At 70.7% G+C, this 56,714-nt stretch carries 50 protein-coding genes (1 of these 50 cut by a window edge); 25 read left to right on the top strand and 25 right to left on the bottom strand.

Going from position 1 to position 56,714, the window contains the following annotated elements; translation table 11 throughout:
* Positions 1-2,259 carry the 3' portion of a PQQ-binding-like beta-propeller repeat protein gene (locus ACGF2Y_RS12285; protein ID WP_392945601.1) on the top strand. The gene continues 855 nt to the left of window position 1, outside the view, so only the last 2,259 of its 3,114 coding nucleotides appear in the window; its start codon lies beyond the left edge, outside the window; the stop codon is at positions 2,257-2,259.
* A gap of 170 nt (positions 2,260-2,429) precedes the next feature.
* Positions 2,430-3,689 (top strand): NlpC/P60 family protein, encoded by a 1,260-nt coding sequence (locus tag ACGF2Y_RS12290; protein WP_392945603.1) that lies wholly within the window; start codon positions 2,430-2,432, stop codon positions 3,687-3,689.
* Positions 3,690-3,842: 153 nt separating this feature from the next.
* On the opposite strand, the gene ACGF2Y_RS12295 is transcribed toward ACGF2Y_RS12290, so the two are convergent.
* From ACGF2Y_RS12295 to ACGF2Y_RS12315, 5 genes are read right to left on the bottom strand one after another with little or no spacing between them, the layout of a single operon-like run.
* Positions 3,843-5,078 (bottom strand): styrene monooxygenase/indole monooxygenase family protein, encoded by a 1,236-nt coding sequence (locus ACGF2Y_RS12295; protein ID WP_392945605.1) that lies wholly within the window; start codon positions 5,076-5,078, stop codon positions 3,843-3,845.
* A gap of 51 nt (positions 5,079-5,129) precedes the next feature.
* Positions 5,130-5,780: an ATP/GTP-binding protein gene (locus tag ACGF2Y_RS12300; RefSeq protein WP_392945607.1), complete on the bottom strand. Its 651-nt coding sequence runs from the start codon at positions 5,778-5,780 to the stop codon at positions 5,130-5,132.
* Positions 5,761-6,177, bottom strand: coding sequence for a DUF742 domain-containing protein (locus tag ACGF2Y_RS12305; protein ID WP_392945609.1), 417 nt, complete (start codon positions 6,175-6,177; stop codon positions 5,761-5,763). The genes ACGF2Y_RS12300 and ACGF2Y_RS12305 overlap by 20 nt, the downstream gene beginning before the upstream one ends.
* Positions 6,174-6,665 (bottom strand): roadblock/LC7 domain-containing protein, encoded by a 492-nt coding sequence (locus tag ACGF2Y_RS12310; protein ID WP_392945611.1) that lies wholly within the window; start codon positions 6,663-6,665, stop codon positions 6,174-6,176. Before ACGF2Y_RS12310 ends, ACGF2Y_RS12305 begins: the two co-directional genes overlap by 4 nt.
* Entirely contained in the window at positions 6,662-9,868 is a 3,207-nt protein-coding gene (locus ACGF2Y_RS12315; RefSeq protein WP_392945613.1) for a nitrate- and nitrite sensing domain-containing protein, read from the bottom strand. The genes ACGF2Y_RS12310 and ACGF2Y_RS12315 overlap by 4 nt, the downstream gene beginning before the upstream one ends.
* Positions 9,869-10,232: 364 nt before the next feature.
* Between ACGF2Y_RS12315 and ACGF2Y_RS12320 the strand changes: the two genes are divergently transcribed.
* Positions 10,233-11,027 (top strand): hypothetical protein, encoded by a 795-nt coding sequence (locus ACGF2Y_RS12320; protein ID WP_392945615.1) that lies wholly within the window; start codon positions 10,233-10,235, stop codon positions 11,025-11,027.
* A 196-nt stretch (positions 11,028-11,223) separates the two neighbouring features.
* Here ACGF2Y_RS12320 and ACGF2Y_RS12325 read toward each other — a convergent pair whose 3' ends face one another.
* The gene (locus ACGF2Y_RS12325) at positions 11,224-11,706 is read right to left on the bottom strand and encodes a MarR family winged helix-turn-helix transcriptional regulator (protein ID WP_392945617.1); all 483 of its coding nucleotides are present in this window, start codon (positions 11,704-11,706) and stop codon (positions 11,224-11,226) included.
* A gap of 378 nt (positions 11,707-12,084) precedes the next feature.
* Here ACGF2Y_RS12325 and ACGF2Y_RS12330 point away from each other — a divergent pair, with 378 nt between their 5' ends.
* Positions 12,085-12,837, top strand: a complete 753-nt coding sequence (locus tag ACGF2Y_RS12330) for a polysaccharide deacetylase family protein (RefSeq protein ID WP_392945765.1) — start codon at positions 12,085-12,087, stop codon at positions 12,835-12,837.
* Between the two features lie 243 nt (positions 12,838-13,080).
* Here the strand turns inward: ACGF2Y_RS12330 and lon are convergent, their stop codons facing one another.
* Positions 13,081-15,501 carry an endopeptidase La gene (gene lon, locus ACGF2Y_RS12335; protein WP_392945619.1) on the bottom strand — a complete coding sequence of 807 codons (2,421 nt, stop codon included), beginning with the start codon at positions 15,499-15,501 and terminating at the stop codon, positions 13,081-13,083.
* Positions 15,502-15,779: 278 nt separating this feature from the next.
* On the opposite strand from lon, the gene ACGF2Y_RS12340 reads away from it, so the two are divergent.
* From ACGF2Y_RS12340 to ACGF2Y_RS12360, 5 genes are all read left to right on the top strand, one after another.
* Positions 15,780-16,490 carry a spermidine synthase gene (locus tag ACGF2Y_RS12340; protein WP_392945621.1) on the top strand — a complete coding sequence of 237 codons (711 nt, stop codon included), beginning with the start codon at positions 15,780-15,782 and terminating at the stop codon, positions 16,488-16,490.
* A gap of 242 nt (positions 16,491-16,732) precedes the next feature.
* A complete protein-coding gene (locus tag ACGF2Y_RS12345) occupies positions 16,733-17,470 on the top strand; it encodes a response regulator transcription factor (RefSeq protein ID WP_392945623.1) in 738 nt (245 codons plus the stop codon).
* Positions 17,467-18,543, top strand: coding sequence for an ATP-binding protein (locus ACGF2Y_RS12350; protein ID WP_392945625.1), 1,077 nt, complete (start codon positions 17,467-17,469; stop codon positions 18,541-18,543). Before ACGF2Y_RS12345 ends, ACGF2Y_RS12350 begins: the two co-directional genes overlap by 4 nt.
* Before the next feature lie 282 nt (positions 18,544-18,825).
* A complete protein-coding gene (locus tag ACGF2Y_RS12355) occupies positions 18,826-22,623 on the top strand; it encodes a multifunctional oxoglutarate decarboxylase/oxoglutarate dehydrogenase thiamine pyrophosphate-binding subunit/dihydrolipoyllysine-residue succinyltransferase subunit (protein WP_392945627.1) in 3,798 nt (1,265 codons plus the stop codon).
* Positions 22,624-22,771: 148 nt separating this feature from the next.
* Positions 22,772-22,957: a DUF6104 family protein gene (locus ACGF2Y_RS12360; RefSeq protein WP_003966321.1), complete on the top strand. Its 186-nt coding sequence runs from the start codon at positions 22,772-22,774 to the stop codon at positions 22,955-22,957.
* A 10-nt stretch (positions 22,958-22,967) separates the two neighbouring features.
* On the opposite strand, the gene ACGF2Y_RS12365 is transcribed toward ACGF2Y_RS12360, so the two are convergent.
* Complete coding sequence (locus ACGF2Y_RS12365) at positions 22,968-23,795, bottom strand: hypothetical protein (protein WP_392945629.1); 828 nt, start codon at positions 23,793-23,795, stop codon at positions 22,968-22,970.
* Between the two features lie 204 nt (positions 23,796-23,999).
* On the opposite strand from ACGF2Y_RS12365, the gene ACGF2Y_RS12370 reads away from it, so the two are divergent.
* Both ACGF2Y_RS12370 and ACGF2Y_RS12375 read left to right on the top strand, forming a co-directional pair.
* Positions 24,000-24,857 carry a DUF4097 domain-containing protein gene (locus ACGF2Y_RS12370; protein WP_392945631.1) on the top strand — a complete coding sequence of 286 codons (858 nt, stop codon included), beginning with the start codon at positions 24,000-24,002 and terminating at the stop codon, positions 24,855-24,857.
* A 1-nt stretch (position 24,858) separates the two neighbouring features.
* Positions 24,859-25,932, top strand: a complete 1,074-nt coding sequence (locus ACGF2Y_RS12375) for a helix-turn-helix transcriptional regulator (protein WP_392945633.1) — start codon at positions 24,859-24,861, stop codon at positions 25,930-25,932.
* Positions 25,933-26,008: 76 nt separating this feature from the next.
* On the opposite strand, the gene ACGF2Y_RS12380 is transcribed toward ACGF2Y_RS12375, so the two are convergent.
* From ACGF2Y_RS12380 to ACGF2Y_RS12405, 6 genes are all read right to left on the bottom strand, one after another.
* Positions 26,009-26,596 (bottom strand): Clp protease N-terminal domain-containing protein, encoded by a 588-nt coding sequence (locus ACGF2Y_RS12380; RefSeq protein WP_392945635.1) that lies wholly within the window; start codon positions 26,594-26,596, stop codon positions 26,009-26,011.
* The gene (locus tag ACGF2Y_RS12385) at positions 26,596-26,805 is read right to left on the bottom strand and encodes a sigma factor-like helix-turn-helix DNA-binding protein (RefSeq protein ID WP_006127526.1); all 210 of its coding nucleotides are present in this window, start codon (positions 26,803-26,805) and stop codon (positions 26,596-26,598) included. Before ACGF2Y_RS12385 ends, ACGF2Y_RS12380 begins: the two co-directional genes overlap by 1 nt.
* A 31-nt stretch (positions 26,806-26,836) precedes the next feature.
* Positions 26,837-27,376 carry a GNAT family N-acetyltransferase gene (locus tag ACGF2Y_RS12390; protein WP_392945637.1) on the bottom strand — a complete coding sequence of 180 codons (540 nt, stop codon included), beginning with the start codon at positions 27,374-27,376 and terminating at the stop codon, positions 26,837-26,839.
* Positions 27,354-28,778 carry a cellulase family glycosylhydrolase gene (locus tag ACGF2Y_RS12395; RefSeq protein ID WP_392945639.1) on the bottom strand — a complete coding sequence of 475 codons (1,425 nt, stop codon included), beginning with the start codon at positions 28,776-28,778 and terminating at the stop codon, positions 27,354-27,356. The genes ACGF2Y_RS12390 and ACGF2Y_RS12395 overlap by 23 nt, the downstream gene beginning before the upstream one ends.
* Positions 28,779-28,856: 78 nt before the next feature.
* Complete coding sequence (locus ACGF2Y_RS12400; RefSeq protein WP_392945641.1) at positions 28,857-29,825, bottom strand: zinc-binding dehydrogenase; 969 nt, start codon at positions 29,823-29,825, stop codon at positions 28,857-28,859.
* 197 nt (positions 29,826-30,022) lie between these two features.
* Positions 30,023-31,276, bottom strand: coding sequence for an NADP-dependent malic enzyme (locus ACGF2Y_RS12405; RefSeq protein ID WP_392945643.1), 1,254 nt, complete (start codon positions 31,274-31,276; stop codon positions 30,023-30,025).
* A 544-nt stretch (positions 31,277-31,820) separates the two neighbouring features.
* Here ACGF2Y_RS12405 and ACGF2Y_RS12410 point away from each other — a divergent pair.
* The 3 genes from ACGF2Y_RS12410 to ACGF2Y_RS12420 are packed head-to-tail and all read left to right on the top strand — an operon-like array spanning position 31,821 to position 34,541.
* Positions 31,821-32,783 (top strand): ABC transporter substrate-binding protein, encoded by a 963-nt coding sequence (locus ACGF2Y_RS12410; protein WP_392945645.1) that lies wholly within the window; start codon positions 31,821-31,823, stop codon positions 32,781-32,783.
* Positions 32,784-32,811: 28 nt separating this feature from the next.
* A complete protein-coding gene (locus tag ACGF2Y_RS12415; protein WP_392945647.1) occupies positions 32,812-33,780 on the top strand; it encodes an amino acid ABC transporter permease in 969 nt (322 codons plus the stop codon).
* Positions 33,777-34,541 (top strand): amino acid ABC transporter ATP-binding protein, encoded by a 765-nt coding sequence (locus tag ACGF2Y_RS12420; RefSeq protein ID WP_392945649.1) that lies wholly within the window; start codon positions 33,777-33,779, stop codon positions 34,539-34,541. Before ACGF2Y_RS12415 ends, ACGF2Y_RS12420 begins: the two co-directional genes overlap by 4 nt.
* 138 nt (positions 34,542-34,679) lie before the next feature.
* Here the strand turns inward: ACGF2Y_RS12420 and ACGF2Y_RS12425 are convergent, their stop codons facing one another.
* Complete coding sequence (locus ACGF2Y_RS12425; protein ID WP_392945651.1) at positions 34,680-35,441, bottom strand: class I SAM-dependent methyltransferase; 762 nt, start codon at positions 35,439-35,441, stop codon at positions 34,680-34,682.
* An 88-nt stretch (positions 35,442-35,529) separates the two neighbouring features.
* Here ACGF2Y_RS12425 and ACGF2Y_RS12430 point away from each other — a divergent pair, with 88 nt between their 5' ends.
* Positions 35,530-36,150: a CGNR zinc finger domain-containing protein gene (locus ACGF2Y_RS12430; RefSeq protein WP_392945653.1), complete on the top strand. Its 621-nt coding sequence runs from the start codon at positions 35,530-35,532 to the stop codon at positions 36,148-36,150.
* On the opposite strand, the gene sodX is transcribed toward ACGF2Y_RS12430, so the two are convergent.
* Positions 36,063-36,491, bottom strand: a complete 429-nt coding sequence (gene sodX, locus ACGF2Y_RS12435; RefSeq protein WP_392945767.1) for a nickel-type superoxide dismutase maturation protease — start codon at positions 36,489-36,491, stop codon at positions 36,063-36,065. The two genes, ACGF2Y_RS12430 and sodX, sit on opposite strands and share 88 nt — an antisense overlap.
* 198 nt (positions 36,492-36,689) lie before the next feature.
* Here sodX and sodN point away from each other — a divergent pair, with 198 nt between their 5' ends.
* The gene (sodN, locus tag ACGF2Y_RS12440; protein WP_392945655.1) at positions 36,690-37,085 is read left to right on the top strand and encodes a superoxide dismutase, Ni; all 396 of its coding nucleotides are present in this window, start codon (positions 36,690-36,692) and stop codon (positions 37,083-37,085) included.
* Positions 37,086-37,092: 7 nt separating this feature from the next.
* Here the strand turns inward: sodN and ACGF2Y_RS12445 are convergent, their stop codons facing one another.
* Both ACGF2Y_RS12445 and ACGF2Y_RS12450 read right to left on the bottom strand, forming a co-directional pair.
* Positions 37,093-38,247, bottom strand: a complete 1,155-nt coding sequence (locus ACGF2Y_RS12445) for a tyrosine-type recombinase/integrase (protein ID WP_392945657.1) — start codon at positions 38,245-38,247, stop codon at positions 37,093-37,095.
* Positions 38,248-38,271: 24 nt separating this feature from the next.
* Entirely contained in the window at positions 38,272-38,772 is a 501-nt protein-coding gene (locus tag ACGF2Y_RS12450) for a helix-turn-helix transcriptional regulator (RefSeq protein WP_392945658.1), read from the bottom strand.
* A gap of 120 nt (positions 38,773-38,892) precedes the next feature.
* Between ACGF2Y_RS12450 and ACGF2Y_RS12455 the strand changes: the two genes are divergently transcribed.
* The 4 genes from ACGF2Y_RS12455 (at position 38,893) to ACGF2Y_RS12470 (ending at position 43,240) form a co-directional block, all read left to right on the top strand.
* A complete protein-coding gene (locus ACGF2Y_RS12455; RefSeq protein WP_030628141.1) occupies positions 38,893-39,087 on the top strand; it encodes an AlpA family transcriptional regulator in 195 nt (64 codons plus the stop codon).
* 143 nt (positions 39,088-39,230) lie between these two features.
* Positions 39,231-40,670: a DUF3631 domain-containing protein gene (locus ACGF2Y_RS12460; protein WP_392945660.1), complete on the top strand. Its 1,440-nt coding sequence runs from the start codon at positions 39,231-39,233 to the stop codon at positions 40,668-40,670.
* 313 nt (positions 40,671-40,983) lie between these two features.
* Entirely contained in the window at positions 40,984-41,553 is a 570-nt protein-coding gene (locus ACGF2Y_RS12465; protein WP_392945768.1) for a hypothetical protein, read from the top strand.
* Complete coding sequence (locus ACGF2Y_RS12470; protein WP_392945662.1) at positions 41,543-43,240, top strand: relaxase/mobilization nuclease domain-containing protein; 1,698 nt, start codon at positions 41,543-41,545, stop codon at positions 43,238-43,240. Before ACGF2Y_RS12465 ends, ACGF2Y_RS12470 begins: the two co-directional genes overlap by 11 nt.
* Positions 43,241-43,290: 50 nt before the next feature.
* Here ACGF2Y_RS12470 and ACGF2Y_RS12475 read toward each other — a convergent pair whose 3' ends face one another.
* Positions 43,291-43,824: an SMI1/KNR4 family protein gene (locus ACGF2Y_RS12475; protein WP_392945664.1), complete on the bottom strand. Its 534-nt coding sequence runs from the start codon at positions 43,822-43,824 to the stop codon at positions 43,291-43,293.
* A gap of 172 nt (positions 43,825-43,996) precedes the next feature.
* Between ACGF2Y_RS12475 and ACGF2Y_RS12480 the strand changes: the two genes are divergently transcribed.
* Positions 43,997-44,539 (top strand): hypothetical protein, encoded by a 543-nt coding sequence (locus ACGF2Y_RS12480; protein WP_392945666.1) that lies wholly within the window; start codon positions 43,997-43,999, stop codon positions 44,537-44,539.
* 84 nt (positions 44,540-44,623) lie between these two features.
* On the opposite strand, the gene ACGF2Y_RS12485 is transcribed toward ACGF2Y_RS12480, so the two are convergent.
* The 4 genes from ACGF2Y_RS12485 to ACGF2Y_RS12500 all read right to left on the bottom strand — a co-directional run bounded on the left by ACGF2Y_RS12485 (position 44,624) and on the right by ACGF2Y_RS12500 (position 47,654).
* The gene (locus tag ACGF2Y_RS12485) at positions 44,624-45,208 is read right to left on the bottom strand and encodes an HAD domain-containing protein (RefSeq protein ID WP_392945668.1); all 585 of its coding nucleotides are present in this window, start codon (positions 45,206-45,208) and stop codon (positions 44,624-44,626) included.
* 15 nt (positions 45,209-45,223) lie between these two features.
* The gene (locus ACGF2Y_RS12490; RefSeq protein WP_392945670.1) at positions 45,224-45,916 is read right to left on the bottom strand and encodes a class I SAM-dependent methyltransferase; all 693 of its coding nucleotides are present in this window, start codon (positions 45,914-45,916) and stop codon (positions 45,224-45,226) included.
* Position 45,917: 1 nt separating this feature from the next.
* Positions 45,918-46,829, bottom strand: coding sequence for a phosphotransferase family protein (locus tag ACGF2Y_RS12495; RefSeq protein WP_392945672.1), 912 nt, complete (start codon positions 46,827-46,829; stop codon positions 45,918-45,920).
* A 75-nt stretch (positions 46,830-46,904) separates the two neighbouring features.
* On the bottom strand, positions 46,905-47,654 hold the full coding sequence (locus ACGF2Y_RS12500) for a hypothetical protein (RefSeq protein ID WP_392945674.1): 750 nt from the start codon (positions 47,652-47,654) through the stop codon (positions 46,905-46,907).
* Between the two features lie 223 nt (positions 47,655-47,877).
* Between ACGF2Y_RS12500 and ACGF2Y_RS12505 the strand changes: the two genes are divergently transcribed.
* From ACGF2Y_RS12505 to ACGF2Y_RS12520, 4 genes are all read left to right on the top strand, one after another.
* Positions 47,878-49,233, top strand: a complete 1,356-nt coding sequence (locus tag ACGF2Y_RS12505) for a helix-turn-helix domain-containing protein (protein ID WP_392945676.1) — start codon at positions 47,878-47,880, stop codon at positions 49,231-49,233.
* 1 nt (position 49,234) lies between these two features.
* A complete protein-coding gene (locus ACGF2Y_RS12510; RefSeq protein ID WP_392945678.1) occupies positions 49,235-49,765 on the top strand; it encodes an NUDIX domain-containing protein in 531 nt (176 codons plus the stop codon).
* A gap of 369 nt (positions 49,766-50,134) precedes the next feature.
* The gene (locus tag ACGF2Y_RS12515; protein WP_392945680.1) at positions 50,135-50,539 is read left to right on the top strand and encodes a hypothetical protein; all 405 of its coding nucleotides are present in this window, start codon (positions 50,135-50,137) and stop codon (positions 50,537-50,539) included.
* A complete protein-coding gene (locus tag ACGF2Y_RS12520; protein ID WP_392945682.1) occupies positions 50,536-55,047 on the top strand; it encodes a hypothetical protein in 4,512 nt (1,503 codons plus the stop codon). Before ACGF2Y_RS12515 ends, ACGF2Y_RS12520 begins: the two co-directional genes overlap by 4 nt.
* A 550-nt stretch (positions 55,048-55,597) precedes the next feature.
* Here ACGF2Y_RS12520 and ACGF2Y_RS12525 read toward each other — a convergent pair.
* Both ACGF2Y_RS12525 and ACGF2Y_RS12530 read right to left on the bottom strand, forming a co-directional pair.
* Positions 55,598-55,840, bottom strand: a complete 243-nt coding sequence (locus tag ACGF2Y_RS12525; RefSeq protein ID WP_392945684.1) for a DDE-type integrase/transposase/recombinase — start codon at positions 55,838-55,840, stop codon at positions 55,598-55,600.
* Positions 55,841-56,032: 192 nt separating this feature from the next.
* Positions 56,033-56,569, bottom strand: a complete 537-nt coding sequence (locus ACGF2Y_RS12530; RefSeq protein ID WP_392945686.1) for a hypothetical protein — start codon at positions 56,567-56,569, stop codon at positions 56,033-56,035.
* Between the last annotated feature and the right edge of the window lie 145 nt (positions 56,570-56,714).

Below are 56,714 nucleotides of genomic sequence, written 5' to 3' on the forward strand. Positions count from 1 at the left end.
CCCGAACGGCTCGCGGCGGCGGTCGCGGACCAGGAGGCACGGGTCCTGGCCCTGGAGGTACCGGAGGCGAAGGCGGAGGCCGGGGCGCCCGAGGCGGAGGGGACGCCGGCGCCTGCGTCGGAGGGGACCTCTGAGCCTGAGCCGGAGCGGACCTCCGGGCCTGCGTCGAAGCGCACCTCGAAGTCCGAGCAGGAGCGGACGCCTGAGCCTACGACGGAGGGCACCCCGGAGGCCGAGCCGGAAGGGACCTCGGCACCCCAGGACGCCCGGCCGGTGGACGTGCCCGCGCCCCAGAAGCCCGTGACGGCCCCCGGGACACCGGAGGCCGAGCCGGAGGGGACGTCTGAGCCTGCGTCGGAGGGCACGTCTGAGCCCCAGGACGCCCGGCCAGAGGACTCCCGCACGAAGGACGCCCGGCCCGAGGACCCTCGCACGAACCCGGAGCCGATGGACGCCCGTACGACCCGGGAGCCCGAGGACGCCCGGCCTCTGCCCGCGTTGCCGGCAAACGCCCCCGCGCCGCCGGTAGACGCCCCCGCATCGCCGGTGGACACGCCCGCCCCGCCCGTGGACGCGCCCCAGGAGCCCGCCGCCGCTCCGGTGTCCGCAGGCGACGGGGACACCGAGGAGGACCGGGGCACCACGCGGTTCCTCAACACCGGGCCGCGACCGCCGCAGAACGACCGCCCGACGACTCAGCTCGCGCTCCCCCACGAACTCACCGCACCCCCGGGCGCCGGCCTCGCCCCGGCGGCCCGTCCGATGCCGCCCGCACCGCCCGCCGCACCCGTCACCCCGCAGCAGCCGGGCGCTACGCACGGCGGCCCCGCGCCGTACCCCGCCGCGGCGCTCCCGGCCGGGCCCGCCGGTCCGGGCGGGCCCGCCGGGGGCCCCATGGTGTCGTTGCCGCTGCCTCCCGCGCCGGCCCCGGCGCCCGGCCCCGCCGCGAGCCGCCGGACCCTGCTGACCATCGCGGCGGCGGCCGTCGGCGGGCTGGTCGTGGGCGGCGGTTCGGTCGCCGCGCTCGGGTCCGGGGACACCGCGGAGGCGACGGACGACAAGCCCGCGCCGAAGCCCCGCCGGACGCTCCCCGGGCAGGCCCCCGAGCCGCGCTGGATCTACGCGCACCCGGCCTCCGAGTCGTCCCCGCTCACCACCGCCGTATGGCAGGACAAGCTGCTCGTGGTGACCAGCGAGAGCCAGGCCAGCGCCGTGGACCTGCGCACCGGCAAGCGGCTGTGGCAGCGCGCGGACGCCGCGAAGGGGCAGGCCGCGCTGGCGGCGGGCGGCGACCTGGTCTTCGTGGCGAGCCCGACGGAGTTCCTGTGGCTGTCGCCGGAGAACGGCAAGGTCGTGCACCGCGTGCGCTACACGGACGCCTTCGCCGACCTGCCGGGCCTCACCGTCGGCCGGCTGGCCGGGAGCTCCGGGCCGGTCGTCTGGTTCACCGGATCGCACACGGTCACCGTGAAGGCCCCGAAGCCGAAGAAGGGCAAGAAGAAGGGCAAGGACAAGGAAGTCGTCCGGGCCCACTTCTTCGCGTACGACATCGTGCAGCGCAGGGAGTTGTGGCGGACTCCCGTGCCCGCGGGCCGCGCCCCCGGCACCCCCGCCTACCGTGTGGTCGCGGAGCGCTCCGCCGACGTCCTCGTACGGCAGGACGCGGTCAGCCTGACGGCGGCCGAGGTCAAGGACGCCAAGGGGAAGGGATCGGTCCGCTCGTTCGACCAGAAGACCGGCAAGCTGCTGTGGACCAAGCAGTACGGCGCGGCCTCCCCCGAAGCGGCCACCACGGGCGACGAGGACGGGACGCTGTACGCGGCGGTCGGCACGGACCTCCAGGCCTTCGAGACGGACACCGCCAAGCCGCTGTGGCGCGTCGAGGGCAGCGACGGCTCGGTGTTCGGCACCCCCCTGGTCGCCGGGCCCCTGATCCACACCACCGAACGCAGCCGGCTGGTCGGCGCGGTGGAACGGGAGAGCGGCCGGCTCGTATGGCGGCGCTCCACGGAGGTGCCGGGCATCGGGAACGCTCCGTCGCTCACGCTGAGCCGCAGCGAGAAGACCCTGATCGCCGCCGACGCCGTGCAGGTAACGGCGTTCTCGGCGGCCGACGGCGAGCGGCTGTGGAAGTTCCAGGACATCGGGTCGGCCGATCCGAAGGGCGCGACGGTGAGCGCGCCGTACCGGGCGCTCGCCATCGGGGAGACCGTCGTCGTCCAGCGGGACAGGTCCTTCTACGCCTTCCCGGTGGCCTGAGACCCGAGCCTGTTCACCGCCACCACCGCCGCCACCGCCGTCCGGGGGATCCCCGGACGGCGCGCCGCGTGGTGCTTGCGTCACCTGACATCGAGTGACCGGATGATCGGATTCGCCCATTTATGGACGAGCCCGTTGCCGGGCTACGTCTCCGTCACGGAGGTGATGTCGTGTCAGGCAGACTCCTGCGCGTGGTCTGCACGACCGCGCTGGCCGCGGCGCTCACGGTCTCCCCCACCGCCGTATCGGCCGAGCCGGGCCCCGTACCGTCCGAGGAACCTGGCCCCGTAGCGTCCGAGGAATCCGACGAGGCAGACGCCCCGGACTCACCGGACTCACCGGACTCACCGGAGAACGACGCCGGGACCGCCCTCGGTGCGCCGGAAGCGCCCAGGAGTGTCGTCGCCCTGCTGCGCGAGTTGCAGACCCGCTACCAGGCGGCGGAGGAGGCGAGCGAGACCTACAACGCCACCGCCGAGAAGCTGAAACAGCGGACCGCGCAGGTGAAGAAGGTGAACGCGGACCTGGCGAAGGCGCGGGCCGCGCTGGAGCTCAGCCGCGGGGACGCCGGGCGGCTGGCCCGCGAGCAGTACCAGGGGCGTACCGAATTCTCCGCGTACCTCCACCTGCTGCTGGCCCGCGACCCCCTGCGGGCCCTGGACCAGAGCCATGTCGTGGGGCGGCTGGCCGCGAACCGCGCGGCGACGGTGGACCGGCTGACCGATGCCGCCCGGCGGGCCGACACGCTGGCCGCCGCCTCCCGCAAGGCGCTGGACCGGCAGAAGAAGCTGGCCGACCGGCAGAAGAAGCAGCGCGACACCGTGCGGGGCAGGCTGAAGGATGTCGAGGGGCTGCTGGCCACGCTCTCCGACGAGCAGCTGGCCCAGCTCGCCGAACTCGAACAGCGGGGCGTGGAGGAGGCCCAGCGCAAGCTGGTGGCCTCCGGAGCGCTCAGCTCCACCCGGCCGCCCACCCGGCAGGGCGGTGACGCCGTCGCGTACGCGATCCGGCAGATCGGCAAGCCGTACGTGTGGGGGGCCGAGGGCCCCGGCTCCTTCGACTGCTCCGGGCTCACGTCCCGGGCCTGGTCGGCGGCGGGGCGGGCGATCCCGCGCACCTCGCAGGAACAGTGGAAGCAGCTCCCGAAGGTGCCGGTCTCCGCGCTGCGCCCCGGGGACCTGGTGATCTACTTCCCGAAGGCGACCCACGTGGCGCTGTACATCGGCAACGGTCTGGTGGTGCAGGCACCGCGCCCCGGCACCAAGGTGAAGGTCTCCCCCCTGGCGTCGAACCCGCTGCTGGGGGCCGTCCGCCCCGACCCCGGCGGCGCCCCGCTGTCCACGTACACGCTCCCGGAGCTGCCCGAGGGCGCACGCGACGGCGCGGACACCGGGTACGGCACGGACGCGGCGCCGGACGCCACCCCGTAGACCGGAACGGAGTACGGACACCCCGCACGGCCACCGCACAGCTGACCCGAACGGCTAGCCCGCACGGCTGACCCGTACGGAAAGAACCTCGGCGGCCGGGCCGGCGGTGCGGGTCCGGCCGCCGAAGCGGTGGGTGGGTCGCTCAGGCGCCTGTCAGCCGGCGGAGAGCGAGGCCAGGTACGCGTTGGTCTTCTCGGGCTCGTAGAAGAAGTTCTCGAAGTCCGCCGGGTTGTTGAACCCGTTGGCGAAGCGGTCCGCCGCGGGCCGGAGCCGGCCGGCCGCGCCGATCAGATTCAGCACGTGCTCCGGCGGGACCCCGAGCATCGCGTTGGTCCACTTCGTGACGTGCTGCGCGGTGTCCCAGTAACGGTCGAACGTGGACTGCATCCACGCCGCGTCGAACTCCTTCCCACCGTGCTCGATGATCGCGTCCAGGTACGCGTTCGCGCACTTGGAGGCCGAGTTGGAGCCCTGGCCGGTGATCGGGTCGTTGGCCACGACGACGTCCGCGACGCCGAGGACCAGGCCGCCGCCGGGCAGCCGCCCGACCGGCTTGCGGACCGTGGGGGCGTAGCGGCCGGCGAGGGTGCCGTTGGCGTCGGTCAGCTCGACCTTGGTGGCGCGGGCGTACTCCCACGGCGTGAACCGCTCCATGAGCTCCAGCGTCTTCGCGAGGTGCTCCGAGGGGTCCCTGATGCCCTGGAAGGCGTCCAGCGGTCCGCCCGGGATGCCTTCCCAGAAGAGGATGTCGGCGCGGCCGGAGGTCGTGAGCGTCGGCATCACGAACAGCTCGCCGACCCCCGGCACGAGGTTGCACCGGACCGCGTCGAACTCCGGGTGCTCGGGGCGCGGGCCCATCCCGTGGACGTAGGCGACGGCCAGCGCGCGCTGCGGGGCGTCGAACGGCGAACGGGCCGCGTCCCGGCCGAACATGGAGACCAGCTCGCCCTTGCCGGCCGAGACCATCACCAGGTCGTAGGTGCGGGAGAAGTAGTCCAGGTCGGAGACGGCCGCCCCGTGGATGACGAGCTGCCCGCCGCGCTGGGCGAAGGTCTCCATCCAGCCCGCCATCTTCACGCGCTGGTCGACGGACTGGGCGTAGCCGTCCAGCCTGCCGACCCAGTCGATGGCGCGGGAGGAGTCGGGGGCGGCGACGGAGACGCCGACGCCCTCGATCTTCGGGGCCTGGGATTCCCAGAAGTTCAGCTCGTAGTCCCGCTCGTGCTGGAGCGCGGTGTGGAACATGCACTGCGTCGACATGACCCGGCCGGTGCGGATCTCGTCGGCGGTGCGGTTGGACATCAGGGTGACTTCGTAGCCTCTGGACTGCAGCCCCAGGGCCAGCTGGAGACCGGACTGTCCGGCTCCGACTATGAGTATCTTCCGCATCGCGGCTCTCCGTTGGGTTGATCGAGGCGATCTGTGCGATCGAGGCGGGTGCTACGCGGGGGTGGCGTCGAGAGCATGGCCCACCAGGGCCAGCAGCGACTCGACCACCGTGATCCTGTTACGCGCGTCCATGATCACTATCGGCACGTGCGGGGGTATGGTCAGCGCCTCCCTGACGTCCTCCGCCTCGTAACCGGGCGTCCCCTCGAAGTGGTTGACGGCCACGATGTACGGCAGTCCGCAGCTCTCGAAGTAGTCGAGGGCGGGGAAGCAGTCGGCCAGCCGGCGGGTGTCGGCGAGGACGACCGCGCCGATCGCCCCGCGCACCAGGTCGTCCCACATGAACCAGAACCGCTGCTGGCCCGGCGTGCCGAAGACGTACAGGACGAGGTCGTCCTCCAGCGTGAGCCGGCCGAAGTCCATGGCCACCGTGGTGGTGGTCTTCTCGGGCGTCGCGGTGAGGTCGTCGGTCTCCTCGCTGGCCTGGGTCATCAGCGCTTCGGTCTGCAGCGGCGTGATCTCGGAGACCGAGCCGACGAACGTCGTCTTGCCGACGCCGAAGCCGCCCGCCACCACGATCTTGGTGGCGGTGGGTGCGCGGGTGTGGTCGAGCTGCCAGGCCTGGAGGGACTCCTCGGCCTGTTCCCGGGGCCCCGGCCGGCGCGGGGCGAAGAGCGGCGCCTCAGAGACGGCGGAGTCCATTGAGCACCCTTTCGAGCAGTGCGCGGTCGGGCTGGCCGGTGCCGTGACCGGTCCCGTACACGCGGATCTTTCCCTGGTCGGCCAAGTCGCTGAGCAGCACCCGGACGACTCCGAGCGGCATCTTCAACAGGGCCGAGATCTCCGCGACCGTACGCATCCGGCGGCAGAGTTCGACGATGGCCTGGAGCTCCGGCATGATGCGCGTCGCGAGGTTGCCTCCGGTGAGTTCGCGGCGCTCGTCGGGTGCTTCGAGGGCCGCGACGAACGTCTCGACGAGCAGGACGTGCCCGAACCGGGTGCGACCGCCGGTGAGGGAGTACGGGCGGACCCGGGCGGGGCGCTTGTCGGCCCCTCGGACGGGGAGCCGGGGGGCGGGCCCGGCGGCGGCGGTGGTCACTGGGCGCTCTCCAACGATGTGCGCAGCTCACTGCGGAGTTCGGGGGTGAGTACGTGTCCGGCCCGGCCGACGAAGAGGGCCATGTGGTACGCGACGACGCTCATGTCGCAGTCCGGGGTGGCGTGGACACCGAGGAGGGAGCCGTCGCTGATCGACATGACGAAGACGCTGCCCTCGTCCATGGCGACCATCGTCTGTTTGACGCCGCCGCCGTCCATCAGCTTCGCGGCTCCGACGGTCAGCGAGCCGATGCCGGAGACGATCGTGGCCAGGTCGGCGCTGGATCCCTTGGGCCCGTCCGGCGTCCCTGCGGCCGGTGCGGCCGCCTTCGCGGTCAGCCGACCGGGGTCGGAGGAGAGCAGCATCAGGCCGTCGGACGAGACGACGGTGACCGAGTGGACCCCTGGCACCTCCTCCACGAGATTGCTCAGCAACCAGTGAAGGTTCCGGGCTTCGGTGCTCAGCCCGAATGTGCTGGGCGCAGTCAACTGCGTGCCTCCTCGACTGTGTCCCCCGTCTCTTCGTTCCGGCCGTCCGCGCGGGCGCCGGTCTCGGCGGCCCATGCGGTCCTTGCGTTCCGTGCGTCCTGTGCGGTGTCCGTGACGTGTGTGGTGCCAGTGGTGTGTGCGGTGCCTGTGGCGTGTGCCGTGGTGCTCTGGTGCCTGGTGCGGTCGGTGGGTACGACTCCGAGGTCGGCGAAGGCGACGCCTCCGGTCTCGGCGATCTCCGCCTCGACGTCACGCCGGCCCTCCTTCGCCGCCTCGTGGAAGCTGCCGAGCCGGCGGCGCAGGGCGTCCCGGTCCACGCTGCCCGTTCGCCCGGTGACGGGGGCGGTGTCGGGCCGGACCACCTTGGGGGTGCGCTTCGGCAGCCCCTTGTCGGTGATCCGCCCGGCCTCGGGACGGCGGGGGCCCGGGACGGTGTCGGCGGGGACGATGCCGGCGGCCCCGGCGTGCGGCGCGGGGCGGAACGCGGGCCCGTCCGGGTCCTGGTCCCCGGGGCCGGTCTCGGCCGGGCGCTCGTGGCGGTCGGGGCCGATCGCGTACGGGTCGGCGGTCCTCGGGGCGGCGGGGGCCGACGGAGGCTTCGGCAGCCGGACCTGCAGGGTGACCTCGGAGTCCACCCAGGTTTCAGCCCCGGTATCGGCTTCGGCCTCGGTTTCGGCTTCCGCGACCGGTTGCTGCGCGTCCTGCCGCTGCTCCTGCTCCTGCTCCTGCTCCTGCTCCTGCTCCTGCGGCGGTACGTCCGTGGCTTCCGGGCTGTCGTCGAGTGCGGCGCTCTCGGCGGCGGCGTTCTCGCGGATCGCCCGCTCGGCGGCGGCGATCACGGGGTCCACGGCGGGCAGGGGCTCGGCGGCCGGCTCCGGGGCGTTCTCCGCGTCCAGGTCCGACACCGGCTCGGCGACCGCCTCGGCCGCCGATGTCGCCTCGGGCTCCGGGACCGGGGCCGGGAGCGGCGAACGGCTCGGCAGGGCGTTGGAGTTGGCCTCCGCCACCGACCCCGGCAGGTTGAGTGCGGGCGCGTCGCCGGGCAGCTGCACGACGGGCGGCGAGGCGGCGGGCAGCGACTTGGGCAGCAGGGCTTCCGGCAGGACGACGACGGCCGTCACACCACTCCCCTTCTGCTCGCGCAGCTGGACCCGCACTCCGTGCCGGGCGGCCAGCAACGACGTGACCTGGAGACCGAGTCCGGCCCCTGTCATGTCGATGTGCCGCTCCCCCGGCTCGAACGAGGCCGGGTCGGCCAGCCTGGCATTGAGTTCGCCCATCCGGACCGTCGACATGCCGATGCCCTCGTCCGACACGGAGAGCATCACCTCGCCGCTCTCCAGGAGCCAGCCGGACAGCTCGACATGGGAGTCGGGCGGCGAGAAGGAGGTCGCGTTCTCCAGGAGTTCGGCGAGGAGGTGGCTGAGGTCGTCGGCGGCGAATCCGGCGATCTGGGCGTGCGGCGGCAGGGACTGGATGGTCACCCGCTCGTACCGCTCGATCTCGCTGACGGCCGCGCGCGCCACGTCGACCAGCGGGATCGGCCCGGCGTGGCCGTGGCCGTGCTCGGCGCCGGCGAGGACGAGCATGTTCTCGCTGTGGCGGCGCATGACCGTGGCCATGTGGTCCAGCTTGAACAGGGTGGCGAGGCGCTCCGCGTCCTGCTCGCGCTCCTCCAGGCCCTCGATGACGCCGAGCTGCCGCTCGACCAGTCCGAGGGTACGCAGGGAGAGGTTGACGAAGGTGTGGTTGACCGTGTTCCTCAGCTGCTCCAGCTGGGTGGCCAGTTCGGTGGCCCGTGTCGTGAGTTCGGCCCGCTGGGCGACAAGGGTCTCCCGGCCCGCGATCAGCTTGGACCGTTCGCCGGTGAGCCCCTCGAAGCGTCCGGTGAAGTCCTGGTGCAGGGTGGTGAGCCTGCCGTGCAGGGAGTTCATCGAGCGTACGACCTGGGCGAACTCGTCGTTGCGGCCGGTGTAACGGACCGGTTCGGCGTTCTCGGGGTCCTCGGCGAGGCGCGCGGCGCCGATGCGCAGGACGGCGAGCGGCTGGGTGAGGGTGCGGGCGACGGCCGTGGAGACGCCGACGGCGAGCAGGAAGCAGCCGCCGAGCAGGGCGATGCTCAGTTCGAGGGCGGTGACGTCGTCGTCGCGGAGGCCCTCCAGGTGCTGGACCTGGCCGGTGGTCAGGGCGGACTCGACGCTGCGCATCCGGTCGACGCGGGCGGAGAGCGCGGCCTCCAGCTTCCCGGGGCTGACCCTGCGCTCCGTGTCCGACAGCTCGGGGCGGTCGGTGAGGCGGGTGAGGTACTTCTCCGCGTCGTTGACCTCGGGTCCGGTGACGGTGGCGGAGAGCTTGTCGCGGGCCTGCGGGTCCGCCGCCTGGTCGAAGTCGGCGAGCGCGGCCAGCTCCCGGACGCGGGCCTGCTGGGCGGCGGCGCTCAGCTCGTCGCGTTCGCGGTCGGCCCGGGTGTCGCCCTCGTCCTGGGTCTGGATGGGCAGCCCGGTGAAGGGGTCGGTCTGCGGGGCCGTCGGCTCGGGGCTCGGCACGGCGAGCGCGGCGAGGAGGAGCCCGCGGGTGGCGGCGGCCTGTTCGGCCGCGCCGCCGAGGGTGAGCGGGGCCCGGGTGGCGTCGGCGGCGCGCGGCGGGGTCTTCTCCGCCAGTTCGGCGGCGATGCCGTGCAGCTTGGCGATGATGTCGGAGTACGCCTGGTGCGCCTTGAGGGCCGAGCCCTTGCCGGTCAGCGCGTCGCGGCGCAGGGAGACCACCGTCGAGAGGTCGCGGCGCAGGGCCGGGGAGGCCGCCTCGTGGATCTCGTCGATCTGCTGGTCGACGCGGGTGGTGCGGGCGGTGCGGTTCTTCGCATCGTCGTTGTCGTCGCCGTCGTTGTCGTCGCCGCCCTCGTCCCGGCCGTCGGCGATGTACGCGGTCATGGCGTCACGTTCGTCGGCGAGGGAGTGCCCGAGGGCGACCGCCTGCTGGTTCAGCTCGGCGAGGGTGACCAGCCGCTGGGACTCGCTCAGATCGGCGGAGGCCCCGAGCACGGCGGGGGCGCCCGCCGCCATGACGATGACGCCGACCACCGCGACACCGGCGACCAGCCGGCTGCGCACCCGCACGGTCCGCTTGTCCGCGCCGGGTGCCGGAGGCGTCGCCCCGGAACCGTCGCGCGTCGTGCCCTTGCTCCGCGGCCGCTTCTTCTGCACCGGTGCTCGCAATCTTGACTCGTCCACCCTTGAAGCAGAGGTGACGCACGGTCACATGGAAGGGCGCCCTGCTCCTGGTACGGCTTCTGACCATTCCAGCGCTTTTGAGAGGGGGGCGCGCATCAACCGCTCCGCCACTCGAAGGAGTGAACCCCACTCTGGAGTTGGCGAACAAGTCTCCCCTGGTGCGCCCCTGACCATGCGTGGACCATGGGGTGGAACTTACGCCCCGCCTTTGGCAAGATGCCCGCCCGCATCCGGTCCGGAGCCGCTTCTTCCGCTCCGTGCGCCCGCGTTGACCTGCTGGTACAGGCCATATCCGGTCACGTGCGGGGACGGTGAAGGGCTCGTGCAGACTGGCGGCATGCGCATCGAACTCGCCACCGCGCCCGGCAGCCCCGAACGTCCCAACGAGGACTGGGCCGCCGGGGCCCTTCCCGCGTCCGGCCAGGGCGGTGTGCTGGTCCTGCTCGACGGCGTCACCCCGCCGGCCGGGGACGACGGTTGTGTGCACTCGGTCCCGTGGTTCACCGCTCGGCTGGGCGGCGCACTGGTGGAACTGTCCGGTTCCTGCCCCGGCCTGACCCTGGCCGGGATCCTGGCCGCGGCCATCTCCCGTACAGCCGACGCCCATCGGGCCACCTGTGACCTTTCTCACGTGCGTACGCCTCAGGCGACCGTGGTCCTCGCACGCTGGAACGAACACGCGATCGAGCACCTGGTGCTCTCCGACTCGGCCCTGCTGCTGGAGTCCCGCGACGGCACGGTCCGGGCGGTCCTCGACGACCGGCTGGACCGGCTGCCGCCGGGCTCGCTCGCCTCGGACGAGATCGCCGATTCCACGGTGCGCAACAAGGAGGGCGGCTTCTTCACGGCCGCCGCCGATCCGTCGGTGGCCTCACGCGCGGTGACGGGCAGCACCCCGGTTGCCGGTGTCCGGGCGCTCGCCGCGCTCACGGACGGGGCGGCCCGCTGGACGGAGGTGTTCGGCGAGGGCGACTGGACGGACGCGCTGGGGCTGCTGCGGAAGGCGGGGCCGCAGGGGCTGATCGACCGGGTGCGGGAGCTGGAGGACGCCGACGCGGCGGCCGGGCGCGTACGGCTGCGGCGCGGCAAGACGCACGACGACGCCACCGCGCTCCTGGTGGAGGTGGAGTGAGCACGACGGTCGCGGGGCGGCCCCGGCGAGCGCGACCGGTCACGGGGCGGCTTCCGGTGAGCGTGGCGGTCGCGGGGCGGCTCCCGGTGAGCACGACGCCACCGGAGTGGCTCCCGGCGAGCGCGACGAGCACGGAGCGACTCCAGGCGAGCGCGACGGTCACAGAGCGACTCCCGGCGAGCGCCACGGCCTCGGGTCAGCTCTCGGCTCGGGTGTTCAGCTGGTGCAGCAGCCGGGCCAGCTCTGCGATCTCGCCCCGGTCCCAGCCGGCCAGCTTGCGCACGTAGCGCCCCCGGCGGGCGTCCCGGACGCTGCGGAAGCGGGCCAGCCCGTCGTCGGTGAGATGGACGAGCCAGGCCCGCCCGTCGGCCGGGTCGGGTTCGCGGGCCACCAGTCCGAGGTTCTCCAGGGAGTGCAGCTGGCGGCTCATGGTGGCCTTGCCGACGCCGAAGTAGGCGGCCAGCTCGGTGGCCCGCTGCCGGCCCGCCGCCTCCAGGCGGACGAGCAGGCCGTAGGCGGCGGGCTCCAGTTCGGGGTGGACCTCCCGGGCCATCTCACCCGAGCTGGCGCGCGCCCGGCGCAGGAACACGGCCAACTCACGCTCCAGCGCGAGAAACTCGTGGTCCACGCCGCTTGCCTCCGGCACGCCCGGCGGCGGCTCGCTGTCGTTCCCGCGCACGTCAGTACCCCTCGTACGGTTCTCTGCCGATGGAAGTCTCTTCCGCGACCGGCCCAACGCCGCGGTCGGCCAGTATTTCGCAGGAGCAGACCAACGGCGGCATCTCGGGGCGCCTCACCGGCGCGGGAGCCTTCCCGGCCGCCCTCGCCCTTGCCCCCGGCCCTGCCCCCGGCCCTGCCGGGCGTGGCCTCCGCCGGCGTCCCGCCCGATGACTCCCCCACGCACGGCACCACCGGGACGGGCGTCCACACTTCTTGGTCCGGGCGGCCGGGGAGCCCACTATGCACTGCATGTATACGTGCGATGTATAGTGCTCGGCGTACCGCACACCTGTGCGGGATTTCCCGCACAGAGGAGTGATGTGTCGTGCCCGGAAAGATGCCGTTGCCGAAGATGGGGTTGACTGCGGCGCTGGTGACAGCGCTCACACTGGCGTTGAGCGGCTGCTCGATGGACACCACGGCGCCGGGCTCGGCACGTGGGGAGGCCGCCTCGGACGCCAAGGGCGCGTTCGGACCGGTGGACTGCCGCAAGGCCAAGTGCATCGCCCTGACCTTCGACGCGGGTCCGGGCAAGGACACGCCGAAGCTGCTGGACATCCTCAAGGAGAAGAAGGTGCACGCCACCTTCTTCCTGCTGGGCAAGCACCACGTCATCAAGCACCCCGGCACGGTGCAGCGAATCGAGGACGAGGGCCACGAGGTCGCCAACCACACCTGGACGCACAAGATCCTGACCGATCAGAAGCCGGACGAGATACGCGACGAGCTGGAGAAGACACAGCTGGCCATCGAGAAGATCACCGGCAAGAAGCCCCGGCTGCTGCGCCCGCCGCAGGGCCGCACCGACGACACGGTCTCAAAGATCAGCAAGGACCTGGGGCTCTCCCAGGTGCTGTGGAGCGCCACCGCCAAGGACTACTCCACGAACGACTCCGCGCTGATCAAGAAGCGGATCCTGGACCAGGCGAGCAAGGACGGCATCATCCTGCTGCACGACATCTACAAAGGCACCGTGCCCGCCGTGCCCGGGATCATCGACGCGCTCCAGAAGGACGGCTACACCTTGGTGACCGTCCCCGAGCTGATGGCCCCTGCCGAGCCGGAGCCGGGCACCATCTACCGCCCCTGACCGGCACCATCCGCTGCTCGTGCCCGGCACCATCCACCGCCCCGTGACCGGCACGATCCGCGCCCGTGACCGGCACCATCTGCCGCCCGGCGACCGGCGCGATCCACCACCCATGACCGGCACCATCTGCCGCCCGGCGACCGACTCCGGGCAGCGCACGGAACGACCCGCCCCCGTTGACTCGGGGTGCGGGCCGTCCGTACCGGCCACGTACCTGATACCGCGCCCGTCACTGCGTGGCGGTCAGGCCGCGGCCGGGATCCTCTCCTCGGCCCGGACCGAAGCCGGGGCGAGGGCGATCTCCAGCACCTGGCGGACGTCGGTCACCGGGTGGACGTCCAGCTTCTCCAGCACCTCGGCCGGGACGTCGTCCAGATCGGCCTCGTTCCGCTGGGGGATCACCACGGTGGTGATGCCCGCGCGGTGGGCGGCCAGCAGCTTCTGCTTGAGGCCGCCGATCGGCAGCACCCGTCCGGTCAGCGACACCTCACCGGTCATCGCCACATCCGTACGGACGAGGCGTCCGGAGAGCAGCGAGGCCAGGGCGGTCGTCAGGGTGATACCGGCGCTCGGGCCGTCCTTGGGGACCGCGCCCGCCGGGAAGTGGATGTGCACACCCCGGTCCTTGAGGTCCCCGACCGACAGCTCCAGCTCCGCGCCGTGCGAGCGCAGGAAGCTCAGCGCGATCTGCGCCGACTCCTTCATGACGTCCCCGAGCTGACCGGTCAGGGTCAGTCCGGAGGCCCCGGTCTCCGGGTCGGCGAGCGACGCCTCGACGAAGAGGACGTCACCGCCCGCCCCGGTCACCGCGAGCCCGGTGGCCACGCCCGGCACCGCGGTGCGGCGCCCGGCCGGGTCCTGGGCGGACTCCGGCACGTGGTGCGGACGCCCGATCAGGCCGCGCAGGTCCTCGTCGGTCACCGCGAACGGCAGTTCGCGGTCGCCCAGTTCGTGCTGGGCGGCGACCTTGCGGAGCAGCCGGGCCACGGCCCGCTCCAGATTCCGTACGCCCGCCTCGCGGGTGTACTCGCCGGCCAGCTTGCGCAGCGCCGACTCCTCCAGGGCGACCTCGTCCTTCTCCAGGCCCGCCCGCTCCAGCTGGCGCGGGAGCAGGTGGTCCCGGGCGATGACGACCTTCTCGTCCTCGGTGTAGCCGTCGAGGCGGACCAGCTCCATACGGTCGAGCAGGGCCTCCGGGATGGCTTCGAGCACGTTGGCCGTGGCGAGGAAGACGACGTCGCTGAGGTCGAGCTCGACCTCCAGGTAGTGGTCGCGGAAGGTGTGGTTCTGGGCCGGGTCGAGGACTTCGAGGAGGGCGGCGGCCGGGTCGCCCCGGAAGTCGGAGCCGACCTTGTCGATCTCGTCGAGCAGGACGACCGGGTTCATCGAGCCGGCCTCCTTGATGGCCCGCACGATACGGCCGGGGAGCGCCCCCACGTACGTACGCCGGTGACCGCGGATCTCCGCCTCGTCCCGGACACCGCCGAGCGCGACGCGGACGAACTCGCGGCCCATGGCGTGCGCGACGGACTCGCCGAGCGAGGTCTTGCCGACGCCGGGCGGGCCCACGAGGGCCAGTACCGCGCCGCTGCGGCGACCGCCCACCACGCCCAGGCCCCGGTCGGCGCGGCGCTTGCGCACCGCGAGGTACTCGGTGATGCGTTCCTTCACGTCGGCGAGGCCGGCGTGCTCGGTGTCCAGGATCTCCTGGGCGCCGCGGATGTCGTAGGCGTCCTCGGTGCGCTCGTTCCACGGCAGTTCGAGGACGGTGTCCAGCCAGGTGCGGATCCAGGAACCCTCGGGCGACTGGTCGCTGGACCGCTCCAGCTTCTCGACCTCCTTGAGCGCGGCCGTCCGGACGTGCTCGGGCAGGTCGGCGGCCTCGACGCGGGCCCGGTAGTCGTCGGACTCGTCCTCCGGGTCGCCGTTGAGCTCGGAGAGCTCCTTGCGTACGGCGTCCAGCTGGCGGCGCAGCAGGAACTCGCGCTGCTGCTTGTCGACGCCGTCCTGGACGTCCTTGGCGATGGACTCGGCCACGTCCTGCTCGGCGAGGTGTTCGCTCAGCCACTGGATGGCGAGCTTCAGCCGGGCGACCGGGTCCGCGGTCTCCAGGAGCTGGACCTTCTGGGCGGTGGTGAGGAACGGCGAGTATCCGGAGTTGTCGGCGAGCGCGGAGATGTCGTCGATCTGCTGGACCCGGTCCACGACCTGCCAGGCGCCGCGCTTCTTCAGCCAGCTGGTGGCGAGTGCCTTGTACTCCTTGACCAGCTCGGCGGCGGATCCGGGCAGCGGGTCGGGGGCGACGGTGTCGAACACGGTCCCCTCGACCCAGAGCGCCCGGCCGGGCCCGCTGGTCCCGGCGCCGATGCGGACCCGGTCGCGGGCCCGGATGAGCGCGCCCGGATCGCCGTCCGACAGGCGTCCGACCTGCTCGACGGTGCCGAGGACACCGGTCCCCGTGTACGTCCCGTCGATCCGCGGGACCAGCAGCACCTCGGGCTTGCCGCCGCCGGGGCGGGCGGCGGCCTGCGCGCCCTCGACGGCGGCGCGCACCTCGGTGTCGGACAGGTCGAGCGGCACCACCATGCCGGGCAGGACGACCTCGTCGTCGAGCGGCAGCACGGGCAGGTCGATCGGTGTGAACGCCTGGGACTCGTTAGTCATGATCTCCCCTTCGGCAGGCAAGTTGAGCTATGTGGACTCAATGCTCCTGAGCCGCCGAATGTTCCCCACTGCCTGTTCGCTCTGAGCGATCAGACGGTTCCCGCCCGTCCGGACCGGCCGTCGCTCCCGGGCCGGGCAGGCCCTCCATGTACGGGAGCGCTGCGGGGCGGACCCTTGTTCCCCACCCCCGGAGCGGGAAACGTGCTGGCCTTCGCCCCGAGCGGCGGACAGGATGGACGGGCACCGACTGCCACGACCGGAGACCGGAGAGCCACGCCATGTCCGCGATGTCCGCCCCCGCCCCACCGCCGACGCGTTCCACCGACACCCCCGTCGCCCTCGACCGCCGCGAGGGCCCCTTCGGTGAAGTCGTCCTGCGGGAGCGCGGGGAGCACTTCGAGATCATCGCCAACGGCTGCTTCCTGATGGACACCTCCGACGGGCGCTCCGAGCGGCTGCTGATCGACGCCGCGCTGGCCGCGCTGCCCGCCGGGCGGAGCCGCCCCTCGGTGCTGATCGGCGGTCTGGGCGTCGGGTTCTCCCTGGTGCGGGCCGCCGAGGAGGAGCGCTGGGGCCGGATCGTGGTCGTGGAGCGGGAGCAGGCGATCGTGGACTGGCACCGGTCCGGGCCGCTGGACCGGATCTCCGGGCCGGCGCTGGCCGACCCCCGGACCGGGATCCTGCACACGGATCTCGTCGCCCACCTCCGTACCGCCACGGAGCGTTACGACGCACTCTGCCTGGACATCGACAACGGGCCCGACTGGACCGTCACGGACGGTAACGAAAGCCTCTATTCCGCCACCGGTCTGGCGCACTGCCACGACCGGCTGACCCCGGGCGGCGTGCTCGCCGTCTGGTCCGCGCAGCCGTCGCCGGCCTTCGAACAGGCCTTGCGGAATGCCGGGTTCAGCGGGGTAAGGACGGAAGAGGTGGCTGTTGCCCGAGGTGTGCCCGACGTGGTCCATCTCGCACTCCGGGCGGCCTGAGGGTCTGACCCCCCCCTTCCGGTGTGCGGGGCCCGGCGGTGGCACGGGCCAACCGGCACAAGGGCGACGATCCGGCTGCCCGGAGGGTTGAACCCGCGCCGCGGGGGCAACACCCTGCGTAGCCGGGAGCCCTCCGCTGCCTTTACGCTGCTGACCGGCACACGGGATCACCCACGAAATCCACGAGCGAAGACCGTGCCTCCGGGGGACAGGCTCCCGCGAGAACGGGCAGGGGCGGGGCGATGGAACAGACACACACCACCCACAACGGCGCCGCGGCCACCCCCGGGGCTCAGCGCCGGGTGCTGGTGGTCGAGGACGACGCCACGATCGTCGACGCCATTTCCGCCCGGCTGCGGGCGGAGGGCTTCCTCGTGCAGACCGCGCTGGACGGCCCTGCGGCCGTGGACGCGGCCGAGGCCTGGCAGCCCGACCTGATGGTGCTCGACATCATGCTTCCCGGCTTCGACGGCCTGGAGGTCTGCCGCCGGGTGCAGGCCCAGCGCCCGGTGCCGGTGCTGATGCTCACCGCACGCGACGACGAGACCGACATGCTGGTCGGGCTCGGGGTCGGCGCCGACGACTACATGACCAAGCCGTTCTCCATGCGGGAGCTGGCCGCCCGGGTGCACGTGCTGCTGCGCCGGGTGGAGCGGGCCGCGCTGGCGGCCGTCACCCCGCGCAGCGGGATACTGCGCCTGGGCGAGCTGGAGATCGACCACGCGCAGCGCCGGGTCCGGGTGCGGGCCGACGACGTTCACCTCACGCCGACCGAGTTCGACCTGCTGGTCTGCCTCGCCAACACCCCGCGCGCGGTGCTCTCCCGGGAGCAGTTGCTCGCCGAGGTGTGGGACTGGGCGGACGCCTCGGGCACCCGCACGGTCGACAGCCACATCAAGGCGCTGCGCCGGAAGATCGGCGCGGAGCGGATCCGCACCGTGCACGGCGTGGGCTACGCCCTGGAGACTCCCGCGCCATGACGCGGCCGGGGTCCGGACTGCGGCCCTTCTCGATCAAGGCCAAGCTCGGCACGCTCGTCGTGGTCTCGGTGTTCATCACCACGGGGCTGCTGATCGTGGCGTTGCGCACCCGTACGGAGTTCCGCTTCATCACCGTGTTCTCGGTGATCGCGACGCTGCTGATCACCCAGTTCGTGGCGCACGGTCTGACCGCGCCGCTGGACGAGATGAGAGCGGTGGCCCGGTCCATCTCGCACGGCGACTACACCCGCCGGGTGAGCGGCGCCGGGCGGCGGGACGAGCTGGGCGACCTGGCGCAGACGATCAACCGCATGGCGAATGATCTGGAGGAGGAGGACCGGCACCGAAAAGAGCTGGTCGCCAATGTCAGCCATGAGCTGCGCACACCGATCGCGGCGCTGAGAGCCGTGCTGGAGAACGTGGTGGACGGGGTGTCCGCCGCCGATCCGGAGATGATGCGCACGGCGCTCCAGCAGACGGAGCGGCTCGGCCGGCTGGTCGAGACGCTGCTGGACCTGTCGCGGCTGGACCACGGGGTGGTGACGCTCAAGGCCCGCCGTTTCGAGGTGTGGCCGTATCTGTCGGGCGTACTGAAAGAGGCCAATCTCGCCGCCTCCCACCGACGCCTGTCGCCCGGTTCGGGCAACAACTCCCGTACGGATGTCCACCTGCACCTGGACGTCTCGCCGCCGGAGCTCACCGCGCACGCGGACACCGAGCGGCTGCACCAGGTGGTCGCCAACCTCATCGACAACGCGGTCAAGCACAGCCCGCCGCACGGCCGGGTGACCGTGCTGGCACGGCGCGGGGACCGTCCCGAGTCGCTGGAGCTGGAGGTCGTCGACGAGGGGCCCGGCATCCCGGAGGCCGAGCGCCACCGGGTGTTCGAGCGCTTCAACCGGGGTCAGGTGCCGTCCCCGCACGGTCCGGGGAGCGACGGCGGTACGGGACTGGGGCTGGCCATCGCCCGGTGGGCGGTCGATCTGCACGGCGGGCGGATCGGGGTGGCCGAATCCACACAGGGCTGTCGCATCGAGGTCACCCTCCCGGGAATCCCCGAGCCGCGCGGTTGACGACGCGGTTGACATAGGGTCGAACCGGAAAGGCACGTTCATCCGTGTCCTGCCAGCAGGGGACCTCAAGGGGATACGGTCGGACGACCGTATCCACGGTCCTGCGTACCCGAAGTGCAGTGGAACCTCGCTTGCTTCCCGCCATTTCCTGCGCCGAAACCCGCCTTCCGATGTGATGTGCACGACGAAGCACCGGCCCGGTCTGCAAGGAACGGTTCGGGGGGCGTAGCCTTGATTTCCGCTGTCCATCACCTTGTGAAGCGGAAGAGGGCGGTTGCCGCCGTGTCGTCTCAGTCCCCCAGTAACTCGAGCATCTCGACCGACCAAGCCGGACCGGGCATCAACCCGGCCGCCGCGTTCGGCGCCAATGAATGGCTCGTCGACGAGATCTACCAGCAGTACCTCCAGGATCCCGGTTCGGTCGATCGCGCCTGGTGGGACTTCTTCGCCGACTACAAGCCGGGCGCCTCCGGCACGGCGGACAAGCCCGTTCCCGGGGCCCCGGTGACCGAGGTCCCGGCCTCCGCCGCGGCTGCCCCGGCGGCCGCTCCGGCCCCGGTGAAGGCCGCGCCCGCAGCCGCTCCGGCGGCTCCGGCGCAGCCGGCCCCGGCCAAGGCCGCCCCGTCGGCCCCGGCCCCGGCGAAGCCCGCGACGGCGAAGCCCGCCGCCGCGCCCGCCAAGGCCAAGGCCGACGAAGCCACCGAGGCCCCGGCCGGCCCGGAGTACGTGACGCTGCGCGGCCCCTCGGCCGCCGTCGCGAAGAACATGAACGCCTCGCTGGAGCTGCCGACGGCCACATCCGTCCGCGCGGTCCCGGTGAAGCTGCTCTTCGACAACCGCATCGTCATCAACAACCACCTCAAGCGCGCCCGCGGCGGGAAGATCTCCTTCACGCACCTCATCGGGTACGCGATGGTGCAGGCCCTCAAGGCCATGCCGTCGATGAACTACTCCTTCGCCACGAAGGACGGCAAGCCGACCCTGGTCAAGCCGGAGCACATCAACCTGGGTCTGGCCATCGACCTGGTGAAGCCGAACGGCGACCGCCAGCTGGTCGTCGCGGCCATCAAGAAGGCCGAGACGCTCAACTTCTTCGAGTTCTGGCAGGCGTACGAGGACATCGTCCGGCGCGCCCGCATCGGCAAGCTCGGCATGGACGACTTCTCCGGCGTCACCGCCTCGCTGACCAACCCCGGCGGCATCGGCACCGTCCACTCGGTGCCCCGCCTGATGCCCGGTCAGGGCCTCATCATGGGCGTCGGCGCGATGGACTACCCGGCGGAGTTCCAGGGCACCTCGCAGGACACCCTGAACAAGCTCGGTATCTCGAAGGTCATGACGCTGACCTCGACGTACGACCACCGGGTCATCCAGGGCGCCGCCTCCGGCGAGTTCCTGCGGGTGCTGGCCCAGCTGCTGCTCGGCGAGAACGAGTTCTACGACGAGATCTTCAAGGCGCTGCGCATCCCCTACGAGCCGGTCCGCTGGCTCAAGGACATCGACGCCTCGCACGACGACGACGTCACCAAGGCCGCGCGGGTCTTCGAGCTGATCCACTCCTACCGGGTCCGCGGCCACGTCATGGCCGACACCGACCCGCTGGAGTACCACCAGCGCAAGCACCCCGACCTGGACATCACCGAGCACGGCCTCACCCTGTGGGACCTTGAGCGGGAGTTCGCGGTCGGCGGGTTCGCCGGCAAGACGATGATGAAGCTCCGCGACATCCTCGGTGTGCTCCGTGAGTCGTACTGCCGCACCACCGGCATCGAGTTCATGCACATCCAGGACCCGAAGCAGCGCAAGTGGCTCCAGGACCGGGTCGAGCGCCCGCGTCCGAAGCCCGAGCGCGAGGAGCAGCTGCGCATCCTGCGCCGGCTGAACGCCGCGGAGGCGTTCGAGACGTTCCTGCAGACGAAGTACGTCGGCCAGAAGCGGTTCTCGCTGGAGGGCGGCGAGTCCGTCATCCCGCTGCTCGACGCGGTCATCGACTCCGCCGCCGAGTCCCGCCTCGACGAGGTCGTCATCGGCATGGCCCACCGCGGCCGGCTGAACGTCCTGGCGAACATCGTCGGCAAGTCGTACGCGCAGATCTTCCGCGAGTTCGAGGGCAACCTCGACCCGCGCTCGATGCACGGCTCCGGCGACGTCAAGTACCACCTGGGCGCCGAGGGCACCTTCACCGGTCTGGACGGCGAGCAGATCAAGGTCTCGCTGGCCGCCAACCCCTCGCACCTGGAGGCGGTCGACCCTGTCCTGGAGGGCATCGCCCGCGCCAAGCAGGACATCATCAACAAGGGCGGCACGGACTTCACGGTCCTGCCCGTCGCGCTGCACGGCGACGCGGCCTTCGCGGGCCAGGGCGTCGTCGCCGAGACGCTCAACATGTCGCAGCTGCGCGGCTACCGCACCGGCGGCACCGTGCACGTGGTGATCAACAACCAGGTCGGCTTCACCGCCGCCCCGGAGTCCTCGCGTTCCTCGATGTACGCCACCGACGTGGCGCGCATGATCGAGGCGCCGATCATCCACGTCAACGGCGACGACCCGGAGGCCGTGGTCCGCGTCGCGCGGCTCGCCTTCGAGTTCCGCCAGGCGTTCAACAAGGACGTCGTGATCGACCTCATCTGCTACCGCCGTCGCGGTCACAACGAGACCGACAACCCGGAGTTCACCAACCCGCAGATGTACACCCTGGTCGACAAGAAGCGCTCGGTGCGCAAGCTGTACACCGAGTCCCTCATCGGTCGCGGCGACATCACGCTGGAAGAGGCGGAGCAGGCGCTCCAGGACTTCCAGGGTCAGCTGGAGAAGGTCTTCGCGGAGGTCCGCGAGGCCACCTCGCAGCCGGCCGCCCCGCACGTCCCGGAGCCGCAGGCCGCGTTCCCGGTGGCCCTGGAGACCGCGGTCTCCACCGAGGTCGTCAAGCGGATCGCCGAGTCGCAGGTCAACATCCCCGACTCGATCACCGTCCACCCCCGTCTGATGCCGCAGATGCAGCGTCGCGCGGCCTCGGTGGAGAACGGCACGATCGACTGGGGCATGGGCGAGACGCTGGCCATCGGTTCGCTGCTGATGGAGGGCACCCCGGTCCGGCTCGCCGGCCAGGACACCCGCCGCGGCACGTTCGGCCAGCGCCACGCGGTCCTGGTCGACCAGGTCACCGGCGAGGACTACACCCCGCTGCTGTACCTGGCCGACGACCAGGCCCGGTACAACGTCTACGACTCGCTGCTCTCGGAGTACGCGGCGATGGGCTTCGAGTACGGCTACTCGCTGGCCCGTCCGGAGTCGCTGGTCATCTGGGAGGCCCAGTTCGGTGACTTCGTCAACGGCGCGCAGACCGTCGTGGACGAGTTCATCTCCTCGGCCGAGCAGAAGTGGGGCCAGACCTCCGGCGTAACGCTGCTGCTGCCGCACGGCTACGAGGGCCAGGGTCCGGACCACAGCTCGGCCCGCCCGGAGCGCTTCCTCCAGATGTGCGCGCAGGACAACATGACGGTCGCGATGCCGACCCTCCCGTCGAACTACTTCCACCTGCTGCGCTGGCAGGTGCACAACCCGCACCACAAGCCGCTCATCGTCTTCACCCCGAAGTCGATGCTGCGTCTGAAGGCGGCGGCCTCGGCGATCGAGGAGTTCACCACCGGCGGCTTCCGCCCGGTGATCGGCGACGCGTCGGTCAAGGCCGAGGACGTCCGCAAGGTCGTCTTCTGCGCGGGCAAGCTCTACTACGACCTGGACGCCGAGCGGGAGAAGCGCGGCGACACGGAGACCGCGATCATCCGGCTGGAGCGCCTGTACCCGCTGCCGGGTGCGGAGATCCAGGCCGAGATCGCGAAGTACCCGAACGCCGAGAAGTACCTGTGGGCCCAGGAGGAGCCGGCGAACCAGGGTGCGTGGCCGTTCATCGCGCTCAACCTGATCGACCACCTGGACCTCGCGGTCGGCTCGGACGTGCCGCACGGCGAGCGCCTGCGCCGCATCTCGCGGCCGCACGGCTCGTCCCCGGCGGTCGGCTCGGCCAAGCGCCACCAGGCGGAGCAGACGCAGCTGGTCAACGAGGTCTTCGACGCCTAGGACCGCGTAGCCGTACGCGCTGTTCGTACGCCACTGGGACCCGGTTCCGCGCTCGTCGCGGGACCGGGTCCCCGGCGTTGTCGCGGTGCCGGGGGCCCTGGCGTATCCGGCGTTCCGGTGGGCGTCCGCGCCTCGATATCCTGTGCGCATGTACTTCACGGACCGTGGCATCGAGGAACTGGAGAAGCGGCGCGGCGAGGAGGAGGTCACCTTCGAGTGGCTCGCCGAGCAGCTGCGGACGTTCGTCGATCTCAACCCCGACTTCGAGGTGCCCGTCGAGCGCCTCGCGACCTGGCTGGCACGGCTGGACGACGAGGACGACGAGGACGCGTAACCCGCCGGCGCTAGTGTCCCGCGCCCGCCCTGGCCCGTTCGTACGCGAGTCCCAGCGCGCCCTGCGCCAGGAGCACGGCACCGGCCGCCGCCCAGCCGCCGCTGCGGCGGCGGACGCCCCACAGCAGGAGCGGAAGCCCGGCCGCGAGCTGGACGGCGGCGACGGCCCGCGCGCGGGGGCCGCGTACCCACGGGCCGACCCGGCTGCTCTCGACCGCGTCCAGTTCGACGCGTACGGCATCACGCCAGCCGGCCCACTCGACGCGCTGCACCCCGCGCTGCACCGCCGCGACGCTGCGCAGCCGGTCGGCGCTGCTGCCCGGTGAGAGTCCGGCGGGCAGGGCCAGCCCGGTACCGGCGAGGACGGCGAGCAGCCCGCGCAGCCTGGCGTCCGCGCCCGCGTCCGGATCGGGGTGGGTCAGCCCCTCCAGTGCCTGCACGTCCAGCACCGGGTCGAGGCCGAGCCGGACCGCGAAGGTCCGCATGGCCTCGTCCTCGCCCACCGGGGTGCCGTCGGTCAGCCAGACGTAGCCCACAGGGCGGCGGAACCCGGCGGCGAGGGTGTATCCGGCCCGGTCGGCGTCCCACCACAGGGCGAGCACCGGCCAGGTGGAGCCGACGGCGAGCGCGGCGGCCCAGCCGCCGAGGACCCGGTCGACCGGCTCGGCGTCCCGCTCCGCGCCCCCGGTCCGCCAGGGCTTCCCCTCCGGGACGAGCACGCTCCACTCCTCGCCCGCGCGGGCCAGCAGCATCTGCTCGCGCAGCAGGTGGGCGAGCGGCCGTACGGTCTCGGGGTCGGCCCGGCACAGCAGGAGGGCCCCGGTGGATGTCGCGTTCATGGCTCACACGCTAGGGCAATATGCCCACATTTGATGCTGCCGCATGCGTTTCGCCACGGCGGCCTCCCGCGGGACCCCCCGCCCGCCTCTTCTCCCCGACCCCCTCAGCCCACTCGGCTTCCCTTGACTTCCCTCATCCGCGATATATCGTGTTCTGGACGAGACGCGATATGTTGCGTCGCCACGCTTTCCGGGAGGACATCCATGCCTGTGTCGACATGGACCATCGCCGAGCCGCGGAAGCTCGCCTTCGACGATCCGGTGACGGCGCTCCATGTGCGCATCGTCGACGGCACGGTCAACGTGGTCGGGACCGACGAGCCGGACGCCCGGCTGGAGGTCTCCGCGATCGAGGGACCGCCGCTGATCGTGACCCAGGAGGACGGCCGGCTCACCGTGGCCTACGAGGACCTGCCCTGGCAGGACTTCCTGCGCTGGTTCGACCCCAAGGGCCGCCGCCGCAGCGCCGTGGTCTCGCTCGTCGTGCCGGCCGCTTCCTCGGTCGAGGTCGGCGTGATCGGCGCCGGGGCCGTCGTCTCCGGCGTCAGCGGCCGTACCGAGGTCCGCGGCATCACCGGGGACTCCACGCTCGTCGGGCTGACCGGCGCGGTGCGCGGGGAGTCCGTGTCGGGCAGCCTGGAGGCGCAGAGTGTCACGGGGGACCTGCGCTTCCACTCGGTGTCCGGTGATCTGACGGTGGTCGACGGGGCGGGGACCTCGGTCCGGGCCGAGTCGGTCAGCGGTGACATGGTGCTGGACGTCGACCCCTCCGGGAAACCCACGGACATCAGGCTGACCACGGTGTCCGGTGAGATCGCGATCCGGCTGCCGCACCCGGCCGACGCCAGGGTCGAGGCGAACACCGCGAGCGGGACCGTCTCCAACGCCTTCGAGGGCCTGCGGGTCGGCGGGCAGTGGGGGGCGAAGAAGATCACCGGCACGCTGGGCGCCGGGACGGGGACCCTGCGGGCGACGACCGTGTCCGGTTCGATCGCCCTCCTGCGCAGGCCGCCCGTCGAGGACGACGCGTACGCCGCCGAGCCGACCGGAAAGGTTCTCTGACATGCCTCCCGTATTCGCCCACGGCCGTCTGCGGCTGTATCTCCTCAAGCTCCTCGACGAGGCGCCCCGCCACGGCTACGAGGTCATCCGCCTGCTGGAGGAGCGCTTCCAGGGCCTGTACGCCCCGTCCGCCGGCACGGTCTACCCGCGGCTGGCCAAGCTGGAGGCCGAGGGCCTGGTCACCCACGCCACCGAGGGCGGCCGCAAGGTCTACTCGATCACCGACGCCGGCCGCGAGGAGCTGGCGGGCCGCAGCGGCGAACTGGCCGACCTGGAGCTGGAGATCCGCGACTCGGTCTCCGAACTGGCCGCCGAGATACGCGACGACGTCCGGGGCGCGGCGGGCCGGCTGCGCAGCGACATGCGGGCGGCCGCGTCGGAGTCCCGGCACGGCACGAAGGCGGGGGCCGGGAGCGGCAGGGCGAAGGGGACGGGGAAGGGCGAACCCTCCTCCCCGTTCGGCGACTTCGGCGACTTCGGCGGTCTGGGCGACCTCGGCGACAGCGAGGCGTGGCGCACGGCGAAGGAGGAGCTGCGCCGGGCCAAGCAGGAGTGGAAGGAGCAGGCCCGCCGGGCGAAGGACGAGTCCCGGCGCGCCCGCGAGGACGCCCAGCAGGCCCGCCGTCAGGCCAAGGAGGCCCAGGAGAAGGCGCGCGAGCAGATGCAGACCGCCGCCCGCCAGGTGCAGGAGCACTTCGCGCGGGGCGACTGGCCCTCCGGCGTACGGGAGGGTCTCGCGGAGATCACCGGCCAGCTCGGCGGCCTCGCGCGGTCCGGCGCCTGGCCCCCGTTCGGCAAGCCCGAGCCGGAGACCGCCCCGCCCGCCCAGGCCCCGGTCCCCGGCGCGGACTGGGGGCAGGACGTGCCGTCGGCCGGTGATCCGGTGCGCGACCTGGACCGCCTGCTGGACCGCTTCCGCGACGGCATCCGGGACGCGGCCCGCGATCACGGGGTGACGGAGGACCAGCTCGCGGAGGCCCGCCGCCAGCTGGGCGCGGCGACGGCGCGGATCGAGGCGCTGCTGACGGCGGAGGACGAGGCGAAGGCCCGAGCCGACGACGAGCGGAAGGCCTGAGCCAGAGCCTGAGCCAGGGCCTGACCCCGAAGAGGCGGACGTCCGGAACCGGACGTCCGCCTCTCCGTGCGTACGCTCACCCGGCCTTGGCGTGCCCCTGCCCCCCGTCGGCGTCGGCATCGGGGCCGTACAGCGCGCGCTGGACGGTCGCACAGGTCGCGCCGTGCTCGGCGAGGACGTCGGCGACGACTCCGGGCATCGCGGTGAGGGCCAGGAGCAGGTGCTCCTCGCCGATGAACCGGTCGCCGCGCTCCAGGGCGACCCGTAGCGACTTCTCCAGGACGGCCTTCGCGCCCGGGGTGAAGGCGCGGTGCCCGGACCACCACCGGCGGCTGCCGCGGCCGGCGGCCAGGGCTCCCTCGCCGTGGGCCGTCTCGACCCGGGACACGATCGCGCCGACGTCGATCCCGATGCCGGCGAGGGCGTCGGCGTCGGCCTTGGTCAGGCCGCCGCGGCGGCGGGCCTCGGCGAAGGAGGCCTCCAGGGAGGCCCGGCGGTCCCGGAGACCGAGGGCGGTGACGGCGGACGCGGCCCGGCCGCCCTCCTGTTCCAGCAGCGCGAGCAACAGGTGTTCCTCGGTGACCGAGTCGGCCCCGATGTGCTCCGCCCGGGTCACGGCGCCCTTCACGGTCGCGCGGGCCCCTCGGGTGAATCGCTCGAACATCAACGCCTCCCGTACTTCTTGTGCACGGCCTGCCGGCTGACACCCAGCTCGGCGGCGATCTCCTGCCACGACCAGCCCTGGACGCGGGCACTTCTGACTTGTACGGCTTCGAGCTGTTCCAGCAGCCGCCGCAGCGCGGCCACCGCCCGCAGCCCGACGCGCGGGTCGCGGTCACCGGCACGTGCGGCCAGATCCGTTGCTTCGGTCATGGTGTCAACCTACATTGACACCATCACCTCGTCAATCAAAGTTGACATCATCGTCGGCGAGGCGGGCGTGCCGTTCGACGTCGTACCGGACGTCGCCGTAGCGCAGCTTGGCCCGCTCGATGCCTTCGGGCGCGAATCCGGACCGGGCCGCGACCCGGCAGGAGGCCGGGTTGTCGGTGCGGTGGCCCAGCTCCAGCCGGTACAGCCCGAGTCCGTCGAAGGCCCAGCGCGCCAGGGCCCGCACCCCGGCCGGGGCGACGCCCCGGCCGCGTGCGGTCTCCGTGGTCCAGTAGGAGACCCAGCCGGTGCCATGGGCCCGGTTCACGGCGCCGAGAGCGACGCAGCCGAGGGCTTCGCCGCCCTCCCCCGCGACGGCCCAGGAGAAGCCTGTGCGTGCTCCCCGCTCACGCGTGCGGTCCGCGATCCAGGCCAGCGCCCCGGGCCGGTCGAACACGGGCCGGTCGGTCTGGCGGTCCATGTCGGCCGGGGCGAAGGCGCGGAGCACGGCCGGCGCGTCGGCGGGCAGCCAGGGGCGCAGCAGAAACCCTTCAGGGGTGGTCAGTTCGTCCATACGGGCCAGCCTCCCGCACGGTCACCACCACCTCGGCCCCGGGCCACGCCGGCACGACCGGCCACCCCGCGCGCGACGGCTTGCCGAGGACGCGCGCCGGGCCGGTGACGGAGACGCGCCAGCCCCGGGGCGAGGGCGGGAGGGACAGCTCCGTCACCCCGGGGCGGGCGGCCGCCCGGTAGGCGAGGCGGTAGGTGCGGGTGTCCGCGTCGTACGCCTCGGAGCTGACGGTTCCCGCGACGGCCGGGGCGTACGGAGTGGCCGTCTGCTCCTTGTTCGTACGGAAGCGGCCGTGTTCGTCGACCGCGCAGTAGCCGCCGCCGTAGCACCAGACGTACCCCGCCCAGCCGGAGCTGTAGCGGTTCAGGGAGGCGACGGCCTCGCGGTAGAAGCGGCCCATGTTGGGGAGGGAGTTGTTCAGGGGTCCCCACTCGCCGACGACCACGGGCATCCGGTAGCGGGCCGGGTACGCGGTGACGGCGGCCTCGTACGCCTCGATCCAGCCGGCCTCGGGGTCGTAGTCGGCGCCCGCCTCCATGGCGGTGTTGTAGAAGTGCGGGGCGTACACGGTCCGCCGGTCCTCGATCCGCCCCAGCCCGGTGGGCACGCCTTCCCCGACGATGGGGGTCGGCTCGACGAAGAGCCAGGTGGAGCGGTCCTTGGCGCGGATGGCACGGGCGAGCCGGTTGTACATCGGGGTGAGGTGCTGGGCCTCGATGCGGCGGGCGGCGGCCGGCGGGTCCTCGCCCTCGCGCAGCTCCCCCATCGGCTCGTTGATCAGGTCGTAGCCGATGACGGCCGGGTGGTGGCGGAAACGTTCCGCGAGGACCTGCCACATGGCGGCCTGGGCGCGCTGGAGGTCGGGATCCTCGTAGAGGTGGGTGAAGGCCCGCTGGACGGCGGGCTGGAAGTACTCGGAGAACCAGTCGTCGGGGTTCGGGGTGAACGGCAGCCCGTCGGTCCTGGTGGCCCAGGCGGGGATGCCCCGGTGCCCGAACGCGGGCCCGAAGACGTCCTGGTGGGCGTCGATGAGGACATGGATGCGGTGCTTGCGCGCCCAGTCCAGAATGCGCTCGATCCGCCGGAGGTAGCGCTCGCTGTACTGGCCGCGGGTGGGCTCCAGATCGTCCCAGAAGACCAGCAGCCGGGCGAAGTTGAAGCCGCCCGCGCGCAGGTCGCGGAAGTGCCGCTCGGTGATGGCGGTGAGGGCCGCCCCGCCGCGGTTCGCCTTGTCCTCGACGTTCCAGCCGCGCAGGGTGAGGGTGCGCCCCCGGTCGTCGGTCAGCGGCGGGATCGAACGTTCGTGGGACCCGGAGGCCGGTGCGGTTACGGGTGCGGGGCGCGCCGAGGCGGCGGGGGCGAGGGCCCCCGCCGCGAGCACGGACGCGACGACAACTGCCATGAGTGCTCTGCCCATTCGCATGGGCCGATCCCATCAGCAGATCTGACGATCCATCAAGAGGGCGTTACCGGTGGGTTCTCAGGAAGTCGGCTTCAGCACGATCTTCCCGAACAGGTCGCCCGACTCCAGCCGCTGGAACCCCTCCCGGGCCCGGTCCAGCGGCAGCGCCTCGTCGATGACCGGGCGCACCCCGGTGGTCGCGCAGAACGCGAGCAGGTCCTCCAGCTCGTCCTTGGAACCCATGGTGGAGCCGACGACCTTCAGTTCCAGGAAGAAGATCCGGGTCAGCTCGGCGTGCGCGGGCCGGTCGCCGCTGGTGGCCCCGGAGATGACGAGGGTGCCGCCGGGGCGCAGCGACTTCACGGAGTGGGACCAGGTGGCGGCCCCGACGGTCTCGATGACGGCGTCCACCCGCTGCGGCAGCCGGGCGCCGGGCTCGTACGCCTCCAGAGCGCCGAGGCCGACCGCCCGCTCGCGCTTGGCCTTGTCCCGGCTGGTGGCGAAGACCCGCAGGCCGGCGGCCTTCCCGAGCACGATCGCGGCGGTGGCTACCCCGCCGCCCGCGCCCTGGACGAGCACGGAATCGCCGGGCCGCACCCCGGCGTTGGTGAACAGCATCCGGTACGCGGTGAGCCAGGCGGTCGGCAGGCAGGCGGCCTCCTCGAAGCTGAGCTCCTTCGGCTTGGGCAGGACGTTCCAGGTGGGGACGGTGACCTGCTCGGCGAAGGTGCCCTGGTAGCGCTCGGTGAGGATGGAGCGCGGCTCCTTCGGCCCGACGCCGTGCCCCGACTGCCCGATGACGGAGTGCAGGACGACCTCGTTGCCGTCCTGGTCGACGCCGGCCGCGTCGCAGCCGAGGATCATCGGCAGCCGGTCCTGCGAGAGGCCCACGCCCCGCAGGGACCAGAGGTCGTGGTGGTTGAGGGAGGCGGCCCGGACGGTGACGGTGGTCCACCCGGGACGCGCGTCGGGGGCCGGGCGGTCGCCCAGCTCCAGTCCGTCGAGGGGCTGGTCGGGATCGATGCGGGCTGCGTAGGCGGCGAACATGGCTCGACGATAGGCGGGGCGGGGCAGTCGCGTAACCGCCTGCACGTGTGACGCACACCAACCGGGTGCGCGCCCGCACCTTCAAGCCCCTCCAGGGCAGATCGAGCCGCCGGAGGGGCTGGAGACGGCCGCCGGAGGAAGCAGAGAGGCGGGGCCCGATCCACAGGCCCCGCCCGACAAGTACCGCTCAACGCCACTCAGCGCCGCGCCACACCCTCCGCACGGGCCGCCGCCGCCACCGCAGCGGTGACCGCCGGAGCGACCCGCTCGTCGAACGGCGAGGGGATCACGTAGTCCGCCGCCAGCTCGTCGCCCACGACATCCGCCAGCGCGTTCGCGGCGGCGATCTTCATGCCCTCGGTGATCCGGGAGGCCCGGACCTGGAGCGCGCCGGCGAAGATGCCCGGGAAGGCCAGCACGTTGTTGATCTGGTTCGGGAAGTCCGAACGGCCGGTCGCCACGACGGCCGCGTACTTGTGCGCGACCTCGGGGTGGACCTCCGGGTTCGGGTTGGCCATCGCGAAGACGTAGGCGCCGGGGGCCATCGAGGCCACCGCCGCCTCCGGGACCGTACCGCCGGAGACGCCGATGAAGACGTCCGCACCGGCGAGCGCCGTCTCCAGCGAACCGGAGAGGCCGGCCCGGTTGGTGAGCTCGGCCAGTTCGCGCTTGACCTCGGTGAGGTCGTCGCGGTCGCGGCTGACGATGCCCTTGCGGTCGGCCACCGCGATGTCGCCGATCCCCGCCTCCAGCAGGAACTTGGCGATGGCCACGCCCGCCGCGCCCGCGCCGGAGATGACACCGCGCAGGTCGCCGAGCGTCCGCCCGGAGAGTTTCGCGGCGTTGCGCAGGGCGGCGAGGGTGACGACGGCCGTGCCGTGCTGGTCGTCGTGGAAGACCGGGATGTCCAGGCGCTCCTGGAGCTTGCGCTCGATCTCGAAGCACCGGGGCGCCGAGATGTCCTCCAGGTTCACGCCGCCGAAGGACGGAGCGAGCCGGACGACGGTGTCGACGATCTCGTCGGCGTCGGTGGTCGCGAGCGCGATCGGCACCGCGTCGACGCCGCCGAACTGCTTGAAGAGGATGGCCTTGCCCTCCATGACGGGGAGGGACGCCTCGGGCCCGATGTCGCCGAGCCCGAGCACGGCGGTGCCGTCCGTCACGACGGCCACGACCTGGGACTTCCAGGTGTAGTCGTGGACGAGCTCGGGGTTGTCGGCGATGGCGCTGCACACCTTCGCCACACCGGGCGTGTACGCCAGGGAAAGGTCGTCCTTGTCCCGGATCGGGACGGTGGCCTGCACGGCCATCTTCCCGCCCCGGTGGAGGGCGAAGGCCGGATCGAAGGGCTCGTCGGCCCCGATGTCCGCCGCGCTCGTGCGCTGGATGCCGCTGTCGGTGGTGCTGTCGGTAGTGCTGTCGCTGCGAGGATTGACGATCTCCGCTGCCATGGTGTTGACCCCTTAAGTCTTCATCGTTTGAGGGTGGCCACTCCTGGTTGAGGAGGGGTGGGCGGGCACCGCGTACGTGCCCCGCACCGAGCGGTTGGCCCGCCCTGGCAGGGATTGAGGTACATACGCGCGGGCGCGCCGCACACGCGCCCTGAGCCCCGGATGAGGGGTGTAAACGTCTTTCTTACCGGACGAACGGGGTTACGGACGAGTCCATTTCGACGCGGTGACGTGACTCATAGTCGAATATCTGGACAAGTCGGCAAACCGGTATAAATGCCGTCCACTGGTCGAGACGGGCCGAAGATTCTCCGGCGGAGGGAATGAATCCCCACAGATGGTCCGGCCCTGGCGCACCGGCCGTTGATGTTCGGGGGTCGCCCGTTATCCGATTTTGACATGGCAGGACCCCTGAATGGGCCAGTCCGAATGGCAGGATGCCGTCATCACACAAGGTGGCGACACTCGAAGGTGCGTGCCAAGCCGCCCACCAGCACCTCACCCTCACCCTCACCCTCACCCTCACCTGCCGGAGGATCCCGACATGACCGCAAGCATCACGCGTCGTACGACCGCGAAGTCCCGGATTGCGGCGGTCGGCGCCATCGCGGTCGCCGGCTCCCTGCTCCTCACCGCCTGTGGCGACCAGACCGACAGCTCCTCCCAGGAGAGCGGCAGCGGCAAGGAGACCAAGAGCGGCGCGCCGCTCTTCGCGAAGCTGCCCGAGAAGTACCAGAAGTCCGGTGTGATCAAGGTCGGCACGAATGCCGAGTACGCCCCGATGGAGTCCGTCGAGAACGGAAAGATCGTGGGCGTGGACCCTGATCTCGCCGACGCCCTCGGCAAGCAGCTCGGGGTGAAGTTCGAGTTCACCTCGGGTTCCTTCGAGGGCCTGATCACCGCCCTGAACACCGGGCGCCACGACATCGCGATGTCGTCGATCACCGACAACAAGCAGCGCCAGGAGGGCCTGGACGAGTCGGGCAAGAAGCTGGGCAAGGGCGTCGACTTCGTCGACTACTTCCTCGCCGGTACCGCGGTGTACACGAAGAAGGGCAACCCCGAGGGCATCAACTCCATCGAGGACCTCTGCGGGAAGACCGCCGCCGTGCAGCGCGCCACCACGTACGAGAAGGCTCTCAAGAAGCAGTCGAAGGCCTGCACGGACGCCGGCGAGAAGGCCATCAAGATCCAGGCCTTCGAGAACGACACCGAGGCCCAGACGCGGGTCAAGGCCGGTGGCGCGGTCGCCGGGGTCAACGACTACCCGGTCGCGGTGGACCTGGCGCGCAAGGCCGACGGCGGCAAGGCGTTCGAGGTCGTGGGCGAGCAGGTCGACGCCGGCCCGTTCGGCATCGCCGTCAACAAGGACAACACGGGGCTGCGCGACGCCCTGAAGGAGGCCGTCGACGCGATCATCGCCGACGGTTCGTACCAGAAGGTGCTCGACAAGTGGGGCGCCGGTACGGGAGCGATCGACAAGGCCGCCATCAACGGCGGCAAGTGACCGGACGCTTCACCGAAGGGCAGTCGCGATGACTGACAAGCTCGACAAGGCACCCGTCGGCTCACCGGCCGGTCAGGTGCCCCTCTCCCCGGCCGCCACCACGGTCCCGGAGAACATCAGGGCCATTCCCGTCCGCCATGTCGGCCGCTGGATCAGCGGCGTCGTGGTCATCGGCCTCCTCGCCGCCCTCGGGTACGCCTTCTCGCAGGGCAACATCCAGTGGCACGCCGTGGGCGACAAGCTGTTCGACAGCACCGTCGTCGCCGGCGCGGGCCGCACCCTGCTGATCAGCGTCCTGGCGATGGCGCTCGGCGTGATCCTCGGCGTCGTGCTGGCCGTGATGCGGCTGTCGAAGAACCCGGTCACCAGCTGGGTGGCCTGGCTGTACATCTGGTTCTTCCGCGGCACCCCGGTCTACGTACAGCTGCTGCTCTGGTTCAACCTGGCGCTGATCTTCCCGGTCCTGAACATCCCGTTCATCTACAAGGACGAGATGACGGACGTCATGACCCCGCTCATGTGCGCCCTGCTGGGGCTCGCCCTGAACGAGGCCGCCTATATGGCGGAGATCTGCCGCGCCGGCATCCAGTCGGTCGACGAGGGCCAGACCGAGGCCTCGCACGCGCTGGGCATGACCCAGGGCAAGACCATGCGCCGCGTGGTCCTCCCGCAGGCGCTGCGGGTGATCATCCCGCCGACCGGCAACGAGTTCATCAACATGCTGAAGACCTCCTCGCTGGTCTACGCGGTCACGTACAACGAGCTGCTCCGCTCCACCTCGCAGATCGGCTCCACGTCGTACGCGGTGATGGAGATGCTGTTCGTCGCGTCCATCTGGTACATCGTGATGACCAGCGTGTTCAGCGTCGGCCAGTACTACCTGGAGCGCCGCTACGCCCGCGGCTCGCTGCGCTCGCTGCCGCTCACGCCGTGGCAGCGCGTCAAGGTCAACCTCGCCGCGTTCAGCAACCGGCCCTCCGGAGGTGTCTCCGCATGACCACCCCCATGGTGAAGGCCGAGGGCGTCCACAAGTCCTTCGGCGCAGCCCACATCCTCAAGGGAATCGACCTGGAGGTCGCCCCGCGTGAGGTGTTCTGTCTGGTCGGCCCGTCCGGCTCCGGCAAGTCGACCTTCCTGCGGTGCATCAACCACCTGGAGCAGATCAACGCCGGTCGGCTCTCGGTCGACGGCGAGCTGGTCGGCTACCGGCAGAAGGGCGACAAGCTCTACGAGCTCAGAGACAGCGAGGTCGCCCTCCAGCGGCGGGACATCGGCATGGTGTTCCAGCGGTTCAACCTGTTCCCGCACATGACGGCCATCGAGAACGTCATGGAGGCCCCGGTCCAGGTCAAGGGCGAGGCCAAGGCCGTGGCCCGCGCCCGTGCGGAGAAACTGCTGGACCGGGTGGGCCTCGCCGACAAGACGAAGAACTACCCCTCCCAGCTCTCCGGCGGCCAGCAGCAGCGCGTGGCCATCGCCCGCGCGCTGGCGATGGAGCCGAAGCTGATGCTCTTCGACGAGCCGACCTCGGCCCTCGACCCGGAGCTGGTGGGTGACGTCCTGGACGTCATGCGCGGCCTGGCCGAGGACGGCATGACGATGATCGTCGTCACCCACGAGATGGGCTTCGCCCGCGAGGTGGGCGACGCGCTGGTCTTCATGGACGACGGCGTGGTGGTCGAGTCGGGCCACCCGCGCGAGGTGCTGACCAACCCGCGGCACGACCGGACGAAGTCGTTCCTGTCCAAGGTGCTGTAGGGCTCGCTCACACGGAAGCGCCCCGGACCGACCAGGACCCTGTTGGTCCGACCAGGCCCGGGGCGCTTCCGTGTACCGGTGTCCGGGGCGCTTCCGCGAACCCGTACCTACTCCCCTACCGACTTCGCCCTTCCGTACCTACTTCACCGCGAGTACGAGGGCGTCCGAGGGCGACGCCCAGACCGTGCGGGCCTCACCGAAGCCGGCGGCCAGCAGGGTGCGGGCATGCCAGTCGGCGGAGGGCATGTCGCCGTCCGCGTGCTCACCGTAGATCGCGAACCGCTCGGCGGTGGGTGCGGCGAGGACCGGGTCCTTCGCGGCGACGGCCCACCAGTCCGCCCAGTCCAGCGCTCCGGCGTCCTTGGCGCGGTCCCTCACGGCGTGCCGGTGGGCGCGTTCGGCGGCGTTGATCCGGGGCGTGCCGGTGTCGATCATGTGGTCGGCGTTCATGAACACCCCGCCGTCCCGGACGAGACCGCCGATCCGCCCGTAGAGCTCGGCGAGCGGCTCACAGTGCAGCCAGTGCAGGGCGGTGGCGGTCAGGACGGCGTCGTACGAGGTGTAGGGCAGCCGGGCGGTCCAGTCCGGGTCCTTGAGGTCGGCGGTGACGAAGGCGACCCGGTCGTCGCCCTCGAAGGTGCCGCGGGCGATGGCCAGGAGCGCGGGGTCGAGATCGACGCCGGTGCTCGTGGCGTTGGGGAACCGCTTGAGGAGCCGGTCCGTAATACTTCCCGTACCGCACGCGAGGTCGAGCACCCGCGGTTCCGGTCCGACGACCGCCTCGACCATGTCCAGCATCACCCGGAACCGCTCCTCGCGGTCGGGCATGTACCACTCCTGCTGCCGGTCCCAGCTCTCCTGCCAGGACTGCCAGTCGGTGCCCGTAGCTGTCTCCGTCACGCCAACCTCCACGTAATGCCCGTTTCCGTCAACCGACCATTACACTGGCCGATGCCCCGACTCTAGACCGACACCGTAAGGACTACAAGTGGAACTGGCCTATTACTCGGACTACGCCGTGCGCCTGGTCAACACCGAGGAGCCGGCCCGCAACAAGGACGCCCTCACCTCGGTCGAGGCGGTACGGGAGCTGTTCGGCGCCAATCAGCAGGCGGCACGGCGGACGACGGACGCGGACGTGACCCGGTTCCGTTCCGTACGGGGGCGGCTGCGCGCGGTCTTCGAGGCGGCGGACGGCGGCGATGAGACGCTCGCGGTCGACCTGCTGAACTCGCTGCTGCTGGAGTTCCCGGTGAGCCCGCAGATCTCGGGGCACGACGTACGGGACGAGGACGGCAGGCCGGACTGGCACATGCACCTGGCCGACCATCCGTCGAACGCGACCGCCGGCTACGCGGCCATCGCGGCGATGGGCCTCGCCTTCCACCTGACCGGGCACGGCGTGGACCGGCTCGGCCTGTGCGAGGCGCTGCCCTGCCGCAACGCGTACCTGGACACCTCCACCAACCGCTCCAGGCGCTACTGCTCGGACCGCTGCGCGACCCGGGCGAACGTGGCCGCCTACCGGGCCCGCAAGCGCGAGGAGGCCGAGCGCACCGGCCGCAGCGCGGAGACCGCCCAGCCCAGCACCGCCGCCGCCGAGCGCTGACCCTTCGCCAGCGGCCGGTAGCGGGCCCGCACCCGGGCCAGCACCAGCTCCTGGGGCACGGTCCCGTAGTCGGTGCTGTCCCCGCCCGCGAAGGTGTTGTCGCCGCGCACCCACCAGCCGCCGGGCCGCCGCTCGGTGACCCGCTTGACCACCAGCAGGTCCTGCTGGAAGGGGTGACGCAGGATCACCACGTCACCGGGCCGCACGGGCGCCCCGTACTGCACGAGCAGCAGGTCGCCGTGGTAGAGCGTGGGCACCATCGAGGGACCCGTCACCTCCACCACCCGCAGCGGACGCCACGTCACCCGCCCGCCTCCGGACACCTTTCGCCGCTCCGGCATCTCCGGCATCTCCGGCACCTCCCGTTCCCTCCTCCAGCACATCGTCAGCACCTCGCCCCGCGTACGGCTCCGTACATTCGGCCGACGGCCCGATCATCACCCCGGACTTTTGACCTAAGCCCCTGGGGCAACCACGGAAAGCGGCGCTCCACGGAGTAATGTCCCACCTGAGAAGACGATCACGAGGAGGACAGCTCCATGCTTTCCCGCCTGTTTGCCCCCAAGGTGAAGGTCAGCGCCCACTGCGACCTGCCCTGCGGCGTATACGACCCGGCCCAGGCCCGCATCGAGGCCGAGTCGGTCAAGGCCGTCCAGGAGAAGTACCAGGCCAACGAGGACGCGGACTTCCGCACCCGCGCCGTCCTGATCAAGGAGCAGCGCGCCGAGCTCGCGAAGCACCACGTCTCGGTGCTCTGGAGCGACTACTTCAAGCCCCCGCACTTCGAGAGGTTCCCGGAGCTGCACCAGCTGATCAACGACAGCCTGAAGGCGCTCTCCGCAGCCAAGGGCTCGAACGACCCGAAGACGGGCCAGAAGGCCCTGGACCTGATCGCCGAGGTCGACCGGATCTTCTGGGAGACCAAGAAGGCTTGATCTCTGGTTAGGCCGTCTGACCTGCGGTTTCGCTGGTCATACTCCCTACCGGTCCGCACCCGGTCCGCAGGCCGCCGAGCACGGCGTCCATCACGGACCGGGTGCGGTCTTCTTCTCCCGGCCACAGGTGCGCGTAGATCCGCAGCGTGATGACGGCGGACGCGTGGCCGAGGACCATCTGGACCTGCTTGACGCTCGCCCCGCCCGCGATGAGCGCGGAGGCGTAGAAGTGCCGCAGGTCGTGGGTCACCATGTGCGGCAGCTCGACGGGTTTGCGGCCCTCACGCCCGGCCGCCTCGCCCTCCGCCGCCTGGAGCGCCTTGCGGGCACAGTTCCACTCGGTCTTCCACCGTCGATAGTTGAGCGGTTCCCCCTCCTCCATCGTGAACAGCCACTCCGTGGAGGGGCGCGCGGCGAGATGCCCGAGGAGCGCGTCGGTGACGACCTCCCCGACCGGAACTGTCCGCCGGGACTTGGCAGTCTTCGGCGGACCGACCTTCCCCGACTGGAGCCGCTGCCGCTCCACGCGGATGGTGCCGGCCTTGAAGTCGACATCCGCCACCTTGAGGCCGAGCAACTCCCCTATCCGCAGACCTGATCCGGCGAGCGTGACGACGGCCGCCCGGATGTATGGCGGCATCGCTCGCGCCATGGCCCCGACCTGGGCGACAGTGGGCGGGGCGACCTCTTCGTCCGGCATGACCGGAAGGGTGATCCGGCGGCACGGGCTGGAGGCGACGACCTTGTCGTCCACGGCCGCCGTCATGACGCGCACGAGGACGTCGTGGACGTTCCGGACGCTGCCGGGGCCGAGCTGATCGGACAGGTGCTTGAAGAGCACCTGTATGTCGTTGCGGCGTATCGCCGCCAGCGAGCGAGCGCCCAACGCGGGTACGAGGTGAAGCCGGAGCGCGTTGTCGGTGATGCGTTCACCCGCCTCGCTCGCGATGAGCGAGCCCTGCCACCTCTCGGCGTACTTCTCGAAGGTGACGCGGCCGGCGCGCGGGTCGACGTACTGACCGGTGACCACGCTGGTCGTGACCTCGTCGAACCAGCGCTGGGCGTCGAGTTTCCGGTCGAAGTGGCGGGCGTGCTCCTTGCCGTCGAGGTCGCGATATCGGGCACGCCATTTGCCGTTGGGGCGCTTCTGGATGTTCGCCAAGTGGCTTCTCCTTGATGTGAGTTGTCAGCAGTGCCCCCCGTCCTCGATGTCGCTGGTGAGGGTGCGAGCGTCCCGCTCGTCGCCCATGAGGCGGAGGCACTGCTCGTTGATCGCGCGTGAGCTGTCGGGGTGTGCCTTGATGTGGTCGGCGACGGCGACCACGGCACGGTGCAGGCGGTCGCGGGCGTCGCGGGTCTCGTAGAACGCCTCGACGGCTTCCTGAACGAGCCGTCGACTGTCGATGTCGAGCCCTTCGAGGGGCGGGGACATCAGCTCTTCGAGGGGGAGCTCGAAGACGCGGGAGAAGGCCAGCGCCTCATCGAGGTTGATCCGGCGGCGGGGCGAGCCGTTCTCGATGCGCCACACGGCCGTCTGGTTCATCTTCACGCCCGCTCTGGTCACCCGCTCGGCCAGCTCGGTCGTGCTCCACCCTCTGACCTCGCGCTCCAGGGCCACGCGTCCTGCCACGTTGCCTTCGCTGTAGAGCAGCGGCACCTCGCCGCCCCCGGTCATGTCGTCGTCCATCGAACCTCCATCGCGACCGTCGCTATCCGAATTGAAACATGAGCTTCCCGGTTTGGCTAACCGCCGATCATGAGGTACTCCTTATGCAGATCGAATCGACGCCTAGCCGAATGGGAACGCATGCGATACCTGACCACCGCCGAGGTCGCCGAGCGCTACCGCACCGCCGAGAGCACCGTCCGCTACTGGCGCCAGCTCAAGAAGGGGCCGCGCGGCATCAAGGTCGGCAAGCGGGTGCTCTACCCCGAGGCCGAACTGCTGCGCTACGAGCGCGCGCTGATCGACGGCGGAGACGAGTGGGGCCTGGCCTCATGAGCCGCCGGACCGCCCGGACACAGGAACGGCCCTCGGCGCGCCTACGCCGAGGGCCGGAGATCCCCTTGCACCTCGCCCATCCCTGAACGAACTGGTCGGGGGCGAGACCTTGCCCGTCTCGCCCCCACCTGAGAGGAACATCTATGAAGGACCCTACGTCCCCCGCCACCTCGAAGGCATCCGACGTTGCCTGGCCACCGATCGCGGTTCCAGGCCAGGGTCTGCCCCGCGACCGGCAGACACGTCCCGCCATCGGAGGCCCGCCCGCCGATGCTCCGAACCGGAGCTCATGCGATTCGCGACCTGCCGAGACTAGTGCCCCGACAACAGCGTCGGACAGCGCAGGCGTTCCTGCTCCAGGCGGACCAGAATCCCAAGATAGCGGCGGGCCGGCAGGCGCAGGCAGCGCGCTGCTGGACGACCTCCGCACGGCGATCGGGCGGTACGTCGTGCTGCCGAGCGACGAGGCCCTGACCGCGGTCACCCTGTGGGTCGCGGCTTCCCACATCCAGCCGGGCCTCCAGCACGCGCCGCGGCTGGCGGTAGTGGGGCCGACCAAGGGGTGCGGCAAGTCCCGTCTCCTGGACGTCCTCTACGAGACCGTCCACCAGCCGATGATGACGGTGAACACCTCCCCCGCCGTCGTCTTCCGCGTCATCGGCAAGAACCCGCCGACGCTGCTGGTGGACGAGGCCGACACCATCTTCGGCCCCAAGGCGGGCGACAAGGAAGACCTGCGCGGCCTGCTGAACGCCGGGCACCAGCGCAACCGGCCCGCCTGGCGGATCTCCGGGCCGGAGCACAAGCCGACCGCGTTCCCCACCTTCGCGATGGCGGCGCTGGCCGGTATCGGTGACCTGCCGGACACGATCATGGACCGGGCGATCGTCATCCGCATGCAGAAGCGCAAGCCGGGTGAGCGGATCACCCCGTTCCGATCGCGATACTCCGTACCGGAACTGCACGCGATTCGCGACCGGCTGGCCGACTGGCTGGTCCCGCAGCGCGGCACCGTCGCGGGCGCGGTGCCGAAGATGCCCGTCGAGGACCGCGCCGCCGACACATGGGAGCCGCTCGTCATCGTCGCCGACCTCGCCGGCGGGCACTGGCCCGCGCGGGCACGTGCCGCTTGCCTCGCGATGACGCGCAACGAAGTGGTCCAGGACGAGCAAACGACGCTGAAAACACGGCTGCTGCGTGACATCCGCCGCGTCTTCGACCAGGAGGGCAGCAAGGAGGCACTGCGCAGCCAGGACCTGCTCACGGTCCTCATCCAGGACGCCGAGGCCCCGTGGGCCGAGTACGGCACGAAGGGCCTGAACGCCTACCACCTGGCGAACCTGCTGCGCGACTTCGGTATCAGCCCGGCCAACTACCGTTTCGAGAACGGCAGGCAGGCCAAGGCGTACGCCCGCAACCAGTTCCTGGACGCCTGGGCCCGCTACTGCCCCGCCCCCGCCCCGTCGGCACCCACCGCCGAGGTCCCGGCACGTCCGACCCCGGGCAGGCCACCCGCCCCTCCGTCCGGGACGCTGCCCACCGGCCCGCCCGGACGGCCCGCAGGCCCCCGGCCCACCCGCTGACACCAGGTCCGCATCAATCCGTCGCATCCGTCCCCGCGCAGGTCAGCGCGGGGACGGATCTCCTCGCCGTTACGGATCACTCCGTACCTGCGGCCCTCTCCGTACCTGTGCTGACCAGGCACGCGACGGATGCGACGGACGCGACGCCCCCCACCCACACGACTGACGGAGCACCACCATGCCCGAATCGAGCACGGACGACACGACCTCCCGCCCCCGCAGGAAACTGTTCAGGCTCCCCCGACGAACAGCAGCAAGCTGGAGCGAACGAGCCTCTAACGAGGCTTCGTCCGCACTCGCCCCCGCCCCAGGGGTGGCGGAGGACGAGGCCGAGCGCCAGGGGGCGCCCGAGCCGGAGGAGGAGGTTGCCGAGGACGCCCGCCGGCCCGCAGCCGACTCCGCTCCTCGCCATACGCCGGCCGATGCCCCACCGCTCGTCGAGCAGCCCTCCTGGCGGGACCTCGACGCCCCCGCCCTGCCCGCGCAGATGAACCGCAAGCGCACCGTGGAGAAACGCGACCAAGAGAAGACCATCCGCTTCACGCGCACCGCAGTCCAGGTGATCAGCGCCGCCGCTCACCAGCGCGGTCAGAGGTTCGCCGGATTCGTCGGGGACGCAGCCCTGGCTGTTGCGGTGGGCAAGGCGGGGATGGTCGGCAGCCCGGAAGACGATCCTCTGCGCCCGCTGATCGAGGCCGTCGAGGCGCACACCGTCGCCCTGAACCGCATCGGCGGCAACCTCAACCAGATCACCGCAGCCATCAACCGAGGAACCGTGCCTGAGCGCGCCGAGGCGGTTTTGGACCGCGTCGAGGAGGCAGCACAGAACAGCTTCCACCTCATCGACCAGCTCCTCGCGAACGGCACGACCCATGGTTCCTGACGTCTCCACCGGCTCCGACAGCCGCGGACTGATCGCCTACCTCTTCGGCCCTGGGCGCCGCGACGAGCACACCAACCCCCACATCGTCGCCGCATGGGACATGACCGGCGCCCCGGACCCCGGCCGCGACCCGGCAGTCACCTACTCCCAGCTCGCCAGGCGACTCGACCACCACGTCGACCTCCGCACCCGCGAGCTGGGCGGCAAGAAACCACCGCAGCACGTCTGGCACTGCCCGGTCCGCACCGCCCCCGGCGACCGCTACCTCACAGACACCGAGTGGGCCGAGGTCGCCCGCCGCGTCGTGCACGCCACGGGCATCGCCCCCGACGGCGACGAGAAGGCATGCCGATGGATCGCGGTACGTCACGCCGACGACCACATCCACATCATGGCCACCACCGTCCGCGCCGACGGACGCCGCCCACGCACCCACCAGGACGGCCGGCGGGCCCAGGCGGAGTGCCGCAGGATCGAGGCCGAGTTCGGCCTGCGCCGCCTGAAGTCGGGCGACCTCACGGCCCCCCGTACCCCCACCGGCGCCGAACGCGCCAAGGCCGAGCGCCAGGGCCAGACGATCACCGCACGACAGTGGCTGCGCGAGCGGGCGTACGCGGTCGCCGCCGCCGTGCACACCGAGGCCGACTACTTCACCGTGCTGCAGTCCCTCGGCATCAAGGTCAAAACGCGCCTCGGCCCCGAGAGCGGCGACGTGATCGGCTACAGCCTCGCCGCACCCGGCGACACCAACAGCGCCGGCGAACCGGTCTGGTACGGCGGCTCGAAGCTCGCCCCCGACCTCTCCATCAACCGCCTCCGCGAACACCTCCCCGACCAGGATGTGGCCGACCGCCCGCGGTTCGCGGCAGATCCCGCTGAGCCCTGGCAGCACACCATCGCCGCGCTACAGCTGACGCACACCGTCCTCGACTCCGACGACGATGCCGCTGCCCAAGGTCACCTGACCGCCTTCGGAGATGCCCTTTACAACATCGCTAGCGCGACACCCGGCCCGCACCGAGCAGAGCTGCGCGCAGCGGCCACGGCGTTCAACCGCGCCCGCCGATCCGCCACCCGCGCCGACCACCAAGCAGCCCACGCCCTGCGCCAAGCCGCCAAGGAACTCGCCTACGCCTCCAACGAACCCGGCGGACTCGCCATCGCCCTGCTCTTCGCCACCGTGCATCTGGCCCGCGCCGCCGCCAAGTGGCACGAGCAGCGCGGCCACGAACAGCAGGCCGCTGCGGCCGACGAAGCCTTCCGCCACCTCCAGGCCGGCTACCAGCAGGCCGCCGCACCCGTCCTGCAAGACCTGACCCGCCGCGCCCCACGAGCCGAGACCACCCGCCGCTTCGAACAGGACGTCCGCGCGGTCCTCCCCGACGACGCCGACCGCATCATGGCCGACCCGTCCTGGACCGCGCTGACCACCACCCTCGCCCGCGCCGAGACAGAAGGCCACATCACTCGCCGTCTCCTAGCCAAGCTGGGCTCCCAGCGCGAGCTGTCCAGCGCCGAGCGCCCTGCCGAGGCCCTCAACTGGCGCATCACCGCCCAGCCGAATCGGCGGACGCAGGCGGCTCACAGCCGAAGCACCTTCAAGCAGGTGTCGTTGGTTCCTTCCGCACAAGACCCTTCGGCCGCCCCAGTAGCGAGGAGGGCTGAAGACCGCGGTCGGCGCCGCTGAACCCGAACCGATGCTCTCGCCGGCCATCCGGCGAGGGCATCGGTTCGGGTTCAACGGCAAAGCTTCTCGATGGTGTCCTCGAAGTCAGAGAATTCGCGCGCAGCCTGGGCGATGATCGCTGCGGCTGACGCACGGTGCTCCGGAGCAAATCGCTCCGCAACAGCAGCCAGGTCACGATTGACCTGCGGAGCCCAATCGGGCTCGGGCTTGTCCGAAGTGGCAGCCTCCCACGGGCCGAAGCCCTCAGCCAGAAGCCATAGGAAGGCACCCATATCGCTGGCGACGACTCCTGTCTCACCTTCGGAGCCTAGAAACACGACGGGCTGTTGTGCGAGCTCCCTGCCCGGCCGAACCAGCCAGAATGCCGCATAGCCGCCGGTGCCGTCCTGGCCGAAGACGCGGAAGCCGTCTCCGTTCACCTCAGCGTTTCCTGTCCAGGCGCGAAACCAGTCAGTGGTCTCGTCGGCAGACAGAAAGTACTCGTAGGGCTCGAAGTCGACCCCATCCTCGCCGATGCACTCAAGCCGGACTGCCATGGCGGCGGCGAGCGCAGCGGGAAACTCGCGATCTTCGGGCGCTGTCATGCGAAGAGAGTAGCGATCAGCTCAAACTGGGTGGCACTACCTCTTGTCCAGCCCAGCCGACACCCCAACTCGACGCACCCAGTCGCTGCCCTTCTCGATCCGCTCGGTTCACCACCACTGCCACGGAATCCTCAGCGCCGTACCCGATCACGCCCAACTACGCTTGGCCGGTATGACAAGCACTCCCCCTGTACCGAAGTCGCGCTTCCTCGTCCTGCACGACTACGGCATGGGCGGTACATGGTGGTGGGTCCATGCGCGATCGGCCAGGGAAGTCCTCGAGACGTTCGCGGAGGTCGAGGTGATCGACAGCCCGGAAGCCATCGAGCGGGCTGACGTGGACATCGACGAAGTCGATATCGACGCACCTGCCATGCCTCCGGGCCTGGACGGGTTGCGGGCCAAGCGCGACGCGCAGCGCGGCCGCCCCGGTTTCGGCGCGCTTGCGGACCGGAGCATCGTGCACCTCCGGCGCCGCTGGGACGGCGACGGCGATGGACCCGCGACCTACTTCATGGAGGTCGGCTCAGACGGCCGCAGGGTGCGCCAGGTCGAAGTCACCAACGACGGAGTTGCGCTGAAGAGCGGCCCCGACGATTGGCCGTTCAACCCGCCGGTCGTGGACCTCTTTGACCCGTACTGGGCGGACAAGGTGATCGACCCTGCTGCGTTCGAGGCAGCGTGGCTCCGAGCACGGCACGTCGACAGCGCTTGAGAGCGCAGTACCACGTGAGGCTGCAACCACTCGTGAATGCTGACGAGAACGAGTGGAACTCGTTGAGCGCCTGTCATACCCGGCCTATCCGAGCGTAGGCCGCTGATGAACCTGCGGCAGGCCCTCGGCGACGCGGGCTACCCGTAGCCGCGAGACCCGCGTCAGGACCTTGGTCAGGTGCTCGGGCTGCAGCCCGAGGTGTGGGTCGGGCTGAACGAGGAGTGTCGGTGTCCCCTTGGCAGTACGCTCCGCCGCCCAGGCGTGGTCGAGGTTGGTGAAGTCGTCGTCTATCCAAATGGCAGGAGCATCCCCCATCCAAGCGTCGACGTAATCCCGCTTCCACAGGTAGCCGTTGGGGTGGCTGGTGGCGATCTGCGGGCGCGGGAGGTCGACGTACGGCAGGTCTGGCAGACCGAGGAGGGGGCCGATGAGAGTGGCGGCGTCCTGCCGCCAGCTGGTGCACCAGACCGGAGTGAACAGCCCGGTGCGGATGACCTCCAGGAGCAGGCGGCCGTGCTCGGGGTTGAGCCAGACGGTGACCGGGTTGTCGGCGCTCCGGCCTTCGGGGACTACGTCGTGGCGAGTGTGGGTGGCCGGGGTCGAGCCGTCTGCGGCGGGGAAGGGTATGAGGACGCCATCGACATCGAGGAGCAGGTAGGACGAGCGCATCGGTTCCTCCAGCGGTCAGAGCTTGTGGGCGCGGATCAGCAGGGTGGCGGGCGAGCGGCCCATACGGAGGTCGTGGAATTCCTGTGCGGAGGTGAGGTGGAAGCCGGTCCGGCTGAGGTGCCGCTCCCAGCGGTCGGCGTCGAACTCCCAGCGGGTGATGGGGAGACGGGTGCGGTCGGGCAGGGTGACGAAGTCGCGGCGAGGCCGGTCGTCGCCGGAAGCGCCGCGGCCACCGCGCTGCGGGTGCGGAACGGAGAAGGCGAGCACCCGACCGGACTTGAGGCGTTGAGCGATGGCTGCCAGCAGGAACTCGGGAGCAACGAGCCCCACCGCGCCGAAGACGGAGTAGATCGCGTCGAACTGCTCGTCGGAGGCGTGCAGATAGTGCAGAGCGTGCCCGGCGACGAAACCGAGGTTGTTCAGTCGGCCGTAATGGGAGCGGGCGCGGCGGACCTGGAGGCCGACGAAGTCGACGCCGGTGACGTGAGCACCGTGGCGCGCGGCGAGGTGGGCGACGTTGTGGCCAGGGCCGCAGCCGAGTTCCAGGAGTCGCTTGCCGCGCAGGTCGGGGCCGAGGATCTCGGCGGCGGGGCCTTGGCCGGGTCTCGTGGTCCATTCCATCCGGGCGGGCACGGCCAAGGGTTCGGCGAGCCCGGCGGCGGTGCGTTGGATGGCGTGGGCGTGCCACGGCGAGGTCTGGGCGAGCACGTCAGATCTCCAGGAGGTGGAGCACGTCGGTGAGGTGGCGGCGGACGACCTTGATGTAGCCGGGGTCGGTGGCCGGGTCGTTGATCCAGCGAACCGACTGCTCCATGAACCACTCGACGGCCCACATGCGGTGCCAGCCCAGCGCCCAGTTCTCGGCGGTCAGCCCGCCCCGCGAGGCGAGAGCGTCCGGGGTGCCGTCGGCAACGACGTACTGCTCCAGGAAGACGCGCAGCCGCAGGGGATGCGGGGGCTCGATGGTCCCGTGCCAGCTGGCGAGGTCGAGCAGGCCGGGGCCGGTAAAGGCGCGGGCGAAGTCGAGCAGCCGCCACCCGCGCTCGCCGACATGCAGGCTGGTGGGGTGGAACTCCGAGTGCACCCATCCGAAGGGCGCCAGCGTCGCTCCGGCCGAGCGAGCTTCCGCGGCCTGCGCGATCCGGTCGAGCGCCTTCTCGACATCGTCGGCGTCCTGCCACCGGTCGGCCTTGCGCAGCCGTTCGAGATGCTCCAGCGCTCGGACGGGCAGCGTACGTAGCCGCTCCCGGTCGAGGACCGGCAGGGCGGAAGCCGTACGGGTGCTGTGCAGGACCACAGCCGCGGCGACGCCGTCGAGGTCATCGGCATCGCGGGCAGACGGCCCGAGGTCTTCCATGAGCATGCCGAGCCAGCCGTCGAGAACGGCGGAGGTGTGGAGCTGGGGCACGGGGACGCCAAGGGTGCGGGCCAGGCGAAGGGCCTGGTCCTCGCTGTCGAAGGGCTTCTTGGCGTACTTGAAGATGGCCGTGGAGCCGTCGGGGAAGGTAACGCGCTCGACGCCGGACATGGACCACACCCGTACCTCTTCCCGTCGGGAGGTGGTCTGGCCGGTCGCGGTGAGCAGGTTGTCGAGGAGTTCAGCGCTGGGGTTCGGGGTCATGTGCGGGCTCCGGGGGATGGTGGCGTCCGGGGCGGGCGAGGGAGGCCGGCCCGCCCCGGAGCCTGATCGGGTGGGTTACGCGGCGGGGTTCACGCGGTGGGCGTAGACCTGCTCGATCCAGCCCGCCTTGAACGCGGCGAGGTCGTCACGGAACCTGGCCATCGAGGCACCGTAGGGCGCGACCACTCCCCCGGACTGGTCCGGCACGGACTGGCAGCCGTGCACGAGCCGGCCGCCGAGGGCGGCGTGGGCCTTGATCGACTCGATCCGGCGGTGCTCGTTGAACCAGCCACCGTGGTAGACCTCGTCGAGCATCCCGCCCATCTCGTCGTCCAGGTCGAAGACGACGGAGGTGGCGGCCGGGAAGAACCAGCACGGGCCGACATTGGAGATGTGCCCGTCCAGCTCGACCTTGTTGAGCGCCATCAGCGTGGCCGCCTCACGGAGCATCCGCAGGTGGTCGGCGGTGATCTGCGGGAGACCGAGGCCGGCGAGGTGCTCGTCGCGGAACAGGTAGGCGTACACCTCGTACGCGGTGGCCAGGACGCGGGCCGCGTCGGAGGTGGACTCGCCGTGGTGCTTGGTGAAGTCGAGCGCGAGCTGCTCGACGGCGCTCTCGGTCGTCTCGTTCACGTCCAGGAGCTGGGTCTTGACCAGCTCCCAGTCGGCGACGAGCCAGGTGTTCGACTCGAAGCGGAAGAAGTACTCGGCCGGGTCGATGGTGATGCGTCGGCCGTCGACCTGGATGCCAGGCAGGCGGCTCCAGCGCTGGTCGAACGCCTCGGGCAGCTCGACCGTGATGGCCGTGGTGTCGATGGTGGTCACCGTGTCTCCGTCTCTGATCGGCCGGGGTCGGGCACAGCTATGCCCGAGCCCGGTGTGGACGTACGGAACTTCGGAGTGCCGCCCGGACCAAGGGGGAGCCTGGATTACGGTCACGCCGTTCCGGGCGGCTGCTGATAAGTGAACCGGTGGTCACGCTCAGTGGGTACGGTGATGGGCAGCTGAAGCGGTATACGCGGTTTACAGCTCCAGGTTGGAGATGGTCATGGCGGTGCAGGGAGTTGCCAACGCCCGTCTGCGGGATGCCATCCACGCGGCCGGATGCACCTACGAGGCGCTCGCGAGAGACGTGCGTCGCGTTGCCGCCGAGAACGGCGAGATGCTCCAGACCAACAAGTCGGCCGTCTCACACTGGGTGAACGGCACCCGCGCCCCGTCAGGGCAGGTGGGTCAGTACCTGGCCGAGGCGCTGTCCCGCCGAGTGGGACGCACGATCACCCGGACCGAGATCGGTCTGCATGCCGGTGACGCCGAAGAGCCGGCGGAGGCCGATCCCGTCCTCGCGGTCACCGACCTGGGCCGCGCCGACGTCGAACGCCGCCGCTTCCTCGCGATCGCAGCCTTCACCACCGCCGGCGTCGCAATGCCGCTCAGCCACGACCACGAGGCCACAGCCCGCATGCTCCGCGCCCGGACCGGCATGTCCCTGGTCGGCGCGGAGGACGTGGATGTCGTACGCCAGATCACCACCGCCTTCAGCGCCGCTGACGAGCGCCTCGGCGGCGGACACGGCCTGACCACCGTCTGCGCGTACCTCGCCGACACCGCCGCCCCCATGCTTCGCGGGCGCTTCCCCAGCGAAGTCTTACGCCGGGCCGCCTTCGGAGCTGTCGCCGAGCTCGCCTACCTGGCCGGGTGGAAACACCACGACCTCGGCCAGGAAGGTGCCGCCCAGCGCTACTACCAGGTCGGCTACCAACTCGCCTGCGAAGCCGACCCCCACGGCCACGCCGCCTGGATGATGCGCGCCCTCGCCCATCAATCCCTCAGCCTCAAGCAACCCCACCACTGCGTGGACCTCGTCAAAGGAGCCCTCACCCGCGGCCTCGGCCACGTAGACGGCCAGACGGAAGCGCTCCTCCACATCACGCACGCCCGCGCCTACGCAGCCGTCGGCGAGAACCCATTGGCCGCTCGTGCTCTCCTCGCCGCCGAAGACGCACTCCTGCGCGAAGACGGGCCCCAGCCCAGCTTCTCCCGCGTCAGCGGCCCAGCAGCCGGCACCGTGTCCAGCCACACCGCCCGCACCCTGACCGACCTCGCCGACCACATCGGCACGGAACAGCAGCACCGCGACGCCCTCACCCGCTGGGACCCGGAGAAGTACAAGCGCGTCCACGCACTCACCCACGCCGACCTCGGCGACAGTCTCGCCGCTCAGGCCCGCGCCGACGAAGCAGTCGCCGCCTGGACCCAGGCCCTGCTCCTCATGGAGGGCATGACCTCCGACCGCACCCGCAAGGCGATCACCTCGATCCGCTCCACGCTCGCTGTATACCAGCGCCGCCGCGTCCCAGGTGCAGCAGATCTCGCCCGCCGAGCCCGCGAGGCCCTCGCCTAACATGCCCAACAACCCGCCCGACGAAGGGAACCCCGTGGCCCAGCAGACCGACAAACGCCCCCCGGCCCTCAAGCCGGCACTCGACTCCATGACCCTGCTGGTCGCGGCCGTCATCGTCCACGACAAGGCCACCAACCGCGTCGTCCTCCTCCAGCGCAGCGAGAACGCCAAGTTCGCCCAGGGGATGTGGGACCTGCCCGTCGGCAAGAGCGAGTCCGGCGAGCCGATCACCGAGACCGCCGCGCGTGAGCTGTTCGAAGAGACGGGCCTAACCGTGAAACCGGAGGCACTGAAGGTCGCCCACATCATCCACGGCGCCTGGGGCGTCGAAGCCCCCAACGGCTTCCTCACTGTCGTCTTCGCCGCCCACGACTGGACGGGCGAACCCGAAAACCGCGAACCCCGCAAGCACTCCCAGGTTCGCTGGGTCGACGCCGACGCCATCCCCGCGGAATTCGTAGAGACCACCGCCAGCGCCCTCGACCGCTACCTCGGAGGCGGGCCGCAAGTCTCCCTGAGCGGCTGGGGCTAGGCAACAACATAGCGTCCCGACACACCCGCGAGTGCCGGGACGTCGTCGCGTCCGAACTCAACGGCCGGCCACGCAAACGGTCGGATGGGAACCCCAGCCGAGCGCCTGCATCGACTCTTCGTGGCGAAGAAGCACATCGGACGCGTGCCCGAGGACCAACTTCACCTGCTTGACGCTCCCTGGCTGGGAGTTGAGCCAGTCACCGGACCCACTGTTCAGACCCGCCACGAGTCCGACTGACCGATCTCGAGCAGAAGCCCCTCCGACCCGTTGAAAGACATGAATCACAGCCACACGCGGTGGATTTCCCTTACCCTCGATTGCAGCCATTGACGATCGAGAACTCAATGTGGTGATGACGGGGGCGTCATGGAAGTGACTGTGCACGCGGAGGGTCCGGACCCTGCCGAGGAGCTGCGTTCTCTGCACGACTGGTTGAGAGACGTCGAGGAGTTGCGGGGGCGAGTCGACCGCCAGGAGAGCCCGCCTCGGCCGGGCATGCTGGGGCCCTTGCTGGATGCGCTGTCCGTTGCTCTCGGCCCCGCCGGCGCCGCCACCGCCCTGGCTACCGCCGTCATCGCTTGGCTGCGCACACGCCGTAGTGAGATACGCATCAAGGTGACCCTTCCAAACCGCCGTTCAGTGGAATTGACGGCCAAGGGCGTATCCGATCTCGACTCCACCGCACTGCGGCAGCAAGTAGCCGATGTCGCAGAGCTGTTGAGACCGGAGACAGAACAGCGAAGCGAGATCGAGCGCAACGACGCAAGATGACCGATCTCTCCGGCGAGGGTGCGCGGACGCTCCTGATCGCTACCTCTGCGCACCAGGATTCCGTCCTTCCCTCGGTGCCCTCAGTCGCCCGGAGCTACCACGACCTGCAAGCGGCCCTGATCGAACGGTGCGGGGTTCGTCCCGACCGGCTGACCGCGATCCTCGATCCGCCCGATGCGCAGACCATGGCCGCCGCCGTCACTGAGGCGGCGCAATTGGCCGACACCGTGTTACTGGTCTACTTCATCGGACACGGACTACTTGGCCCGGACAACGAGCTGTACCTGGCTGCGAGCAGCACCGATCGGCTCACTCCCGGTATGGCCGAGCACCAGGCGCTGTCCTTCTCCACACTGAAACAAGCCGTCGGCTCGAGTAGGGCGTCGTCCATCGTGGTCGTACTCGACTGCTGCTTCTCCGGGCGCGTGTCCCTGGATGCAGGCCCGTTCTCGCCGACGCTCTCCATAGGACCCGCGCACGGCATGCATCTCCTCGCGTCCGCGGAACAGCTGGCGCACGCACCGGAGGACGCCGCACACACCGCCTTCACCGGGGCGTTCATCGACCTCATGACACAGGGAGACCCCCGCGGACCTCACACGCTGACCCTGGACACGGCGTACGAAGCGGTGTTCCGGAAGCTGCGGGCCCAGCAACACCCCCTGCCCCGTCGGCAGGTCGGGGACCGCTCCGGACAACTGGTCATCGCTCCGAACCCCGCGTTTCCGGCCCACGCGTCAACGCCCAGTACACCGACGCCCGAGGCTCCGGAGCCCGGCCGCTGCCCGTACCCGGGTCTGGACGCGTACGGGGTGGACGACGCCCATGTCTTCTTCGGGCGGAAGCAGATGACCGACCGCGTTCTGGCCGCGGCACGGGCGTCCGACGACAACCCCGGACCGCTGATCCTGGTCGGTGCGTCCGGCTCGGGAAAGACCTCCCTGCTCAACGCTGGTCTGCTCGCACGGCTGCGCGAGAACGACCTGCCCGCGTCGGCCCGCTGGCCCTGCCTGCACCTGACGCCCGGTCCAAGCCCGTTCCGGAATCTGGCTAGGCAGCTCAACGGCTCGGCAGCCGCTCTCGTCGACGTTCTCCGCGACGACCCAGACCGCGCCGCCGACTTCGTCGACCACCTGCTCACGGATCGGCCTGAACAGCGGCTGGTCCTGCTGGTCGACCAGCTGGAGGAACTGTTCACCCTCTGCCCGGACCCGTCGGAACAGACCGCCTTCCTCCGGGCAGTGACTGCCATGGCCCGGCCGCCGACGGACGACGGCCCGCCCAGAGCCCTGGTGATCCTCGCCCTGCGGGCAGACTTCTACGCCCAGGCCGCCGCACATCCCGAACTTCTAGCCGTCCTGGGCGAGGCCCAGCTGTTGGTCGAGCCGATGACCGCCGAGGAAATGTGTGACGCGATCGAGAAGCCGGCCGCCGCCGCGGGCCTGACGCTCGACGACAAGCTCGCGGACCTCATCCTGCACGAGTTGGGAGCGTCGGCCGACAGGCAGTCCCCAGTCGGGGCGCTGCCGCTACTGTCCCACGTGCTGCGGGCGACCTGGCAGGAGGACGGCGGGACACGGCTCACGGTCTCCGGATACCTTGCGGCGGGCGGCATCAGAGGAGCCATCGCGCAGACCGCCGAGCGCGTGTACACAGAAGAGCTCGACGATGACGGGCGGATCGCCCTCCGGACCATGCTGCTCCGGCTTGTCCGCGTGGGCCAGGACGCCGCCGACACGGCCCAGCCCGTCAGGCGTTCCGCCCTCCTGTCCGGCCTGCCCAAGCCGGAAGCCGCGCAGAGGGCGATCCAAGCTCTCGTCAAGGCCCGCCTGATCACACTTGACCACGACACCGCGAGGATCAGTCATGAAGCGCTGCTCCGCGCCTGGCCCCGGCTACGGGAATGGGTCGACACGGATCGCGCTTGGCTGCGCGACCGCCGGCAACTCGCCGACGACGCGGCGGCCTGGGAACAGGCCGGCCGTGACTCCTCCCGGCTGTACCGGGGAAACCGTCTGGCCGTGGTGCGCGAGCGCGCCGCCCGAGCTCCCGGCGTGGCGGTTCTCGAGCCCGAGCTCGCCGAATTCCTGGACGCCTCCTGGCGGCAGGAACGCCGGGGCACCCGTCGGCTCCGGATCGCTTTGGCGATCTTCATCGCCCTGGCCGTACTGGCCTCGGCGGGCCTGGTCGGTGTCGCCGTCTTCCAGCGGCAGGCCGAGCAGGCCCACCAGCGTGACCTCGCCCGGTATCTCGCCGCTGAGACCGAGAACCTGCGTGACCTCCAGCCTGGTCTGGCCAAGCAGCTCAGCCTGCTCTCGTACGAGATCGATCGCGAGGCCGGCCGCGGCGCGATGCTCAACAGCCAACGCACTCCGGGAGTGATCAACGGCGACGAGCCCGCCCACGACATCCAGTACAGCGCGAACAGGCGGGTGCTCGCCATCGCCACCGGCGGCTCGATCACACTGCTCGCCGGTGGCGAAACCGGGCACATCAGCGGGGTGTTGGCCGGTCCCCTCACGCTCAACGGGGACGGCACCCTGCTCATCGCCGCCACGTACGACAACGGTCAGTCGCCCTCGGCGACGGTACGGCTCTGGGACATCGCGGATCTGGGACACCCTCGACAGATCGCAGCACTGCAGGTGAAGCCCACCATCACTGCTGTGGCGCTCAGCGCAGACGGCAAGACCCTGTTCGCGGGTGCGTCCACCGGCGAGATCCTGCGCTGGGGCATCGACGGCCGAGCCGCACCGGCAGCGTTGCCCTCGCTCAAGGCACACTCCGCACGCGTCGACTCCCTGGCCGTCTCGTCCCGGCGTGATCTGCTCGCCAGCATGAGCCTGGACGGGCGGATCCAGCTGTGGAACGTGGCCGACGCCACTCGCCCCGAACGCGTCGGCAGCCTCCGCGGACAGGCGTACGAGGACTACTCGCTCGATCACCTGCGGCCGCTGCACCGAGTGGCCTTCGACCACTCGGGACGGCTGTTGGCGGCACCATTGCAGAAGAACACATCTGAGTTCGAGCTGGCCTTGTGGACCCTCGACAACCCAGGCACCCCTCGACGTGTTGGACAGACCGATGAGAACCCTGCCATTCCGTCCAACTCCTGTCTGGACCAGCTGACTTCTGTGACGTTCAGTCCAACGAACCCGCACATCGCCGGGACGTGCGGCAGTAAATGGCACGTGTGGGCGTACGACACCTCCGCCAGTCCGGGAACGGTCTTGGGAGGAGCCTCATTCAGAGGCCAGGACGTGGAGTCGGGAATGGTCCTCTTCGATCCGGGCAACGCCCGCCGGCTGCTCCAAGCCACCACCACAGGGATCCATGTCTGGGATCTCTCCAACGCCGCCCAGCCAGGGGCGAGGGCGTACCTGCCGTTGGTGCCGGGAACCGCCTCCAAGCTGGCCTACACGCAGGCAGGAAAAAGGCGACTCATCGCGTACCAAGGTCCAGGCTGGAACTACCTGTGGAACGTCAGCAATCTGAAAGATCCCGATCTGCTCACCTCGAATCTGGCCCCGGACATGCTCACGGCCAACGGCATCGCGCTCAGTCCCGACGGCGGCACCCTCGCCACCGTCGAACGCTTCAAGAAGAACAAGAACGACAAGGACGAGTACGTAGGCGTACGGCTGCGCAACACGTCCACCCCGGACGGCCCGCCCCTGGCCACCATCGAAGAAGAGCTGACGAACGGCGTGCAGACCTTGCTCTTCAGCCCCACTGCGCCCGTTCTGGTCGTATCCGACTTCAACGGCGTTGTAGCCGCCAATCGCGAGAAACCGACGATCCGGATCTTCGACATCTCGGATCCTCGCCACCCGCGACAGATTTCCAGGATCGACACGGAGTCCTTCAGGCTTACCTTCTCCCCGGACGGTCGCACGCTCGTCATCAGCGAGTCTCCCGCGAAACAGACGAAGAAACCTCGCCCGGTTTCGGGCCCTCGGCTGCACGGCTGGGATCTCACCGATCCCGCACACCCGGCCAAGCTGTGGACACGGCAACTGCCCGCGAGCACCCGTACCCCCGACGTGGTGTTCCGACCCGACGGCGCTCTACTCGCGGTCTCCGAGGGCAACGGAAACCTGCTGCTGTGGCGCGTCGAGCGACAAAGGCTCATCGGCCGTCCGGTCAGCGTAGCCGTGAGCACCGACGGCATCGATAAGCTGGCCTTCAGCCCCGACGGCACTCACCTCGCGCTGATCGCAACCCTGGAGTACTTACACCGTCCCGAAATCTGGGACCTGAGCGATCCAGGCTCTCCCGCGCGGCAGTCCTATCTGCCGGGAACCGATTCCGGCGGCTTGTACGCGCTCAGGTACAGCCCGGACGGCGAGACTCTGGCTGTCGTGCGTGCCTTTGCCGGCGTCGATCTGTGGGATACCGATCCGGAACGCATCGTCAAGAACCTCTGCAACGCGGTGGGGGATCCCATCACCCGGGAGCAGTGGAAGCGGTACCTACCGGACCGCCCCTACCGGCCGCCCTGCCACTGACCGCGGGTGCTCGACCGGCCGAGCGGCGCTTGCTGGTGCCGAGGTGCACCATGACCAGCCCTTGCTTGGTTTGTTCGGACCTGCCGTGGGCCAGCTCTTCCCGGACTGCGCGCCGCCCTACAGTCCGCACACAGTCCGCAGGACACCCGATCAGGACCGTCGCACCCCATCGCCAACAAACGAGAAATGGCCAGGTCAGCGACCTGCGGCACCCGTCACCGCAGGTCACCGACCCGCCCCATTACTAGGAGACCAAGAAGGCCTGATCCTGATGGGATCGGCGGACCCGGCCCGTACTGGCCGGTGACGTCGCCCATCCGACCGCACCCGGTCCGCCGGTCGCCGATTTCGGTGGCCCGGCGGGCCGGGTGCGGCGCTTTGGGAACCGGCGCGCTTGGATCCCCCGGCGTCGGGCTCCGGTACGGGGCGGCGAACTCGGCGGTGGTGGACGGCTGGCCTGCGACTCCTAGGCGGCATGGACGATGGTGTTCCCACTCGGCGGACGGATTCTCGTCAAAGTATCAATCCCCGGGTTTCGTCCGGACGTTGGTCATGCGGCGGTCCGCGTGGAAGATGACGCCGCCCACCTGACCGCCCTGGTCGCGACCGCCATCCACAGAGCGGCGCTGACCAGCGCGGCATCGCGCCGCGTGCCTATCGTGTAGCCCAGCGCCCGGCGGGAGAAGGCGTCGTGAACGGATGCGAGGTGGAGCGTGCCCTCGCCGGTATCGATCTCCGTCATGTCGCCCCACCACAGCACGTCGGGCACGATCGCATCGAACTTGCGTCGCACCAGGTCAGGCGCGGCCTTCCGGTTGCCGGGACGCGTTGGCCAACGGCGTCGGCGAGACGGCTTGCGGCCCTGTAGCCGACAGGGGGGCCTCGACCCGGTGTGACGCAGGTGGTCGATCAGCTGCTCGGCCTCGTCCAGGGGCGGCCGACATCAGGGGGCAAGGGCCAAGGGCGAGCTGCTCGGTCACGCCGGCTACTTGATCAGGGCGTTCGCGATGATGATCATTAGGCCGATCAACATGTCCATGCCCCCCGCCCTGCAAGCAGGCAGCCATCCGTACCCGGCGGTGCGGGCGGCCCTGGTGCCCCAGCTGAACAAGGCAACGGTGTTGAACAGCAGGGCCGCGTCCACAGCCGTGGCCTCTGTCCACCACCCGGCTACCGCGGCGAGAAGCATCCCTACCGTGGGCAGGACAGCGGCGACCAGTGGCCACTCGGCAAGCACCAACCGCAGCCTGTTCGCGGCGGCTGCCCCCTCGCCGGACGCACGCTGGGCGATGACGTGCGAGTACCCATGGGCGGCGGCCGACGCCAGTGCAGTAAGCAGTACCCACAGCGCGTCCGGACCGGGATTGGCTTTCTCTCCCGCCGCGTCCAGCGCGGCCACCATGGCGCTGGCCAGCACCAGCCCGTAGATGCCGCTGAACAGAGACGGCTTCGGGGGCAAGTACCGCAAGATCCGCCGTGGCGCGATGTTCTCGGGGGGAACATGGGCGGCGTGGTCGGACATCGCATCGCCTCGGTACGGAAATGGTAGAGGTCTGGTGGTCAGCACATGTTCGCCCGCATGGTATCGGAGAACACGACGCCACGCGGGCTCGTATGGCTGATGCCCCCAAAGGGGCGGAACGCCGGTGGCAGGTGGTCGCACCGTC

This window comes from Streptomyces sp. NPDC048142, from assembly GCF_043202835.1.
Lineage (GTDB): Bacteria > Actinomycetota > Actinomycetes > Streptomycetales > Streptomycetaceae > Streptomyces.

Bases quoted from the DNA above. Each gene is read 5' to 3' on its own strand.
- ACGF2Y_RS12295 (WP_392945605.1), bottom strand. From the start codon at position 5,078: ATGCGGAAGATACTCATAGTCGGAGCCGGACAGTCCGGTCTCCAGCTG.
- ACGF2Y_RS12300 (WP_392945607.1), bottom strand. From the start codon at position 5,780: ATGGACTCCGCCGTCTCTGAGGCGCCGCTCTTCGCCCCGCGCCGGCCG.
- ACGF2Y_RS12320 (WP_392945615.1), top strand. From the start codon at position 10,233: ATGCGCATCGAACTCGCCACCGCGCCCGGCAGCCCCGAACGTCCCAAC.
- ACGF2Y_RS12330 (WP_392945765.1), top strand. From the start codon at position 12,085: ATGCCGTTGCCGAAGATGGGGTTGACTGCGGCGCTGGTGACAGCGCTC.
- lon (WP_392945619.1), bottom strand. From the start codon at position 15,501: ATGACTAACGAGTCCCAGGCGTTCACACCGATCGACCTGCCCGTGCTG.
- ACGF2Y_RS12340 (WP_392945621.1), top strand. From the start codon at position 15,780: ATGTCCGCGATGTCCGCCCCCGCCCCACCGCCGACGCGTTCCACCGAC.
- ACGF2Y_RS12345 (WP_392945623.1), top strand. From the start codon at position 16,733: ATGGAACAGACACACACCACCCACAACGGCGCCGCGGCCACCCCCGGG.
- ACGF2Y_RS12350 (WP_392945625.1), top strand. From the start codon at position 17,467: ATGACGCGGCCGGGGTCCGGACTGCGGCCCTTCTCGATCAAGGCCAAG.
- ACGF2Y_RS12360 (WP_003966321.1), top strand. From the start codon at position 22,772: ATGTACTTCACGGACCGTGGCATCGAGGAACTGGAGAAGCGGCGCGGC.
- ACGF2Y_RS12365 (WP_392945629.1), bottom strand. From the start codon at position 23,795: ATGAACGCGACATCCACCGGGGCCCTCCTGCTGTGCCGGGCCGACCCC.
- ACGF2Y_RS12370 (WP_392945631.1), top strand. From the start codon at position 24,000: ATGCCTGTGTCGACATGGACCATCGCCGAGCCGCGGAAGCTCGCCTTC.
- ACGF2Y_RS12375 (WP_392945633.1), top strand. From the start codon at position 24,859: ATGCCTCCCGTATTCGCCCACGGCCGTCTGCGGCTGTATCTCCTCAAG.
- ACGF2Y_RS12380 (WP_392945635.1), bottom strand. From the start codon at position 26,596: ATGTTCGAGCGATTCACCCGAGGGGCCCGCGCGACCGTGAAGGGCGCC.
- ACGF2Y_RS12385 (WP_006127526.1), bottom strand. From the start codon at position 26,805: ATGACCGAAGCAACGGATCTGGCCGCACGTGCCGGTGACCGCGACCCG.
- ACGF2Y_RS12390 (WP_392945637.1), bottom strand. From the start codon at position 27,376: ATGGACGAACTGACCACCCCTGAAGGGTTTCTGCTGCGCCCCTGGCTG.
- ACGF2Y_RS12395 (WP_392945639.1), bottom strand. From the start codon at position 28,778: ATGGCAGTTGTCGTCGCGTCCGTGCTCGCGGCGGGGGCCCTCGCCCCC.
- ACGF2Y_RS12400 (WP_392945641.1), bottom strand. From the start codon at position 29,825: ATGTTCGCCGCCTACGCAGCCCGCATCGATCCCGACCAGCCCCTCGAC.
- ACGF2Y_RS12405 (WP_392945643.1), bottom strand. From the start codon at position 31,276: ATGGCAGCGGAGATCGTCAATCCTCGCAGCGACAGCACTACCGACAGC.
- ACGF2Y_RS12410 (WP_392945645.1), top strand. From the start codon at position 31,821: ATGACCGCAAGCATCACGCGTCGTACGACCGCGAAGTCCCGGATTGCG.
- ACGF2Y_RS12415 (WP_392945647.1), top strand. From the start codon at position 32,812: ATGACTGACAAGCTCGACAAGGCACCCGTCGGCTCACCGGCCGGTCAG.
- ACGF2Y_RS12420 (WP_392945649.1), top strand. From the start codon at position 33,777: ATGACCACCCCCATGGTGAAGGCCGAGGGCGTCCACAAGTCCTTCGGC.
- sodX (WP_392945767.1), bottom strand. From the start codon at position 36,491: ATGCCGGAGCGGCGAAAGGTGTCCGGAGGCGGGCGGGTGACGTGGCGT.
- sodN (WP_392945655.1), top strand. From the start codon at position 36,690: ATGCTTTCCCGCCTGTTTGCCCCCAAGGTGAAGGTCAGCGCCCACTGC.
- ACGF2Y_RS12450 (WP_392945658.1), bottom strand. From the start codon at position 38,772: ATGGACGACGACATGACCGGGGGCGGCGAGGTGCCGCTGCTCTACAGC.
- ACGF2Y_RS12455 (WP_030628141.1), top strand. From the start codon at position 38,893: ATGCGATACCTGACCACCGCCGAGGTCGCCGAGCGCTACCGCACCGCC.
- ACGF2Y_RS12460 (WP_392945660.1), top strand. From the start codon at position 39,231: ATGAAGGACCCTACGTCCCCCGCCACCTCGAAGGCATCCGACGTTGCC.
- ACGF2Y_RS12470 (WP_392945662.1), top strand. From the start codon at position 41,543: ATGGTTCCTGACGTCTCCACCGGCTCCGACAGCCGCGGACTGATCGCC.
- ACGF2Y_RS12475 (WP_392945664.1), bottom strand. From the start codon at position 43,824: ATGACAGCGCCCGAAGATCGCGAGTTTCCCGCTGCGCTCGCCGCCGCC.
- ACGF2Y_RS12480 (WP_392945666.1), top strand. From the start codon at position 43,997: ATGACAAGCACTCCCCCTGTACCGAAGTCGCGCTTCCTCGTCCTGCAC.
- ACGF2Y_RS12485 (WP_392945668.1), bottom strand. From the start codon at position 45,208: ATGCGCTCGTCCTACCTGCTCCTCGATGTCGATGGCGTCCTCATACCC.
- ACGF2Y_RS12495 (WP_392945672.1), bottom strand. From the start codon at position 46,829: ATGACCCCGAACCCCAGCGCTGAACTCCTCGACAACCTGCTCACCGCG.
- ACGF2Y_RS12505 (WP_392945676.1), top strand. From the start codon at position 47,878: ATGGCGGTGCAGGGAGTTGCCAACGCCCGTCTGCGGGATGCCATCCAC.
- ACGF2Y_RS12510 (WP_392945678.1), top strand. From the start codon at position 49,235: ATGCCCAACAACCCGCCCGACGAAGGGAACCCCGTGGCCCAGCAGACC.
- ACGF2Y_RS12515 (WP_392945680.1), top strand. From the start codon at position 50,135: ATGGAAGTGACTGTGCACGCGGAGGGTCCGGACCCTGCCGAGGAGCTG.
- ACGF2Y_RS12520 (WP_392945682.1), top strand. From the start codon at position 50,536: ATGACCGATCTCTCCGGCGAGGGTGCGCGGACGCTCCTGATCGCTACC.
- ACGF2Y_RS12530 (WP_392945686.1), bottom strand. From the start codon at position 56,569: ATGTCCGACCACGCCGCCCATGTTCCCCCCGAGAACATCGCGCCACGG.